53 protein-coding genes (2 of these 53 running past the window's edge) are annotated in these 57671 nt (G+C 56.0%); 35 read left to right on the top strand and 18 right to left on the bottom strand.

Going from position 1 to position 57671, the window contains the following annotated elements; all coding sequences use genetic code 11:
- The 6 genes from FIV00_RS07660 to FIV00_RS07635 form a co-directional block, all read right to left on the bottom strand.
- Nucleotides 1-927, bottom strand: partial view of an ABC transporter ATP-binding protein gene (locus FIV00_RS07660; protein ID WP_152500188.1) — the 5' portion only. The gene continues 171 nt to the left of window position 1, outside the view; the window shows 927 of its 1098 coding nt (coding positions 1-927); its start codon is at nt 925-927; its stop codon lies off the left edge, out of view.
- 5 nt (nt 928-932) lie between these two features.
- Nucleotides 933-1121: a hypothetical protein gene (locus tag FIV00_RS07655; RefSeq protein WP_152500187.1), complete on the bottom strand. Its 189-nt coding sequence runs from the start codon at nt 1119-1121 to the stop codon at nt 933-935.
- Nucleotides 1118-2059, bottom strand: coding sequence for a carbohydrate ABC transporter permease (locus FIV00_RS07650; protein WP_152500186.1), 942 nt, complete (start codon nt 2057-2059; stop codon nt 1118-1120). Before FIV00_RS07650 ends, FIV00_RS07655 begins: the two co-directional genes overlap by 4 nt.
- Nucleotides 2056-3003: a carbohydrate ABC transporter permease gene (locus FIV00_RS07645; protein ID WP_152500185.1), complete on the bottom strand. Its 948-nt coding sequence runs from the start codon at nt 3001-3003 to the stop codon at nt 2056-2058. Before FIV00_RS07645 ends, FIV00_RS07650 begins: the two co-directional genes overlap by 4 nt.
- 168 nt (nt 3004-3171) lie before the next feature.
- Complete coding sequence (locus FIV00_RS07640) at nt 3172-4491, bottom strand: ABC transporter substrate-binding protein (protein ID WP_152500184.1); 1320 nt, start codon at nt 4489-4491, stop codon at nt 3172-3174.
- Between the two features lie 228 nt (nt 4492-4719).
- Nucleotides 4720-5748, bottom strand: a complete 1029-nt coding sequence (locus FIV00_RS07635; protein ID WP_152500183.1) for a LacI family DNA-binding transcriptional regulator — start codon at nt 5746-5748, stop codon at nt 4720-4722.
- Between the two features lie 324 nt (nt 5749-6072).
- Between FIV00_RS07635 and FIV00_RS07630 the strand changes: the two genes are divergently transcribed.
- The 12 genes from FIV00_RS07630 (at nt 6073) to FIV00_RS07575 (ending at nt 20155) form a co-directional block, all read left to right on the top strand.
- The gene (locus FIV00_RS07630) at nt 6073-7149 is read left to right on the top strand and encodes a hypothetical protein (RefSeq protein ID WP_152500182.1); all 1077 of its coding nucleotides are present in this window, start codon (nt 6073-6075) and stop codon (nt 7147-7149) included.
- Nucleotides 7150-7166: 17 nt separating this feature from the next.
- Nucleotides 7167-8300, top strand: a complete 1134-nt coding sequence (locus FIV00_RS07625; protein ID WP_152500181.1) for a hypothetical protein — start codon at nt 7167-7169, stop codon at nt 8298-8300.
- Between the two features lie 9 nt (nt 8301-8309).
- Entirely contained in the window at nt 8310-10259 is a 1950-nt protein-coding gene (locus tag FIV00_RS07620) for an ATP-binding protein (RefSeq protein WP_152500180.1), read from the top strand.
- Nucleotides 10256-11644 (top strand): DUF6638 family protein, encoded by a 1389-nt coding sequence (locus FIV00_RS07615; RefSeq protein WP_152500179.1) that lies wholly within the window; start codon nt 10256-10258, stop codon nt 11642-11644. The genes FIV00_RS07620 and FIV00_RS07615 overlap by 4 nt, the downstream gene beginning before the upstream one ends.
- Nucleotides 11641-12312 (top strand): DUF1523 family protein, encoded by a 672-nt coding sequence (locus FIV00_RS07610; RefSeq protein ID WP_209006853.1) that lies wholly within the window; start codon nt 11641-11643, stop codon nt 12310-12312. Before FIV00_RS07615 ends, FIV00_RS07610 begins: the two co-directional genes overlap by 4 nt.
- Nucleotides 12313-12600: 288 nt before the next feature.
- Nucleotides 12601-13632 carry a LacI family DNA-binding transcriptional regulator gene (locus tag FIV00_RS07605; RefSeq protein ID WP_152500178.1) on the top strand — a complete coding sequence of 344 codons (1032 nt, stop codon included), beginning with the start codon at nt 12601-12603 and terminating at the stop codon, nt 13630-13632.
- A gap of 85 nt (nt 13633-13717) precedes the next feature.
- Nucleotides 13718-15022: a sugar ABC transporter substrate-binding protein gene (locus FIV00_RS07600; RefSeq protein ID WP_152500177.1), complete on the top strand. Its 1305-nt coding sequence runs from the start codon at nt 13718-13720 to the stop codon at nt 15020-15022.
- 122 nt (nt 15023-15144) lie between these two features.
- Entirely contained in the window at nt 15145-16011 is an 867-nt protein-coding gene (locus FIV00_RS07595) for a carbohydrate ABC transporter permease (RefSeq protein ID WP_152500176.1), read from the top strand.
- A 12-nt stretch (nt 16012-16023) separates the two neighbouring features.
- Nucleotides 16024-16854, top strand: coding sequence for a carbohydrate ABC transporter permease (locus FIV00_RS07590; protein WP_152500175.1), 831 nt, complete (start codon nt 16024-16026; stop codon nt 16852-16854).
- A gap of 11 nt (nt 16855-16865) precedes the next feature.
- Complete coding sequence (locus FIV00_RS07585) at nt 16866-17870, top strand: ABC transporter ATP-binding protein (protein ID WP_152500174.1); 1005 nt, start codon at nt 16866-16868, stop codon at nt 17868-17870.
- Nucleotides 17867-18640: an L-iditol 2-dehydrogenase gene (locus FIV00_RS07580; protein ID WP_152500173.1), complete on the top strand. Its 774-nt coding sequence runs from the start codon at nt 17867-17869 to the stop codon at nt 18638-18640. Before FIV00_RS07585 ends, FIV00_RS07580 begins: the two co-directional genes overlap by 4 nt.
- A 3-nt stretch (nt 18641-18643) precedes the next feature.
- Complete coding sequence (locus tag FIV00_RS07575) at nt 18644-20155, top strand: mannitol dehydrogenase family protein (protein ID WP_152500172.1); 1512 nt, start codon at nt 18644-18646, stop codon at nt 20153-20155.
- A 3-nt stretch (nt 20156-20158) separates the two neighbouring features.
- On the opposite strand, the gene FIV00_RS07570 is transcribed toward FIV00_RS07575, so the two are convergent.
- Genes FIV00_RS07570 through FIV00_RS07555 form a run of 4 tightly spaced genes read right to left on the bottom strand, consistent with a single transcriptional unit; the run spans nt 20159 to nt 24153 of the window.
- The gene (locus tag FIV00_RS07570; protein WP_371419580.1) at nt 20159-20974 is read right to left on the bottom strand and encodes a heme ABC transporter ATP-binding protein; all 816 of its coding nucleotides are present in this window, start codon (nt 20972-20974) and stop codon (nt 20159-20161) included.
- A 52-nt stretch (nt 20975-21026) separates the two neighbouring features.
- A complete protein-coding gene (locus FIV00_RS07565; RefSeq protein ID WP_152500170.1) occupies nt 21027-22163 on the bottom strand; it encodes an iron ABC transporter permease in 1137 nt (378 codons plus the stop codon).
- Between the two features lie 8 nt (nt 22164-22171).
- Nucleotides 22172-23068, bottom strand: coding sequence for a hemin ABC transporter substrate-binding protein (locus FIV00_RS07560; RefSeq protein WP_209006852.1), 897 nt, complete (start codon nt 23066-23068; stop codon nt 22172-22174).
- Complete coding sequence (locus tag FIV00_RS07555; RefSeq protein ID WP_152504159.1) at nt 23065-24153, bottom strand: hemin-degrading factor; 1089 nt, start codon at nt 24151-24153, stop codon at nt 23065-23067. Before FIV00_RS07555 ends, FIV00_RS07560 begins: the two co-directional genes overlap by 4 nt.
- A gap of 267 nt (nt 24154-24420) precedes the next feature.
- Here FIV00_RS07555 and FIV00_RS07550 point away from each other — a divergent pair, with 267 nt between their 5' ends.
- The 6 genes from FIV00_RS07550 (at nt 24421) to FIV00_RS07525 (ending at nt 29602) form a co-directional block, all read left to right on the top strand.
- A complete protein-coding gene (locus FIV00_RS07550; RefSeq protein WP_152500169.1) occupies nt 24421-26535 on the top strand; it encodes a TonB-dependent hemoglobin/transferrin/lactoferrin family receptor in 2115 nt (704 codons plus the stop codon).
- 73 nt (nt 26536-26608) lie between these two features.
- Nucleotides 26609-27037, top strand: a complete 429-nt coding sequence (locus tag FIV00_RS07545) for a hypothetical protein (protein ID WP_152500168.1) — start codon at nt 26609-26611, stop codon at nt 27035-27037.
- A gap of 10 nt (nt 27038-27047) precedes the next feature.
- Nucleotides 27048-27731, top strand: coding sequence for a MotA/TolQ/ExbB proton channel family protein (locus FIV00_RS07540; protein WP_152500167.1), 684 nt, complete (start codon nt 27048-27050; stop codon nt 27729-27731).
- Nucleotides 27732-27774: 43 nt separating this feature from the next.
- On the top strand, nt 27775-28107 hold the full coding sequence (locus tag FIV00_RS07535; RefSeq protein ID WP_173005909.1) for a biopolymer transporter ExbD: 333 nt from the start codon (nt 27775-27777) through the stop codon (nt 28105-28107).
- The gene (locus tag FIV00_RS07530; protein WP_152500165.1) at nt 28104-28505 is read left to right on the top strand and encodes a biopolymer transporter ExbD; all 402 of its coding nucleotides are present in this window, start codon (nt 28104-28106) and stop codon (nt 28503-28505) included. The genes FIV00_RS07535 and FIV00_RS07530 overlap by 4 nt, the downstream gene beginning before the upstream one ends.
- Complete coding sequence (locus FIV00_RS07525) at nt 28502-29602, top strand: energy transducer TonB (RefSeq protein ID WP_152500164.1); 1101 nt, start codon at nt 28502-28504, stop codon at nt 29600-29602. Before FIV00_RS07530 ends, FIV00_RS07525 begins: the two co-directional genes overlap by 4 nt.
- 11 nt (nt 29603-29613) lie before the next feature.
- Here FIV00_RS07525 and FIV00_RS07520 read toward each other — a convergent pair whose 3' ends face one another.
- Both FIV00_RS07520 and FIV00_RS07515 read right to left on the bottom strand, forming a co-directional pair.
- Nucleotides 29614-30315 carry a GntR family transcriptional regulator gene (locus tag FIV00_RS07520; protein WP_152500163.1) on the bottom strand — a complete coding sequence of 234 codons (702 nt, stop codon included), beginning with the start codon at nt 30313-30315 and terminating at the stop codon, nt 29614-29616.
- Nucleotides 30316-30328: 13 nt separating this feature from the next.
- Nucleotides 30329-31708: a formimidoylglutamate deiminase gene (locus FIV00_RS07515; protein ID WP_152500162.1), complete on the bottom strand. Its 1380-nt coding sequence runs from the start codon at nt 31706-31708 to the stop codon at nt 30329-30331.
- A 79-nt stretch (nt 31709-31787) separates the two neighbouring features.
- Between FIV00_RS07515 and hutI the strand changes: the two genes are divergently transcribed.
- The 7 genes from hutI to FIV00_RS07480 all read left to right on the top strand — a co-directional run bounded on the left by hutI (nt 31788) and on the right by FIV00_RS07480 (nt 40427).
- The gene (gene hutI / locus FIV00_RS07510) at nt 31788-32993 is read left to right on the top strand and encodes an imidazolonepropionase (protein WP_152500161.1); all 1206 of its coding nucleotides are present in this window, start codon (nt 31788-31790) and stop codon (nt 32991-32993) included.
- Nucleotides 32990-34546: a histidine ammonia-lyase gene (hutH, locus tag FIV00_RS07505; RefSeq protein ID WP_152500160.1), complete on the top strand. Its 1557-nt coding sequence runs from the start codon at nt 32990-32992 to the stop codon at nt 34544-34546. Before hutI ends, hutH begins: the two co-directional genes overlap by 4 nt.
- The gene (hutG, locus tag FIV00_RS07500) at nt 34533-35363 is read left to right on the top strand and encodes an N-formylglutamate deformylase (protein ID WP_152500159.1); all 831 of its coding nucleotides are present in this window, start codon (nt 34533-34535) and stop codon (nt 35361-35363) included. The genes hutH and hutG overlap by 14 nt, the downstream gene beginning before the upstream one ends.
- Entirely contained in the window at nt 35360-37033 is a 1674-nt protein-coding gene (hutU, locus tag FIV00_RS07495) for a urocanate hydratase (RefSeq protein WP_152500158.1), read from the top strand. The genes hutG and hutU overlap by 4 nt, the downstream gene beginning before the upstream one ends.
- 51 nt (nt 37034-37084) lie before the next feature.
- Complete coding sequence (locus tag FIV00_RS07490; RefSeq protein WP_152500157.1) at nt 37085-38182, top strand: TRAP transporter substrate-binding protein; 1098 nt, start codon at nt 37085-37087, stop codon at nt 38180-38182.
- A 194-nt stretch (nt 38183-38376) separates the two neighbouring features.
- Entirely contained in the window at nt 38377-38880 is a 504-nt protein-coding gene (locus tag FIV00_RS07485; RefSeq protein WP_152500156.1) for a TRAP transporter small permease subunit, read from the top strand.
- Nucleotides 38877-40427: a TRAP transporter large permease subunit gene (locus FIV00_RS07480; RefSeq protein WP_152500155.1), complete on the top strand. Its 1551-nt coding sequence runs from the start codon at nt 38877-38879 to the stop codon at nt 40425-40427. The genes FIV00_RS07485 and FIV00_RS07480 overlap by 4 nt, the downstream gene beginning before the upstream one ends.
- Here FIV00_RS07480 and FIV00_RS07475 read toward each other — a convergent pair.
- The 6 genes from FIV00_RS07475 to FIV00_RS07450 form a co-directional block, all read right to left on the bottom strand.
- Nucleotides 40421-41674 (bottom strand): glycoside hydrolase family 3 protein, encoded by a 1254-nt coding sequence (locus tag FIV00_RS07475; RefSeq protein WP_152500154.1) that lies wholly within the window; start codon nt 41672-41674, stop codon nt 40421-40423. The genes FIV00_RS07480 and FIV00_RS07475 overlap by 7 nt on opposite strands.
- Nucleotides 41675-41795: 121 nt before the next feature.
- A complete protein-coding gene (locus tag FIV00_RS07470) occupies nt 41796-43073 on the bottom strand; it encodes an aspartate aminotransferase family protein (RefSeq protein WP_152500153.1) in 1278 nt (425 codons plus the stop codon).
- 28 nt (nt 43074-43101) lie between these two features.
- Nucleotides 43102-44226, bottom strand: coding sequence for a mandelate racemase/muconate lactonizing enzyme family protein (locus tag FIV00_RS07465; RefSeq protein ID WP_209006851.1), 1125 nt, complete (start codon nt 44224-44226; stop codon nt 43102-43104).
- Nucleotides 44223-45338 (bottom strand): mandelate racemase/muconate lactonizing enzyme family protein, encoded by a 1116-nt coding sequence (locus FIV00_RS07460; protein ID WP_152504157.1) that lies wholly within the window; start codon nt 45336-45338, stop codon nt 44223-44225. Before FIV00_RS07460 ends, FIV00_RS07465 begins: the two co-directional genes overlap by 4 nt.
- A 5-nt stretch (nt 45339-45343) precedes the next feature.
- Entirely contained in the window at nt 45344-46438 is a 1095-nt protein-coding gene (locus FIV00_RS07455) for an alcohol dehydrogenase family protein (protein ID WP_247649353.1), read from the bottom strand.
- On the bottom strand, nt 46435-48915 hold the full coding sequence (locus FIV00_RS07450) for an FAD-dependent oxidoreductase (protein WP_152500152.1): 2481 nt from the start codon (nt 48913-48915) through the stop codon (nt 46435-46437). Before FIV00_RS07450 ends, FIV00_RS07455 begins: the two co-directional genes overlap by 4 nt.
- A 77-nt stretch (nt 48916-48992) precedes the next feature.
- On the opposite strand from FIV00_RS07450, the gene FIV00_RS07445 reads away from it, so the two are divergent.
- From FIV00_RS07445 to FIV00_RS07400, 10 genes are all read left to right on the top strand, one after another.
- A complete protein-coding gene (locus tag FIV00_RS07445; protein WP_152500151.1) occupies nt 48993-49901 on the top strand; it encodes a MurR/RpiR family transcriptional regulator in 909 nt (302 codons plus the stop codon).
- Entirely contained in the window at nt 49898-50980 is a 1083-nt protein-coding gene (locus tag FIV00_RS07440) for an aromatic ring-hydroxylating dioxygenase subunit alpha (RefSeq protein WP_152500150.1), read from the top strand. The genes FIV00_RS07445 and FIV00_RS07440 overlap by 4 nt, the downstream gene beginning before the upstream one ends.
- Entirely contained in the window at nt 50980-51828 is an 849-nt protein-coding gene (locus tag FIV00_RS07435; protein ID WP_209006849.1) for a hypothetical protein, read from the top strand. Before FIV00_RS07440 ends, FIV00_RS07435 begins: the two co-directional genes overlap by 1 nt.
- Complete coding sequence (locus FIV00_RS07430) at nt 51821-52564, top strand: sulfotransferase family protein (protein ID WP_152500149.1); 744 nt, start codon at nt 51821-51823, stop codon at nt 52562-52564. The genes FIV00_RS07435 and FIV00_RS07430 overlap by 8 nt, the downstream gene beginning before the upstream one ends.
- Nucleotides 52561-54012, top strand: coding sequence for an aldehyde dehydrogenase family protein (locus tag FIV00_RS07425; protein WP_152500148.1), 1452 nt, complete (start codon nt 52561-52563; stop codon nt 54010-54012). The genes FIV00_RS07430 and FIV00_RS07425 overlap by 4 nt, the downstream gene beginning before the upstream one ends.
- A gap of 3 nt (nt 54013-54015) precedes the next feature.
- Nucleotides 54016-54426, top strand: a complete 411-nt coding sequence (locus FIV00_RS07420; protein ID WP_152500147.1) for a carboxymuconolactone decarboxylase family protein — start codon at nt 54016-54018, stop codon at nt 54424-54426.
- 126 nt (nt 54427-54552) lie between these two features.
- Entirely contained in the window at nt 54553-55260 is a 708-nt protein-coding gene (locus tag FIV00_RS07415; RefSeq protein ID WP_152500146.1) for an ABC transporter permease, read from the top strand.
- Complete coding sequence (locus FIV00_RS07410; RefSeq protein WP_152500145.1) at nt 55253-56065, top strand: ATP-binding cassette domain-containing protein; 813 nt, start codon at nt 55253-55255, stop codon at nt 56063-56065. The genes FIV00_RS07415 and FIV00_RS07410 overlap by 8 nt, the downstream gene beginning before the upstream one ends.
- A 44-nt stretch (nt 56066-56109) precedes the next feature.
- Complete coding sequence (locus FIV00_RS07405) at nt 56110-56898, top strand: substrate-binding domain-containing protein (protein ID WP_152504154.1); 789 nt, start codon at nt 56110-56112, stop codon at nt 56896-56898.
- Between the two features lie 180 nt (nt 56899-57078).
- Nucleotides 57079-57671 carry the beginning of an alpha/beta-hydrolase family protein gene (locus tag FIV00_RS07400; protein WP_247649352.1) on the top strand. 1078 nt of this gene lie beyond the right edge of the window, so 593 of the gene's 1671 nt are visible here — the first part of the coding sequence; the start codon lies at nt 57079-57081; its stop codon lies off the right edge, out of view.

Genomic DNA, 57671 nt, shown 5'->3' with positions numbered 1-57671 from the left:
CGTTACGATTTGCGTGGTGCCGAGATATTCGGCCGCAAGAACCTCGCTGCGGAACCCGGCATTGTCCGAAAGGGATATGTGCTCCGGCCTGCTGCCGAAGACCATGTCGCCTTCAAATGGCTCCTGAAGCATTGGAACAGCAAGATCCTCGTGGTGCATTTGCACCGATGAAGAACCGGCGTGTACCTCACCATGGAAGCGCAGAAAGTTCATTGAGGGCGAGCCTATGAAATCTGCAACGAACATGGTGGCAGGCTTGTCGTAGATGTCCTGCGGCGTACCGAATTGTTCGATCACACCATGGTTCATGACGACAATCTTGTCGCCCATCTGCATGGCTTCCAGCTGATCGTGTGTCACATAGACAGTGGTTGCGTTCATCCTGTCATGGAGTGCGCGCAGCTCTTCAGCCATCCGCTCGCGAAACTCCGCATCAAGGGCCCCGAGCGGCTCATCCATCATGAACGCCTTGGGATCGCGGACGATTGCCCGGCCCAATGCGACACGCTGGCGATCGCCACCTGACAGTCCGCCGACCGGACGATCGAGGATGTCCTCAATGCCGAGGATCCTCGAAACTTCACCGACCTTTTCTTTGACCTGGCTCTTGGGCATGCCCTGACTGATCAACGGGTAGCTGATGTTCTTGCGCACGTTCATGTGCGGATAAAGCGCAAACATCTGGAAAACAAAGGCGATGTCGCGTTTGCTCGCCGGTTTCTGACCAACCTCCTCGCCATCAATATAGATTTCGCCCGAGGTCGGCAGTTCCAGTCCGGCGATCATACGAAGCGTCGTTGTCTTGCCACAGCCGGATGGGCCAAGCAGCATGAAGAACTCGCCGTCCTCGATCTTGAAGGAAGAGGACTGCACGGCCGTGAAGTCACCGAATTCCTTTCTGAGGTTCCTGATCACGATTTCAGCCATGACGGTTACTCCGGAAAATGGCTGACAACGATGAACATCACCGTTCCGGTCAGCGTGACTATGAAGGAATAGGTGTAGGCCCAGAGGAAAAGCGGTTGCATCAGCATGATCACACCGACGGCGATCAGAATGGATGCGAGCATTTCCCAGGACCCGCGGCGAAAGCGGGCCAATCCGCTGACAAACTCACTCATTTGCGTACCGCTCCGAAGGTTATGCCGCGCAGAAGGTGCTTGCGGAGAAGAACCGTGAAAACCATGACCGGAACCAGGAACAACGTTGCCCCTGCTGCAACCGCCGGCCAGTCCTGGCCACCGACACCGATAATGGTCGGGATGAATGGGGGCGCCGTCTGGGCCGTGCCCGATGTCAGCAGCACCGCAAAGGCATATTCATTCCAGGAAAAGATCAGACAGAAGATGGCTGTCGAAGCGATCCCGGTTGCCGCCTGAGGCAATACCACCTTGTAAAATGCCTGGAACCGCGTGTAGCCGTCGATCAGTGCAGCCTCCTCGTATTCTCTCGGGATCTCATCGATGAAGCCCTTGAGCAGCCAGACAGCCAGCGAAATGTTCACGGCCGTATAGAGAAGGATCATACCCAGATGGGTGTCGGAGAGCCCCAGAGTGCGGAACATCAGGAAGATCGGAATGGCGACCGCAATCGGAGGCATCATTCGGGTCGACAGGATGAAGAACAGGAGATCATCCTTCAGTGGCACCTTGAAACGCGAGAAGGCATAGGCGGCAAGCGTTCCCAGGAAAACCGAGAGGAAGGTGGATCCGAAGCCGATAATGACGGAATTGAGGAAGCGTTCGCCGTAGCGGGACGGACCGGCAATTACCATGTCGCGGTCCCGCACAATTTCCTCATACCAGGTCGCAGGCGGTGGAAGCGCTTCCAGCTGTTCGGGTGTGACGCGCGTTCGCGTTGTGAAGAGGTTCACATACCCTTCCAGGGATGGCTCGAAGACCACTTTCGGTGGGTAGGCGATGGCATCGTTCGGCGACTTGAAGCCGGTGGTCAGGATCCAGACCAGCGGTAGGAGCGTGATCACCGCGTAGGCAATGACCAGAGAGCCAGCCACCCACTTCTGTCGTGCAGACGGTTCTGTGATGGAATAGCTGCTCATCTTTCTTTCACCTTGTTAAGCGCCTTCACGTAGATCGAAGCCAGACCGAACACAGTCACGAACAAAATGATCGCGTAGGCGGACGCATATCCGGTTCGCCATTTCTCGAAGGCTTCACGCTTCAGGTTGATGGAGGTGAGTTCGGTGACAGAACCAGGTCCACCGCCGGTCAGCTGGACGACCAGATCGAACATCTTGAAATTCTCGATACCGCGGAAGAGCACGGCCAGCATCAGGAATGGCAGCACCATGGGAACGGTGATGGTCCAGAACTGGCGCCATCGGCTGGCACGGTCGATTTCCGCTGCCTCATAAATGTAGTCAGGTATCGATCGAAGCCCTGCCAGACAAATGAGCATGACAAAGGGTGTCCACATCCAGGTGTCGACAATTACAATTGCCCAGGGCGCGAGAGCGACATCGCCGATCATCTGGAAAGAGGAGGGATCGACACCCGTGAGAAAGGAGATCCCGTAGTTGAAGAGGCCGATCTGCGGCTGGTAGAGAAACGTCCAGAAGTTGCCCACCACAGCAGGAGACAGCATCATCGGCAGGACGATCAGTGTCGTCCAGAGATCGTTGCCCTTGAACTTGCGATTGATCAGCCAGGCAAGTGTGAAACCGATCAGGACCTGCAGAAAAATCGTCCAGAACAGGAAGTGAGCCGTTGCCTGCATTGTCAGCCAGATGTCGCCATCGGTCAGAATGCGCTCGTAGTTTCGAAGCCCGATATAGTCGACTTCCCTGTTCGGCCTGTTGGCGCGAAAATTCGTGAAACTCAGGTTGATCGTCCAGATCAACGGGAAAATATTCACCGCAAGCAGCAGGAAGATCGTCGGGGCAACAAACAGCCACGCTATCGCGCGATCGGAAAGCCCTTTGATTTTACCGGCGACGCCTGGAGGCGTCGCCTTAGCTATGCGGTCGATGGGAGTGTCGGACATAAGCCGCCCTTCTTAAGGTCCATGGAATGAAAGAGGCTGACCCGTGCAGGATGCGTTGGTCGCACCGAAATTTCGCTTGGGGCCGGGCGCAATCGGTCAGCCCACTCGGGCCAGACTTTCAGTGGCAGGCAGCCACCTTGGATGCGGCTGCCTGCAGTTCACGCTCGCTTAGAGCTTACCCTCGTCTTCGAAGGTTTCGGTCCAGTCCCCGATCAGTTTGTCGAGAGCTTCCTTGGCCGTTCCCTGGTCGGCAACGACGTAGTCATGAAGACGCTTCTGCATGGCCAGCAACAACTCGGCATAGGCCGGCTCCTGCCAGAAATCCATGACACCATCCATGGCGAGAAGGAAGTCGGACGCAAATGGGGCACTGTCGGCAAAACCCGGGTCGTTGAGAACGCTCACGTGACAGGAATAGCCGCCGAGATCCCACCATTTCTTTTGAACGGAAGGCTGAGCAAACCACTTGATGTATTCAAGTGCCGCATCCTGGTTCTCTGAATAGGCCACAACGGAGATGCCCTGTCCGCCAAGCGTTGAGGCTTCCTTGTTCTGTCCCGGGTTCACAAAGAAACCGATCTTGTCGCCACCGATGTCCGGATCTGCATAAAGACCGGGGAAGAATGCAAACCAGTTCATGGCGATTGCCACCTGACCTGATTTGAAGGCATCAAGCGACTGTTCCATGTAGCTGTCGGTGTAGCCCGGAGGTGTTCCGGTTTTGTAGAGTTCTTTGTAGAACTCAAGACCGGCAACAGCTTCAGGCGAATTGACCGCGCCTTCCATGTCATACTTGCCGGGCGTCATTTCATACTTGAAGCCGAACGGGTACATGGCGCTTGTTGCGCCCATGGTGATGCCTTCCGATCCGCGCTCGGTGAAGATCGCAGCGCCGTAGCGCGTCTGACCGTCAATCTCCCGACCTTGGAAGAACTGGGCAATCTCAAGAAGTTCCGCCTGTGTCTTCGGGGGCGCCAGATCGCGACCATGCTCTGACTTGAAAGCTTCCTGAATTTCAGGAAGAGCAAACCAATCCTTGCGATAGAACCAGCCGTTGGCGTCGCCCATTGCCGGAAGCGCATAATAATTCGGCGTGCCTTTCGGCCAGGTGGAATAGGCATAAACGGTCGCCGGAGCGAAATCGTCCATGCTGATGCCTTCCTTGTCGAAGAACTCGTTCAGCTTGACATAATGACCGTTTTCAGCACCGCCGCCGATCCACTGGCTGTCGCCGATCAACAGGTCGCAAAGCTTGCCGCCTGAATTCAGTTCATTGAGCATCCGGTCGGCAAAGTTCGGCCAGGGCACGAACTCAAACTTCATTGTGTGGCCGGACTCCGCTTCGAATTCCTTCGACAGCTCTACAAGAGCGTTCGCCGGATCCCAGGCTGCCCAGCAAAGCGTCAAGTCAGCGGCCTGCGCGTTGGAGACAGAAAGCCCGCTCATGGCGGCAAATGCGGTCGCCGCGAATAACTTCGCAGTTTTCATGGATGTAATCCTCCCGAATTGGTGGTGCGCCGGCACCTGCCGGGGCAACGCACTCCTCCAAGTGCGCGCTGACGGTAATTGACATACGTATGTCTGGTCAACATAAAAACTGACATACGTCTTTCTTTTTGACGTAAAAGCAATGAAGAACCGTACTCGATTACGGAGTAAATTATTGAAAAATATCAACTAAAAAGAAGTCTTCGTCGTCAGATCAAACTTCAAAAATCAATAGAGATTCTCACGCATGATGATCTCAATACGGATTTTTTCCTGTGCCTCATAGATATCGGCACGGTCGCACTTGGCCCGCAAGACACGGATTGCGCTGCGGACGAGATGACCGACATTCTGGGCAATGATCGCGTCAAGTTCCCCATCAAGAAGCGCCTGACGCGTCACCGCGGTCAGGTCATGCGCAATGACGATCAGGTCCTCCACCCCGGATTGAGCCCTCAGCGCATCCAGCATGACCGTGTTGCCAGACCCCATCGAATAAACCGCCTTAAGGTCGGGATTGGCACCCACAGCATGGCCCAAAGTCTCGCGGATACGTTCTGCGTCGTCATGAAACTCGATTGTCGGCAGCGTCTTGAGCAAAGGAAATTCACGAGAAAGCACTTCATCAAGCCCGAAGCGACGCTCGATGCTGTCACGAGCGACCATTGAATTGGTGACGACGAGGATACTTCCTGTTTCGTTTCGCAGAAACTTGCCAAGGAGTGCTCCGGCTGTCTTACCGGCAGAAAAGTTGTCGATTCCTGCAAAATAGTCGCATCCGGAATTCGGCAAATCGGAGACCAGCGCAACCACATAAATGCCGGCACTTTTGATGTGCGCAATGGCGTCGCGAACCTGCGGCGTTTCCGGAACCATGATCGCAACGCCGTCGAGTGATGACAGATCGAGTGCATTCAGGTTGTCGACGACGGCATGCGGATCAGCGGCATTGACCGACAGGATGCGGAACTCGGTTCGGTCAGCGACCTGAGCCCAGGTCGCTTCGTGAATGGCGGCAACAATGGTTTCAACCAGGTGATTAGGGCCCTCGGGCAGTACGAAAGCAAATTTGTATCGCCTTTGCTTGGCAAGATTGGCAGCGTTGGTGTCGCGCACATATCCAAGCTTTCTGACGGCAGCCTTGACCCGCTCGGCATTTTTTGGTCGCACATCAGCACGGCCATTGAGAACCCTGTCGACCGTCGACAGACTGACGCCGGCTTCGCGCGCGATATCATGCACTGTCGGCTTGACCATCACCCCTCCTTCAGGAACTCAATGTCGCGCAACGAACTGACATACGTCAATCAATTTTGCCATATCATCAAATTTCGAAACCGAATTCCCAAAGCAGGCTCAGTCACTTGTCGCCTGGTCTTTGCCGTTGGAGGAGCTATTGTCCCATATCGGTTTCTACGAAAGCTTTTTTGGAATAAAGCGATTCAGGCGGATCGGCAACGCAAACCCGGGAACGGGATTTACAACCGGGTTAACGGACCGGAGATAGCGCGTTGTAATTGTATTTCCATGGAGAGTTGTTAAATAGAATACGTAAAAATTATCAATTTCGGGAATGGTCAAATGGCGGATTTCAACGCTCAGATTGAAAAGTCTAAAACGGAAGTGGCAGCAGCGCGCCAGAAGATTGACGAACTGACCTCAAAAATTGAATCGGCGCGCACGAAACTCGATGCCGGCCAGGACATTTCCATCGACATTGAAAACGCGACGCTGGATGACGTGCATGCCCACACCGAACTGATGGGTGCCAACATTGCCGAACTCATCATGGGGCTTGACGATGTGACAGCGACCTTTTCCAAGGACTTCGACGCCATGCGGTCCAAAACCGGCTGGGAAAGCTTCATCGGAATCTTCTCAAAGGCACGGTCGGACAGTATCCGCCAGGAGCGGATGCGCAGCGCCAGCATCGACGACAAGCTGCAGGACTTGATCACCAAATCCAATGTTATTGGACAGCTTCTGCAGGACCAGCTCAACACCCTGAACGAACACAGCAAACGCGTTGAAACCAATTTGGGCGAAACACTCTCACAGCGCGAGCAAACGGTCGGGACGCTTGAGGACATCAAGGCAAAAATCCTGGCCATGGATCCGGATATTATTGCCCTTGAAAACAAGATCTCCGTTGAAACCGACGCTGCTGAGCGCACCAAACTGGAGAGCCAGCTAGCGGAAAAGAACGCTGAGTACAATCGGCTCGCCCAGGAAGAACAGGTCAAACTGGCAGAAAGCCAGACGCTTGAGCGCTACATCGAAAAGGGCAAGACCTGGGTCGACAGCCTGCAGAACCAGGCCGCAACGCAGATGGTCCTGATCAACAAGCTGCAGACGGACACCAAACAACGCGTTGTTCTTTATGATGCTCTCGTGAAATCCTTGAAGACTGCGCAGCAACAGGACATTGCCCACAAGATCAACGAGATTGGCGTTGCGACCGACAAGGAAGCGCAATCGGCCATGGCCGCCATCGGATCCGCCACGAACCAGCGCATGGCGGACATGATGGAAGCGCACGAGGACCACATGGTGTTTGCGCGCAAAGTTCTGGAAGAAAAGGCAAAATCGGACGAACGGTTTGCTCGCCGGTTCCAGCAGATCGTCGACAAGCACGACAAAAATGCCTATGGCGCCTAGGGGTTGAGGACTGAGCCTTGGATCTGACCCTGGATCACAGGACACTGGAAGAAGCGCATGAAACGCGGCGCTACTTCGCCAAATTTGAGCGCATCATCTCGCACTTGAAAGGCGTCGCCGATAGTGTTGTCTCTGAGAACACGGCACTGGCAAGTGAAATCCCTATCCTGCAGGCCTACCTGGACCGATTGTCAGGAACCTTTACGGCGCTTTCCTACAAGTATCTGCTTGCGGGACGAGTCTCCGACAAGCTGCCCAACCTTCTGAGCATCGATCGCCAGGACAGCGGCTTCCCTGTCTACCAGGAGCTTCTGCAGATGGCCAATGATGCCATGCAGGCGCAAAACCATCTCAGATCGCTGCCGACAATGCGCGATCTGAAACTGGCGATGGTCAACCATATCCTCCAGGAGAATACAGTTCCGGTAAACCTGCAGTTCGCAGCCTCCGAACGCCAGTATTATGATGAGCTGGCCAATGCGGAACTGTTCTGGGCGCGCAACGACCCGAGAATTGCATGGTCCGGAAATCTCAGCGAAAAACGGCGTCGGTATCGGCTGCATTGGGCGGTTTATGACAGCCAGCAGAATATTCCGTTGATCTATATCCTGGACCTTGAAGACACCGGCAGGCGGCCACTTGCCAAAGACGAGCGCCGATGGCCCCGCGTCCAGAGTCAGCTTGTGGCTCAATCGGCAGCGTCCCTGAAACTCCTGACGATTGCGCGTGGGTTTGATCGCGACTTCGACGATATCCACCCCAAACGCCTGAGGCGGTTTTTCGTTGGCCCGATGTACAGCCACACATTCACGCAGCAATCTGGCCCCTTGCGTGAAGTTCTGGCGCAGGCCGGGCAAAAACCGGGCGAGGACTGGGCACTGGCCTGGACGACAGAAACACTGTTGGCTGCCAATATCGAATATGAACCGAGCGGGTTTTTCTCAACTGTCGAGCGTCAGATTTTTCAGCTGGACCCACTTGCGACGTCCGCCCAGGAAGACACAGACACTGCAGGCCACACACATCAGCAGCGATCTCTGATCTTGCCACAGCGGCCTTACCAGGTACTGGAAGAACTCGACCCACCCGGGTTTGCCCATATCCGCAAATATGCCGTCAGCCCGAATGGCAAAATTCTCAGCTACAAATAGGTTTTTCGCGTGACCCTGACCAACGACCTGATGGAACTGAAAGAAGACAAGATCCGCGAGAAATACAAATTCGCGGAAGCCTTGCTTGAGGGGTTCGACCACACGCCGCGCATTGCCGCAAGGCGCGAACCCGACATGGTGCGCGAACGCTCACCCGGGCTGGGCGGCCGGCGCCGGTTTCGGTCGACCACTCCGGGCCTGGTCACCCGGTCAACGGCGCGCCCCGAAGGTGTCCAGCTGACAGCTCGAATCCTGGAGAGCGACGACGATGTTCTGACAACACCGACGCAGGCAAACATCCTGCGCGCGCTCCGCCGAGCGCTTTCCGTAGCGCAGGTTACCGCAGACCAGTTCTCCGAACAGACGGGCCTTGCAGATCTCAAACGCTCCAATCTGGCTGGTTCACTCGATGCTTCGCATAAGGTGCGCTTTCAGGAACTTCTTTCCGCCTCTGCTCTGATTTCACTCCACGTCTTTGCAAACATGACGGACTTTCTTCTGTCCGGCCTTGCTGCCGAGAGTGGCGAAACGGACATCCAATGCGGCGAAGTAGAGGAAATCCTGATCGACAACGACCAACTTGCATTGCACGGCGCACTTTGGGAACTCGACCAGGAAATCACTTCCGCCGGCATTGAAACCGATAGTCAACTGGTGGCCCTGATTACCTCGTTCTGCGAACAGTTGATGGAAAAGGTTACCTTGCGCGCGGAAGGCAACACTTCCCTGAAGCCCTTCTCGGATGACCGGTACCGGGTTGAGGCTGACGATTTTGAGATCACCGGCTTTACTCCCTCGGCCCGGGCCCGCACGACGACGTTGACCATGGCGTTCAAGAAACCCGAAGAGGTCGTGGGCAATCACATTGCAAAATACCAGGCAATGAAGCTGTCAAAGATGGTGATGGCTTATGACTTTGAGCGCAAACTGAATCCGTTTGCCGAGCTCGGAGGCTTCATTTTCACGTTTATGGGCGACGGCAAACCGGGCACCGGTAAAACCACGCTCATTCAAATGATGGCCGGCATGATCAATGAATATTGTGCAGTGGCCGGATACCCGTTTCGCTACGAAAACCTGTCGACGGAGAGCATCGACAGTTACCAGGGCAAGTCGGCCCAGAACGCCAAGGCTTTCATTCGTAACGTGACCGACCCGAATGTGATCGGCTTCGGCACGATCGACGACATCGACCAGCTTGCGGGCAAGCGCGGCGACCGGCAGTCATCTGCCGGTCAGCTGGAGATCACGGCGGTTCTGATGGAAAGCTTTGCCGGCGCCAATACCGTCGTGCGCGGCAACTGCACGTTCGGAATGTTTTCCAACTATCCGGAGAATGTAGACGATGCCTTGCGCCAGCGGGCCGGTGCCCGCTTTCTCGTCGACGGACCTCAGACCCGTGAAGACTATATCGACATTCTGCATCTGCTGATGGGCAAGAACCACGCGATCCCTGTCGGCAACCATGACCTTTTTGAAGCCCAGGCAATCAAGAAAGCCGTGGCGGCGTCCTATGACAGTCATTCGCAGCCACAGGAAGATGCACTGTTGAACGTTTTTCAGAAGATCAGCTCCGATATTGGAGCGCTGGATACCATAGCCAAACTGGGTGCATACCTGAAAGCCATTCAAGAAGCAGACGAACGTTTCACCGGCCGTGCAATCAAGAACATCACTGACGCCGTCAAAGTGCGCGCGATGGACTTCGAATTGCCGGACGAATGGATGGAAAACCCTGATCTTTTCCTGTTCAAGGACTATGAAACCAAGAAGTCCATGATCGCGGAGCTGGCGCAACCGATCACGATCGAAATGGTTATCCAGGAGATCAATCGCTACGCCGACAGCGAGTTCCGCTATGCGGACAAGTCCGACGAGGCCGCGATTGAAAATGCCGTGCGAGACATGCAGCGTATGGAAGAAGCCAAGAAACGCTTCATAGAGACATCCCGCTCATGATGCGTCTGGTCAGACATGGGCTGATGTTCGGCAATCTAGTGGAGGTGACGTCGCCTTCCATGGTGAGCCGGTATAATCGCGCCCTGGAACATCTGACCGGAAAGACCACTCAGCTGGAGGAATTCCATATCGACATCTCCGGATTTTCGCCGGAGATCGGTGACGAGTTGGACGATCCGAACTATCTTAATCCACACGGCTGCAATCGGCTGTTCATCGTCTTGTCGACTGCGCAAAAAACAGCACCTCTGCTCAACGCCCATTTCTCCTTCTCCCGCACCGTTTTACGGCGCTACATCGACCAGAATGAAGAGCAGCTGTTTGCGCTCACACTGCACGATGCGGTGGTCGGCGAGCTGCTGAACACGGTCTATACGATCCGCTCGCCGCTTGATCTTTTTGACATCCGTCAGATCGATATCGAGGCTGACACGGTCGGCGCACATGTCGAGGCCAGCGAGGAACTCTCTTCAAAGATCCACGCATTCATGAGCGAGCCGGATGGATGGTGGGACGATGTGCTGATTGCCGAGATGATCGAGTTGTCCAAACATACGGGCGACATCATCCGCACGCCGTTGAAACTGGAAACGCAAAGTTTTGAGGAAGGCAACTTCCACACCTCGCACTATGGCGGGCTTTATGTTTTCCGCGACGTGAAACGCACCGCGTGCATCGCCTCCAGAAATGTGGACATCGTTTCAGACTTGCCCGTCAAGTATGTGCTGACACTGCAGGACCGAAAGGCGATTGCAACATACCTGACAAGGAACGGTTTGATCGAGGCCATCCACGACGTTTTGGGTGCCGATGCAATTGACATCCTCAACCAGAAACTCGACTTCGTCGCGATCGACCTGGCCGCGTCGCTCGGCGAAGACCTTTCAGACATTTCGCGACGGGATCTGCGCAACCTCAAGCGAAAATACCATAGCGACCTGCCGGAGGCTTACCATGCACTGGAAAGCGCCGTGCGCCGAATGGCCGCCGGCAGAAAGGTTCGCTGGCCGGATCCGGACGACCCGGCTTTCTTTTATCTTTTCCGGTCAAGCGATCATTCGGACAAGATGTTGGTCAACAGGCTCCTGGCTGAGTTGACACCACTCGACTTCAGGCAACTGTTCATCTGTCACAAGGATGCATTTTACGACCACTACCGAACATGGAGCGAACCCAAGAAGACCTTCGTCGCACAATTCCTCGCCGAAGAATATATGGTCGACAAGGCTGGCACGCGCCGCGAACTGTTTGGAGCCGAACCGGGAATGCAAGAAGATTACCTGGATTATGGCTTCGGTCAGAACATGGGACCCTGGGGAGCCATACCCAAAACCCGTGACGACGACGACGATGATGAGGACGACGATGAGGACGACGACGATTGATCAAGTATCTTAAATGGATCATTGGCATCCCGCTGGTGCTGATCATCGTGGTATTCGCCCACTACACTTTGCCGGGCCGCGATGTCGTGCGGATCGTCGGCACGGACGTCAAAAGAATGGACATTGGTTCTTCGTCCTGGTTCTGGGCTGCTCCTGATGCAGGAACCAATCCGAACTGGACCAGGGACGTCCGCTTCATCAATACGGTTTGGCCGGACGGGAAACCACGCGTTTACCGAAACGAAGACACCGACTGGGGCTGGCCGCCCTATTTCAAGTTCGATTCCAGCAACATTACTGCACAAGCGCAGGACCTGGCCAAGAAAGAGGACGAGGTCTGGATTGCCGTCACCCATTACGGCTGGCGCATTGAACTCTTCACGATCTTTCCAAACGCAATCGATATCGAAGAGGTGGAAGGTCCGGATGTTCTGCTGATACCCTGGTTCAACATCATCTTCATCCTGGTGCTGTCCGCGCTCGCATTGCTCGTGCTCCGCACCATGAGCCTTTTCAAGAAAAAGCGGATTGATCCGGTCGTGGAAGGGATCGACGACTTTATGGATGATGTCGGAGAGAACGCCGAACAGGCCAAGGCGAATGCTCAACAGCGCGCCAACGAAGCCACAAGCGGCTTCCGGCGCTGGCTGAAGCGCTGGTTTGGCTGACAAGGCGACTGCCTCCAGTCGCAGAGCGCGCCCCGATTGCGACGACACCTGCCTTCAGCCAGGCTTTCCGCCGATGTGACCTACACACCTGATATCGTGGCCGGATTTCCCTTCAATCATGAGAATTTGATGGGATAGCCGGCAAATATTGGCGACGTTGTTTCTTGACCCGACCAATGCAAAGTTTCTATTGTAAATAAAAAATTTTACACGCGGAAAGTTTTTGCCGCCCACTTGGCAGTAGGAACTTGACCAGAAACGATAATGGGCGGAGCGTCAAGGCAACTGATGACGGATCGAAAAATCAGGAACATGGAGGAGTTTGCCGCCGTCAGCGGGATCTCCAGACCGACCGTATCGAAATACTTCAATGATCCTGACAGCGTGCGCCAGTCAACGCGTGAGCGGATCGAGCAAGCGCTTGAGCGTTACGATTTCCGCCCCAACATCTTTGCGATCAACCAGAACCGCCGACTGACCAAGAATATCGGGATTGTTGTTCCCTATCTGGCCGACCCTTTTTTCGCTGAAATCGCCCGAAACATTGAGCGACGCTGCATTGACGCCGGCTATTGGCCGATCCTGTTCAGCTCTCACGGTCAACAAAGCCTGGAGAACGACATACTGGGAAGCCTGCGCTCCTTGAAACCAGCCGGAGTGCTGCTTGCACCGCTCGGCCGTGCATCCGACCACAGCTATATTGAAAAATTCTGCAAGGACGTCCCGACGGTACTGTTCGACAGTAATATTGAAGGAATTGGCGAGGCATTTGTCGGCTCGGACAATTTCAGTTTCGTCTCGCAGACCGTCGAATACCTGACGCGATCGGGCGAGCCGCCATGTTTTTTCGAGATGACCACGCCTGCGAACCCGAACGCAAACAAGCGCCGAGCCGCCTACCTCGAGATGATGGACAAGCTCGGTTTCGAACCTCATGTGGTCAAGGTTGAAGGCGAAGGGTGGGCCTTTGAAGAGATTGGCCGCCAGGGTGCACTCCGAATTCTGGAGGTGCATGGATTTCCGACCGACACGATCCTTTGCAGCAACGACCGTCTCGCAATCGGCCTCCTATCTGCCTGTTACGAAAAAGGTTTTCGGGTTGGCCGCGGAGAAGGTTGCGCATTGCGGGTCGCATCGCATGACGATCACCCCTTCTCCAGGTTCACCTGCCCTTCACTGACGACAGCAGCTCATGACTATGATTCCGTCGCGAACCATGCCTTCGGAACATTAAATGACCTGATCGAAGCCGGCGGCACCTTCAACGACCGCGAGGAAACCCTGTTCGCAGCTCGGTTGGTGTTACGCGCGTCCGCCTAAAATTTTACGCGCGCAAATTTTTTCTTGACGCCGGGTAATTATTGCCTCAAGGTTTGGTCAACATCCAAGCCAGGGAGGACATAGGATGTATTTGAAGAACGCATTACGTGCGGTCACAGCACTTACTTTGATCACAACAACCAGCGCCTTTGCGGAAACGATCACGATCGCGACCGTGAACAATGGCGACATGATCCGTATGCAGGGTCTGACGGAAGACTTCACGGCAAAGACCGGTCATACGGTCGAGTGGGTCACTCTTGAAGAGAACGTCCTGCGTCAGCGCGTCACTCAGGACATCGCCGCAAAGGGCGGTCAGTTCGACGTCTTGACCATCGGCATGTACGAGACCCCGATCTGGGCGGCAAACGAATGGCTCGTCTCGCTCGACGACCTGCCGGCCGAATATGACAAAGACGATATCCTGCCCGCAATGCGCGCCGGACTGAGCCATAGCGGCAGCCTTTATGCGGCACCGTTCTATGGTGAGTCGTCGATGATCATGTATCGCACGGACCTCATGGAAAAAGCCGGTGTTACGATGCCGGATGCTCCGACCTGGAGCGATGTAGAAGCCGCTGCCAAGGCCATGACGGACAAGGACAACGAAATCTACGGCATCTGCCTGCGCGGCAAGGCCGGCTGGGGTGAGAACATGGCGTTCATCACCACCGTTGCCAATTCCTTCGGTGCACGCTGGTTCGATGAAAACTGGAAGCCGCAGCTCGACACACCTGAGTGGAAAGACGCTGTCAGCTTCTATAACAACCTTCTGACCAGCTATGGCCCTCCGGGCGCGTCCACCAACGGGTTCAACGAGAACCTGGCACTGTTCCAGCAGGGCAAGTGCGGTATGTGGATCGATGCGACTGTTGCAGCATCCTTCGTGACCAACCCGAACGACTCCACGGTTGCAGACAAGGTCGGCTTCGCACTCGCGCCGAACAAGGAAGGCGTTGATAAACGCTCGAACTGGCTCTGGGCCTGGGCACTCGCCATTCCGGCCGGCACCCAGAAAGAGGCAGCTGCCAAGCAGTTCATCGAATGGGCAACCTCGAAGGAATACATCGAGCTCGTAGCCTCCAAGGAAGGCTGGGCCAATGTACCTCCTGGAGCACGTACATCGCTCTACGAGAACCCGGAGTACCAGAAGGTCCCGTTCGCCAAGATGACGCTCGAAAGCATCAACGCGGCCAACCCTGACAGCCCGACTGTCAAGCCGGTTCCTTACGTCGGCATTCAGTATGTCGCTATCCCGGAATGGGCTGGCATCGGTACGGCTGCTGGTCAGGAATTCTCAGCAATGGTTGCCGGTCAGCAGACCGTTGATGAAGCGCTTGCAAAAGCTCAAGCGAACACGGCTGAGGAAATGGAAGCCGCCGGCTACTAAGGGTTTCCTCCCCCGACTGCGAGGGCGGAGCACTTCCGCCCTCCCTTTTTACACTACCCACCTGCTCCCCATAGCCCCGCTCGTCACGGTAGACTACTGCCGTCAACAGAGAAGGTGTGTCCATGGCTACCCAGCACTCCCGCTCCGCCGCTCGCATAATGATGGCTCCTGCAGTCATTCTGCTTCTCGGCTGGATGCTTATTCCGCTCACCATGACCTTGGTATTTTCGTTCAAGAAATACCTTCCGCTCCGCGGCGGTGATCTTGGTTGGACCGGTTTCGACAACTACGTCCGCTTCGTCTCCTCCAGTGCCTTTTGGCCAAGTGTTCAAACGACACTCATCATTGTCGGAGGCGTCCTGCTCATCACGATTTTCTTTGGGGTCCTGCTCTCCATGCTTCTGGATCAGCCCATGTGGGGCCAGGGCATCGTCCGCATACTCGTGATCGCACCGTTTTTCGTAATGCCGACCGTTTCGGCACTCGTCTGGAAAAACATGTTCATGGATCCGGTGAACGGCCTGTTCGCGCACCTTTGGAAGGCCTTTGGTGCACAGCCAATTGAATGGCTGAGCGATCTGTCGCTGTTTTCGATTATCCTGATCGTTTCCTGGCAATGGCTGCCCTTCGCGACACTGATCCTGTTGACTGCAATTCAGTCGCTCGACAGTGAACAGCTTGAAGCTGCCGAAATGGATGGGGCACCGCCCCTGTCGCGTTTCGCCTTCATTGTCCTGCCGCACCTGTCACGCGCCATAACAATCGTCGTGTTGATCCAGACGATCTTCCTGCTGGCGATCTTTGCGGAGATTTTCGTGACCACAAGCGGCGCCTTCGGCACCCGCACACTGACCTACCTGATCTTCCAGCGTGTTCTGGAAAGTCAGAATGTCGGCCTCGGATCTGCCGGTGGTGTCTACGCAATCATCCTTGCCAACATCGTTGCCATCTTCCTGATGCGCATCGTCGGCAAAAACCTGGACACCTGAGGAGGGAAAAACATGGCACGTTCTGTCACTACCCGCCGCAAGACGATCAACACCACCGTCGCATGGGCAATCGGTTTTCTGATCTTCTTCCCGATCCTCTGGACCATCCTGACCAGCTTCAAGACAGAGGCACAGGCGATCAACGACCCACCGCTGTTCCTGTTTTTTGACTGGACGCTGGAGAACTATGCGGTCGTCCAGGAAAGATCCGACTACATGCGCTTTCTCTGGAACTCGGTGATCATTGCCGGCGGCTCGACCGTTCTCGGCCTCATGATCGCCATACCGGCTGCATGGTCGATGGCCTTCGTGCCGTCCAAGCGCACCAAGGACATCCTGATGTGGATGCTGTCGACCAAAATGCTTCCAGCGGTCGGCGTGCTTTATCCGATCTATCTCCTGTTCATACAGCTGGGTCTTCTCGACACGCGAACAGGTTTGACCATCGTGATGATGCTGATCAACCTGCCGATCATCGTCTGGATGCTCTACACCTACTTCAAGGAGATCCCCGGTGAGATCCTGGAAGCAGCCCGCATGGATGGCGCATCGCTGAAAGAGGAAATTCTCTACATCCTCACACCGATGGCCATTCCCGGAATCGCCTCCACAATGCTGCTCAACTTCATCCTTGCCTGGAACGAAGCGTTCTGGACCTTGAACCTGACCGCCGCAAAAGCAGCACCTCTCACCGCCTTCATTGCCAGCTATTCCAGCCCGGAAGGTCTTTTCTACGCCAAGCTGAGCGCAGCTTCGACCATGGCGATCGCACCCATCCTGATCCTTGGATGGTTCAGCCAGAAACAACTGGTTCGCGGTCTCACCTTCGGCGCGGTTAAATAGGAGTTCCCAAGATGGGCCAGATAACTCTCAACCAAATCACCAAAAGCTTCGGCGATGTCCAGGTGATCCCTCCGTTAGACCTTCAGATCAACGATGGCGAGTTCGTCGTCTTCGTTGGCCCCTCCGGCTGCGGCAAGTCAACGCTCCTGCGCCTGATTGCAGGTCTGGAAGACACGACTTCGGGCGAAATCAACATCGATGGCAGAGACGCGACGGAAGTTCCGCCCGCCAAGCGGGGACTTGCGATGGTGTTCCAGTCCTATGCGCTCTACCCGCATATGTCGGTACGCAAGAACATTGCCTTTCCGCTTCGCATGGCCGGCCTCGACAAGGCCGCCCAGGACGCAAAGGTCGAAGCCGCTGCCAAGGTTCTCAATCTGACAGACTATCTGGAACGCCGTCCGGGCCAGTTGTCCGGCGGCCAGAGACAACGTGTGGCAATCGGCCGGGCAATTGTCCGCGAGCCTGCAGCGTTCCTCTTCGACGAACCGCTCTCAAACCTCGATGCCGCGCTGCGTGTGAACATGAGGCTTGAGATCTCGGAACTTCACCAGTCGCTTGAAACCACGATGATCTACGTGACCCATGACCAGGTCGAGGCCATGACCATGGCAGACAAGATCGTGGTGTTGCAGGCAGGCGTCATCGAACAGGTCGGATCGCCGCTGGACCTTTATCACACACCAAAGAACAAATTCGTCGCAGGCTTCATCGGATCTCCGAAGATGAATTTCCTGATGGGCGCCTATGCTTCGGAATTCGACGCGACCACCATCGGCATTCGGCCGGAACACCTCAGTGTTTCGGCGACCGAAGGCAAATGGGCCGGCAAGGTCGGCGTGTCGGAGCATCTGGGTTCAGACACCTTTCTCTATGTCGAAATTGAAGGTCACGATGAGCCACTGACAGTGCGGTCTTCCGGCGAAGTCGCATTGCGGCACGGTGACGTCGTTCATCTGACGCCAGACCCTGAGAAGATCCATCGCTTCGACAATCAAGGCCTGAGAATGGCATGACACGGCTAGAAGGAAAATCAGCGCTGATTACAGGCGCCGCACGTGGCATCGGCAAGTCGTTTGCCGAACGCTACGTGGCAGAGGGTGCAACTGTCGCCATCGGCGACATCAACCTGGCAGGAGCCGAAGCGGCAGCTCGTGACCTCGGGCCGAACGCCTATGCGGTCGAACTCGACGTCACTGACCAGTCCTCCATTGACGCAGCCATCTTGTCGATTGAAGAGAAAACCGGCGGCCTTGATATCCTCATCAACAATGCCGCTCTCTTCGACCTGGCACCAATTGTCGACATCACTAGAGAGAGCTACGACCGGCTTTTCAGCATCAATGTCGCTGGAACACTTTTCACGTTGCAGGCTGCCGCAAAATCCATGATCAGGCGTGGTCAGGGTGGCAAGATCATCAACATGGCCAGCCAGGCCGGCCGACGCGGTGAATCTCTCGTCGGCGTCTACTGCGCCACCAAGGCTGCCGTGATCAGCCTGACCCAATCCGCAGGTCTCAACCTCATCCGCCACGGCATCAATGTGAACGCAATCGCGCCGGGCGTTGTGGACGGGGAGCACTGGGACGGTGTTGATGCGCTCTTTGCAAAACACGAAGGACTGAAGCCGGGTGAAAAGAAGGCTTCCGTAGGCGCAGCTGTGCCCTTCGGCCGCATGGGCACGGCGGACGACCTCACCGGGATGGCGGTTTTCCTGGCAACACCTGATGCCAACTACATAGTTGCGCAAACCTACAACGTCGATGGCGGCAACTGGATGAGCTGACCAATGACACAAAAACTGAACAACACTGTGCTCTCATCCCTGCCGGCGAGAATTGGCCGCCCGAGATATGACCGGGCCCAACTCACGGCAGGCATTCTTCATATCGGTGTTGGCAATTTTCACCGTGCTCATCAGGCTGTCTACCTCGACAATCTCTTTCAGCTTGGTGAAGGTCTCGACTGGGCAATCGTCGGTGCGGGCCTGAAGCCCTATGATGAAGTCATGCGTGCCCGGCTTGCAGACCAAGACTGGCTAACCACGATAGTCGAGCTGGAGCCGGAGGGACTTAACGCCCGCATATGCGGAGCGATGATCGACTTTGTCGAGGTAGATCCTGCAGTGCTCATCGCGCGCCTGACCGATCCAGCCATTCGCATCGTATCTCTGACAATCACCGAAGGTGGCTATTTCGTTGACCCGAATACGGGTGGTTTCGATGCCGGGCATCCCGAAATTCTGGCCGATCTTCATGACCCTGCCAATCCGAGAACGGTATTCGGCATTCTTGTCGCGGCGCTTCTGAAACGCCGGGACATCGGGCTTGCGCCTTTCACAGTCATGAGCTGCGACAACCTTCCGGAAAACGGCCATGTGACAGAACAGGCCGTTGTCGGCTTTGCCGAAGCTCTTTCTGCAGAAACAAGCGCCTGGATTAAGGGCAATGTCGCATTTCCGAGTGGAATGGTCGATTGCATCACACCGGCGACGGGAGATCGCGAACGCAGTCTTGTGACGGAGACCTTCGATCTCGAAGATGCCGCACCCGTTGTTTGTGAGCCATTCCGGCAATGGGTTTTGGAGGACAAATTTCCCAGCGGCCGCCCACCACTGGAAAAAGTCGGCGTCGAGTTCGTTGAGGATGTCGCTCCCTATGAGCTCATGAAACTCCGGATCTTGAATGGAGGTCACGCGGCCATAGCCTATCCGGCTGCTTTGCTCGGCCACTATTTCGTCCACGATGCGATGAATGATCCGCTGATCCGTAACTATCTGCGCAAACTTGAGGAGGAGGAAGTGATACCGACCGTGCCTCCTATTCAGGGGGTCAGTTTTCAGTCTTATCTGGAAACCGTGATGACCCGATTTTCGAACCCGGCGGTTGGCGACACGATCCCAAGGCTTTGTTTCGACGGTTCCAACCGGCAACCAAAATTCATCTTGCCGACAATCCAGGAACGTCTCGACAAGGAACAATCCGTCGACGGTCTTGCCCTTGAAACCGCCCTTTGGTGCCGGTACTGCCTCGGTAAGGATGAAACCGGCCACCAAATCGAGTTGCAAGACGGCAATTCAGTCCTGCTAAAGAACTGGGCCGTGAGTGTATTCAAACAGGGCGAAGAACCGTTCGAAATGCCCGACCTGTTTGGGCCGCTTGGCAAGGACGCACGCTTTCTGGGTGCATTTGCCGAAGCGGTCAGCCAGATTGCTGCAATCGGCGTCGCCGACACACTTCTGAACTACATCGAAGGTGGGTCGGGCAACGCAAGGCCTGAGCGGCGGATACCGGCAGGCTGAAATTCAGTCGGTGGGTGCCGCTTGTTCCGGGCCCGGCCGGAAATGTGCGGGTGTGACCAAAGGCTCATCACCATTTTCGTTGGCCGTCATCATCAACGGAAAGTCATAAGCCGCCGTCAAAAGCTCCGCAGTCATGACCTCTTCCCGGCGTCCAAAGGCAAGACCATATCCGTCTTTCATCACAAGAACCTTGTCCGCGAACGCAAGGGTCAAATTGAGGTCGTGCATGACCGTGACGACCCCGCCGCCGCTATCTGCGTAGTCCCTGGCCAACTGCATGATCTGATACTGGTGTTTTATGTCGAGGCTGGACACCGGCTCATCCAGAAACAGCCAGTGAGGTGGCGCGTAAACCGGGACGGGCTCCCAAACCTGAACCAACACCCTGGCGAGCTGGACACGCTGCTGTTCCCCACCGGACAGGTCCTGATAGGATCGTTCTTCAAAACCGTTCAATCCGACCTTCGCAAGGGCTTCTCTCACCCGTAGGTAGCGGTCCACACGCTCTTTCTGACGGCCCAGAAATCCGAGGCCGACGACTTCTGTGACATTGAGCGGAAACGAAATTTGAGAATTTTGCGGCAGCACACCCCGAAGATCAGCTTGTGCTCCAGGAGCCAATTCGCAGACCTCTCGTCCTGCCAACTCGATCGAACCGCGATAGGCGGTTTCTCCCGTTATCGCTCTCATCAAGGTCGTCTTGCCAGACCCGCTTGGACCGATAATGGCAAGAACCTCACCAGCCGCTGCACTGAACGCGATCTCCTTGACGATTTCGACCCGGCCTGCGTTGACGCCCACGCCGGAAAGCTGGAGCAGTGTTTCCGGCTCAAGGTCTTCGGATCTGTTCAAGTGGAGCATGTGCAAGCCTTCATGAGAAACCCATCAGCCCCCGTTTGCGCAACAAGATCCACAAAAAGAAAGGAGCGCCGGCAAAGGCCGTGATGATACCGATCGGCAATTCAGCGGGAGCAACGATAGTGCGGGCGAGTGTGTCAGCGGCAATCAGAAGCACCGCGCCCAGGAAGGCCGACGCCGGCAGCAGGTATCGATGGTCCGGGCCAATGGTAAGCCTGAGAAGATGAGGCACAACAATGCCGACAAAACCGATACCACCACTCACGGCGACAGATGCCCCAGTAGCTCCGGCCACCATCAGGATACTCACATTTTTGAGCAACTGAACCCGGATCCCGATATGTCCCGCTGCTGCCTCACCAAGGATAAGGGCATTGAGCCCTCTGGCCAGAAAGGGAACACAGACAAGCATTGCCAGAATAATGGGGGCCGCAGACGCAAGTTTGCTCCAGTTAGATCCTGCAAGTGACCCCAGGCCCCAGAACTGCAGGTCTCGGAGCTGCTGGTCGTCAGCCACATACACAAGAAGGCCAGTCATTGCGCCTGTCAGTGCACCGAGAGCGATGCCGGCGAGCAGCAGCGTCGCAACCGACGTGATCCCGCCTCTTGTGCCTATGCGATAGAGCAGAAGTGTTGTCATCAAGCCCCCGGCAAATGCCGCAATAGGCACCGCATAGATCCCCAGAAAGGTCATGACCGGCGCCAGAACGGAACCGCCAAGAACGATGAACACTGCCGCGCCGAACCCTGCCCCCGCCGATACGCCAACAATTCCCGGGTCAGCCAAAGGGTTGCGGAAGAGCCCTTGCATGACAGCGCCGGATACCGCCAGCGCAGCGCCTACAAGCGCGCCCAGAAGAACACGCGGCAGGCGAATATCCATGACGACGATCCAGTCGCGCGGAGAAACGCCCTCCGGAACACCGCGATCACCGCTCAAAAGGACAGCCAACATTTTGGGGAGCATGTCGAAAATCGGAACGGCGATCGGTCCAATTGCGAGACTTGCCACCGTCACACCAAGCGACACCAGAGCCAGCAAAGCAGTTGCAGCCTTGGCAACCGGTTCCCGGTCACCGGTTTTGAAGTGCATAAGGCGAACTGAACGGGACTTCACCCGATTGCCGCGCCGGGCGATGGCTTCGCTCATCACCGTGCTCAATTTCGGTAGTCTGCCAGCTTTTGCGATAACTCTCTGATCGCATCAGCGGTTCGTGGGCCAAAGCCAAGCAGGTATTGGCCCCTCATTCTAATTAGCCGATTGTTTTCAGCTGCGGGCGTCTGTGCCAACGCGGGATGCCCAAAGAGTTCTTCCGGACCCGCTCCGTGGTCTCCTGCACGCGTCATCATCAGAACGACATCCGGTGCGGCACTGATAATGGCCTCATCGCTCAATTGCTTATAGCCCTTAAAATCGGAGACAGCATTTACTGCTCCCACCAGGGAAAGAATGCCATCGGCCTCCGTATCCACACCACCGGCCATGATCCGACCACCGCGAGTAGACAGAATGAACAAGACGCGCATTCCAGAAGCTTTGCCTGAAGCACTGTCTTGTGCGGCCTCGAGATCGGCAGAAATCTTCAGGGACAACGCATCCGCTTTTTCCGGCACTCCAAGCGCTTTTCCGACGGCCTGAACCTTGCCGACGATGCCTGCAGCAGTAAATTCTTCCGGTATCATCGCAATCGAGATACCGCTTGATTTGAGCACTTCAACAGCTTCAGGAGGCCCGCCACCTTCCAGCATGAGGATCAGGTCAGGATCGACAGACAGAACCCCTTCCGGCGACAACGCCCGGATGTAACCGACATTGGGCAAATCGTTTACCTGATCAGGAAACACGCTCGTTGTATCCCTGGCGATCAGTCGGTCCTGTTCTCCGAGCGCGTAGACAACCTCAGTCACCGACCCGCCGACCGACACAATGCGGTTTGCCTTGCTGCTTGTGTCACCCCCTGCGAAGATTTGCTTGCTCGGTGCAAACAGCGCCATGACGGTCAATGCGACTGCTGCAAAATAGCTGCACAGTTTTGAAAACGAGTGTTTTTTCATTCCGCTGCTCCCAGGGCAAGTGACCGGTCTAATCTTGGGAGGTTTTCAGCAAGTCCCCGCCAATCTGTGCGCTCCGAATTGCCTTCACCGCGCACCCCAAAGAATTGGATGATATGCTGACCGCTGCTGTTGAATGCTTCAACAGAAGTCACGTACCCAATATCCGCAGGTTTTCTGACTGCCCAGACTTCGTGTATATGATCTGTTCTGAGATGGAGGTGAAACGTCGGATCCATCACGTTAATCCACGGACCCTTGTCGATGACCATATTGATGCGGCCAGAGTGAATCTGGATGCATCCACGATTGCCGACGAAACACATGATCGGAATGGCTTCCGAAGCGGCAAGTCGCAAGAGCGCCGGTACCGAGCCTCGATCAAGTGGCCAGGCCCAGGCGTCCCCTGCGAGTTCGAAAGCACTGAGACGGTCAAGTTCCAGATCCCGCAGCATACCGTGGAACTGATGAGGATCCGTCAAAGCCTGCCAACGGTCCCGCAAAACGTTGCCGACATTATGTGAAGGTTGCTTTCGGGAAAACGGCTCGGCTTCCAAAACTTCCGGCAAGAGATCCGGTGTCTGATTTTCAATCAGGATCGCTGTCACCAGGCGATCCCAGGCCTCAAGATCGGTTGAGGGGCGGGCATGAATCTTTTGAACCGCATCTCCGTGAGCGTCAAAAAACTGCAAGGAGCGGCGAACATCCTTCCCGTCGCTCCGCTGCACTGCAAATCCATGAACCCAGTTCGAGGGAAACATTCGGGTGTCGATCTGCTCGCCCAACATCAGCGCCGCCCGCTTACCGTTGATGAACTTCTCAAACGGACCGATTTTTTCATGCACGGCGCTCTCGTTGCGGGTGAGCGCCATCACCTCTCCGAGCTGCGCCAGGCCGGGAAACAGAACCTCAAAGTTAGGCGTGATCCGATGCGTTCCATGACCGACAAAACTTGCAACCAGTTCGGCCTCAGAGACGCCGATGAGATCAGCCAGATCCCGGTCGCGCATCTTCGGGTTTTGCTTACGAGCCCTTCTGATCTCATCGGCAGTTGGCTTGGTTTCGGCAGTTTCCAAAGCGGCATTCATGGCATTGCCTTTGTAGACATTTGGAGTTGATGGCAGCAGGCACCACGGACCTTCGTCGAATGAGCGTTTCTGATAACTCACTGAAAAACAGCAGCAATCTGGAACCATTCCAAACAACGTCAATTTCGAGGCGCTCGCAATCTAATACTTGACTCCTATACTCATGTTTCCTATTGACCGCAATACCTGAGTCATTGACTCATGTTTAAAACGCTGTTTGAGAGGCAGCGAAATGGACGCGTTAACGCGCACTCTTGGAGATTTTTAATGGGGCATAGCAACATCAATCGCACCCGGCTAATGGGTGGAGTTGCTCTTTGGGTATTGACTTTAGACGGCTTGGCTGTCGCTCAGGATGTCACAACGGAAGTACCTGTTACGATTGTCACTGACACGGCGACAGGCAATATCGTGACAAAGCTGCAACGCATCGTGGTCGGATCAGGTGTCGACAAGGTTGCCATCGACACGCCGCAAGCTGTCACCGTGCTTGATCAGGAGGCGATTGACGACGAACAAGCGATGACAATTGGTGACCTTTTTCGCGAGGTCCCAGGGGTTACGGTTGTGGGCAGCGACCGGACAGGTGGCCAATCCTTCAATATTCGCGGCATCGGTGATCTCAGCGCTTCTGACGAATCCAAGATCATCGTAACCGTGGACGGAGCGACCAAGTTTTTTGAACAGTATCGCGTCGGCTCGTTTTTCTCAGACCCAGAACTTTACAAGCAGGTTGAAATTCTACGCGGTCCGGCATCTTCAACGCTCTATGGTTCAGGTGCATTGGGTGGCGTGATCAATTTCACGACCAAAGACGCAAGCGATTTCCTGGAAACAGGAGAAACAGTCGCCGTCAATGTGAAAGGCATGTACGATTCCAACGGTGACGGTTTCCTGACCTCCGGCACGTTTGCCGGACGCGTCACTGAAAACACAGAAGTGCTTTTGAACGGCAACTTCCGGCGATCCGACGACTATCAGACAGGAGACGGCGATTTAATCGACGGCTCGGCATTCGACGCCTATTCCGGACTTGCCAAGGTCACGCACTATTTCGGAGATGCCAAGGAACAATCCGTTCGCCTGTCATATCAACGTTGGCAGAGTTCCGCAGACGATACAGAATATTCGCAAACAGGGACGCTCGGTTTCGGAGAAGTCGATCGGGACATCACCGATCAGACCATCGTATTCCGATACAACAATCCAGCATCGGACAATGCGTTGCTCGACCTGGACATAAATCTGTCTTTCTCTGACACAACCGTTGATCAGGAAAATGCAACTTCAACAATCCCTTCCCAGTTATTTGAAGACAGCGAATACGGATATCGCACCTGGCAGGGCAAGATCGAAAACACGATCGAGCATTCAGGTAACGGATTCGAGAACTTCCTCACATTCGGCACACAACTTTCGCATCAGCAGCGAATTGCCGATGCCGAAAGTGGCGCGATCGGATTTCACCCAGAGGGAACGGACACAAAATTCGGTTTCTTCGTCCAGGACGAATTCATCTGGAATGAGAAGCTGACCATCATTCCAGGTGCTCGGGTTGATTTCGTCAACTTGTCTCCGGACGGGTCCATTTCAGGGGCCTCTGAACAAAATGAAGTCGCATTCTCTCCCAAACTTGCAGCACTTTATCGGTTCAATGACACATTCTCGATTTTCGGCTCGGTTGCCCATACGGAGCGCGTGCCGACACTTGACGAGATGTTCTCAAGCTCGGGTGCCACACGCACATATCCGGGCGGCCGCAACGCAAGCCTCAACCTTGAAAAAGAACAATCGAACGCAGTCGAAGCTGGAGTATCGCTATCATTCTTTGATGTCTTTCAAGATCAGGATGGCTTGCAGATCAAGTCGACTGCTTTTTACAACGACTTGAAAGACCTTATCTCAACCAATCCGAACACCGGTCAAAGCACCTCGGTTCCTTACTACGTCAATATTGACGAGGCCGAAATTTGGGGGCTTGAGGTCGAGGCAGCCTATAACTCCAGATATGTCTTCAGCACATTGGCGTACAGCCTCGTCAGAGGTGTTGATCAAGAGACAGGCAGCACTCTGGATTCGATCCCTGCCGATACGCTCGCCATGACAATTGGCGGACGCGTTCCTGCCTATGATGTCGAGTTCGGTTGGCGCGGCCTCTTTGCCGCAGGCATCGACAGTGGAGCGACAACGGGTCCCTTCCCGGGTTACGGCGTCCACGATGTCTTCGCGAACTGGAAACCTCGCGAAGGCCTCCTTCAAGGCTACGAACTGCGCGCCGCGGTCGAGAATGTTTTCGACAAGGACTACCAGAACAATCTGGCAGGAGACCCGGGTCGAGGCCGGACCTTCAAGCTGACAATGAACAAACAGTTCAGTTGGTGACGGCACCTAGCTTTCTCGCCGCCTGTCTTCATGGGCGGCGAGACCTAATACAAAATGCTCAGGAGTGAAGACTTTGAGGTTCAGCCAGATAGCAGCAGCATATGCAACTGCGCTTTTGATGGCGGGTACAGCTCCGGCCCAATCACAACAAGAGACACCCCACATCTCGCTTGAGCTCAACAAGTTGGAAGCCAGCGGCACTGCTTGCCGGCTGTCATTCGTCATGGAAAACCGGAGCAGTCAGGACATTGACGCGGCATCCTATGAAATAGTTGTTTTCGGAAAGAACGACGTCATCAACCAAATGTCCGTCTTTGATTTCGGCGTTCTACCGCAGGACAAAACCATCGTGCGTCAATTCGAACTGTCGAATCTGACTTGCGAAGGCACAGGCAAACTGTTGATCAACGGACCTGCCGGCTGCAGCACAGAGTTTGTCTCCGGCCATTGTACCACCCCACTTTCGCTTCAGAGCCAGACAAGCGTCTCTCTCATCCAGTAGGAGCACACCCATGCTTTATGATCTGTTCAATCATGTCTCTGCCCTGCTCGCACTGGGCGGCCCGGTTGTCACTGTGATTGCCGGTCTTTCCGTAGTTGCCTTGGCACTGATCATTGTAAAGATCGCAGAGTTCCAGATGTGCAGGATCGGAAACGCTCGAAACGCACGTGAGGCGGCTTCTTTGTGGCAGCAAGGCCGATATGCCGACGCGGCGGCCCGCGTTGCCCAACCGAAAAGCGCGGCTGAAAAAGCACTGCGAACCACTCTGACGCTCCTCGAGCAACGAGCCGAAAAAACAGAAATTGAAGAGCAGGTCAGCGTACTGGCAATGGGAGACCTGCATCATTTCTCAAAAGGTGTCAGGGCTCTGGAGGCCATTGCGCAGATAGCGCCTCTGATTGGCCTCTTCGGAACTGTTCTTGGCATGATCGACGCATTTCAAGCACTCCAGGCTGCAGGAAACAACGTAGATCCTTCCGCACTTGCAGGTGGCATCTGGGTTGCCTTGATGACAACGGCCGCAGGTCTCGGCGTCGCCATGCCAGTGTCTTTGATCGTCACCTGGCTTGAAGCGCGGCTGGAGGCCGAACGTGTCGCGACAGAAACACTGACGTCTTCACTGTTTCTGAAACAAGGAACAATCAGCGAAAAGGCCGGCGTGCAGCCCGGACAACAGTTCGCCTATGCATCTTGACCGTCCAGTCCGTAAGCAAAATCCAATTTCTCTGACACCTTTGGTGGACGTCATTTTTCTGCTTTTGCTGTTTTTCATGCTGTCCTCGACTTTCACAAGCTTCGCACAGGTGAAAATCGGAAATCCTGCTGGAAGTGGAGGTCGAGGCGCTGTTCCGCAGGCCATGCTTGTTCTTGACCAGGCCAGGCTGATGCTCAACGGCAGAGAAATTGCGCAAACAGACCTCTACGCCAAGGCACAGGCATTGCAGACGCGCGAAATCGACAGACTGTTGGTGCTGGTGCGCGGTGAAACAACAACGCAGCAACTCATGACTGTCATGGACCAGCTCAGCAACATTCATGGGCTCACAATCATAGTTGCAGGTCCAGAATGATCAGGGTCCGGCGAAACAAGCCCAAAAGGCCTTTGGAAACCACGATTTCCCTTATCAACATCGTGTTCTTGATGTTGATATTTTTCCTGGTCACCGGGCAACTTACACCGCCTCAAGATCCTGACGTCATCCTGCCTGAGACAAAGAGCTCAGATCCCCTGCCGCCACCGGACGCCCTTTATGCACGCGGCGATGGCGCACTGGTATATCGCGAAGCACCTGTGACCGCTGCGGACTATTTGGCAAACCATTTACCGGAGCGCGAGGGTGCGCCAAGACAGGTCAAACTGGCAGCAGACAAAAATCTGGGAGCAGGAAAACTGCTGCAGCACGTCAAAGCCCTTTATGGCGCTGGTGCTGACGCCGTTGTCGTCGTCACACGGACCACCAACAAATGAAATCAATCCACCGACTGTTTTTTGTCGCTGTCTTGTTGTCGCTGGCAATTCACGTGATTGCCGCTGCCCTCACGATGACAGACGCTCCAGCTCTAAAGCATTCAGGTGGCGGCGCAGTACAGCATGCAGTGTTGGGAGAAGCTGCCTTCAACACGATTGTTTCCGGTTCAGTCGAGCAGCTGGCGACCACCGTTCCAGTCTACGCAATTGCGACCCGAAAAGCGATCAAGGGCGCAATAAGCGCAGCTTCGAATGTTGAGGCAATCACCCCTTTGAAGAGCGAGACTGCAACGCCGGTAAAGCCAAGTCTAGTTGCGACTGTTGTTCCAAGGCGTCAAACAACAGTCCGTCTTCCAACCGCGCAGACAAATGCTCTGGCAGTTACATCTCGAGCGCTCGCTCCCGAAAAAATTGCAAGAACTGTCGGCAGTAAGGCCCAAACACCTGAAAAAAACATCACACAGGTGCCACTCATCGCCTCTGCAGCATCAGCGACCTTGAAACCAAGCCATGCGCAGCCGACACCGGTCCTTCCAAATGCTGCAAATACCGAAAGCGTGACAGCTAAACCAGTACCGGCGAACGAACTTGCTGCAATCGAGGCGGAAAATGCGCCAACTGCTGAACCTGCCGAAACGACACCCAGCCCGCGTATCAAACCGAAACCGCCAGTCCGCGAGGTAGACGAAGCAGTTCCTGAAAAACGGACTAAACAAGCACGGAAGCCGCAATCAGCAAGCCGAAATGGGGCGAGTGGGACGTCCAGCCGCACGGCTCAAAAGGGCGGATCGCAGCGAAAAAGCAAGGCCAAGTCGGCAGGCAACGCGGATGCAACCAACTACCCTGCGAAAGTTCACCGGAAACTGCTGAGGTCTGTCAGAGCACCCCGTGGTGGAAAACGGACCCAAAGTGATGCCGTGGTTCGATTTACTGTTCGAAAGAACGGTTCCGTTACTGGCATTCGACTTGCCAAGTCTTCGGGTTCGAAACCATTCGATTCAGCCGTTGTAAAAGCCGTTCAGCGAGCAGCACCTTTTCCTCCCATCCCCGGCTCTCGAGCCTCCTGGTCCTTCACCTTGCCCGTTGCCATGAGGTGAGGCCGGCAGCGTCAGATCTCGGTCCGCATTCGATAGCCAGGAGCGAAAATCAGGTGCACATGGGTGATCGGCATGTTGCCGGCCCACGTGATGCGTTCCATCGCAAAAAGGGCGGTTCCGCTGCCCGCATCCAGTTTGCGGGACAGGGTCTTGTCTGCACTTACTGCAAAAAAGGAAATGTCGCCGTGGCTATAAGGCGCATTATGGACCAGCCACTCATTGGCACTGACCTCGTCAAAGGCCGTATCGCGGGCCTCCGGCGCTGCGTTGAGATTGATATAACGCTCTTCGTAAGCATAGGGCCTGTTATCGGCAAAGTGCAGCGTCTTCAGGTAAAGCACATCCTCACTAAGCGTAGCCGGAAACGCACCATGTAACATGGGAGGTAGAGGGCGAAAGTCCCGTTCCAGGAGACTATGGCGATAGGTCCTGCCCGTAGCCTCGACTTCTTCCCGTATGATTGGAATTGTCAGGGTCGCCCGTTGAGGCGGGTTGAGTGCGACACGCGTTCCCGCCCGCCGTTTGCGCACAACAAGGCCGCTTTCCGCAAGGTCCCTGAGCGCTCTGTTGACAGTTGTCCGGGCGCAGCCAAATTCCTCGGCGAGATCAGCCTCATGCGGGATCTGCTCACCCGGTTGCCAGACCCGGCTATGTATCCTTCGCAACAGCTCCTTGCGAATGCCTGTCCAGGAATTTGTCTCGGTCAACGTCAAGTGGTCAGTCCAGTTAAAGTCGGTCGCGCAACGCGGTCATCGTGGCCCGGTATTTAGCGCGGATGGCATCGCCTTTTACATGGTTTCCACCCGAAACAACATGCCGTCCGGCAGACCAGACTTCCGAAACCATTCGATCATCACCGGCGAAGACAAAGGTATCGAGGACTTCGTCGCCCTTGCGGCCGTCAAGATCGATGGCATTCCCGTCGAGTGCAACCAAATCTGCAAACTTGCCTGCAGCGATTGATCCCGCGCTTCGGCCCGCAGCCTGAGCGCCGCCTGTCGCAGCCCCTTCAAAAAGTACGCGCCCTGTCGACTTTTCTGATGTTGCAACTGTTGCCCGGCTCCGATCTCTCAAACGCTGAGAATATTCGAACGTTCGCAGCTCTTCTGAAAGGGAAATCCGGATATTGGAATCCGAGCCAAACCCGAAACGGCCGCCTTGCTCCATAAACCGGACCCCATCGAAGATACCGTCGCCTAGACTGGATTCCGTAATCGGGCAAAGTCCGGCCACAGCACCGGTCAAAGCGAGCGCTTTCGTCTCCTCCTGCGTCATTTGGGTGCAGTGAATAAGGCACCAGTTCGGTTCGACTTTTTGGTTTTCCAACAGCCATTCCACCGGGCGCGCTCCCTTGGACGCGAGGACTTCCTCCACTTCAGGAATTTGCTCGGCAAGATGCATATGAAGCGGCTTGTCACCTGCCAGGTCTACTGCCGTTTTCAGACCGGCTTCATCCACCGCTCTCAAGGAGTGCGGCGCAATTCCGATCACCGCATCATCCGGCAATGCCTTGATGGACATGGCAGCGCGCTCAAAAAGCGTCTCAAAACCTTGAAGGTCGTTTCCGAAGCGGATCTGGCCCGCAGCAAGTGCGCGACGATCACAGCCGCCATATTGATAAAGCACTGGCAAATGGGTCAGACCAATACCAGTGCTGGCGGCAGCCGCGATAATCCTGTCAGACAGTTCAGCCGGATTGTCATAGGGCACCCCGCCAGGCTGGTGATGCAAATAATGGAATTCTCCGACGGCGGCATATCCTGCTTCCAGCATCTCCATCTGGACAAAGGCCGCAATCGCTTCGACATCATCAGGCGTCAACGCATCAAGGAAACGAAACATGATCTGGCGCCACGTCCAGAAACTGTCGCGCGGTTCTATGCCGCGCCGCTCACTCATTCCTGCCATGGCCCGCTGGAAGGCATGACTATGAAGGTTCACCGGTGCCGGCAAAAGAACTGCAACCCGTTGTCCGGCCGGATTTGCGCCTTGCACCACATCCTTGATTTTTCCGTCCTGACCCAGGCTCACCACAACATTTTCAGCCCAACCGGACGGAAGCAGCGCCTGCTCTGCAAAAACCTCTGTTGCCGAGTTGGTCGCCATGCCGTTTTCCTTCGTTGACACCTTAATATGTGCATGCATATTATCGAATAGCGCAATCTAATCAAGCCGAGGATGGGCCTTGTCCAGACGCCTTCTGACCAACGCCAAGCTCGCGACATTTACCGCCAACGGCGCGGCCTACGGACTTGTCGAACAAGGTGCTTTGGTGATCGACGGAGATCGGCTCGCATTTGCAGGTCGGGACCAGGATCTTCCGAAACAGGACCGCGAGCTTCCATCCGAGGATCTAGAAGGACGGCTGGTCACGCCCGGGCTGATCGACTGTCACACACATGTTGTTTTTGGCGGCAACCGCGCACGTGAATTTGAAATGCGTCTTCAAGGTGCGAGTTACGAGGAAGTCGCGCGTGCTGGCGGTGGCATTGTTTCAACTGTCTCAGCGACACGGGCGGCAGGCGAAGAAGTTCTCCTTGCTTCCGCGTTGACGCGTGTTGACGCGCTGATCCGTGAGGGCGTAACCGCTATCGAGATCAAGTCAGGTTATGGCCTCGACCGAGAAACGGAACTGCGCATGCTGCGCACCGCACGCAGCATTTCCCGAAAAAGACCGATCCACATAAGAACCAGTTTTCTTGGTGCGCACGCTGTCCCAGCTGAATACAAGGATCGGCCTGACGCTTACCTGGAAGAGGTCTGCCTGCCAACGCTGGAAGAGGCAAATGAGGAAAACCTCGTGGATGCCGTCGACGGCTTTTGCGAGGGCATTGCCTTTTCTCCCGAACAGATTGCGAAAGTTTTTGACAAAGCCAGGGAGCTCGGCCTTCCGGTGAAACTTCACGCCGAACAACTCTCAAATCTCGGCGGAACAAAACTTGCCGCATCCTATGGTGCGCTCTCGGCGGATCATCTTGAGTATCTGGATGAGGCAGGTGCAAAGGCACTCAAGAAAAGCGACTCGGTTGCCGTTTTGTTGCCAGGAGCTTTCTACACTTTGCGCGAAACGCAAATGCCTCCGCTTGAGTTGCTGCGTCAGGAGGGCGTGCCAATTGCGCTGGCAACGGATTGCAATCCGGGGTCTTCGCCTCTCGCATCCTTGCTGACCACAATGAACATGGGCTGCACACTGTTCCGCATGACGCCGGAAGAAGCTCTTGCCGGTGTTACACGAGAAGCCGCACGAGCATTGAACCTTGAAGACCAGGGCTGCCTCAAGGCCGGCATGCGTGCGGATCTTGCCATCTGGAACGTCGACCACCCGGCCGAACTGTCCTACCGCATCGGCTTCAACTCACTCCAGAAACGTATTTTCGGAGGCTCTGAATGAGCACCCTCACCCTGACCCCAGGCAACGTGACACTGTCTGACCTGGAAGCGGTATTCAGGAACGAAACAGCGGTGCGCGTCGACAGAAAGGCCAAACCGTCAATCGACGAAGCTGCCGAACGCATCGCAAAGGCTGCCGGAGGCAGCGATGCCGTCTATGGCGTCAACACCGGTTTCGGCAAACTGGCCAGTGTCAAAATAGCACCGGAAGATACGGCAACCCTGCAACGCAACCTGATCCTGTCCCATTGTTGCGGCGTAGGTGAACCGCTCGACCGTCCGACCACGCGCCTGATGATGGTATTGAAACTCTTGTCATTGGGGCGCGGTGCGTCTGGAGTGCGTTTCAAAATCCTCAAGCTGATTGAGGACTGTCTGGAGAAAGGCATCACGCCCGTTGTTCCGTCTCAGGGCTCCGTCGGCGCATCAGGCGATCTTGCACCGCTTGCGCATATGACAGCGGTTCTGATCGGCGAAGGCGAGGCTGACTATTCGGGCACCAGGATGCCGGGCGGCGAAGCGCTTGAAAGAGCCGGTCTGGCTCCGGTGGTACTCGGCCCCAAGGAAGGCCTCGGCCTCATCAACGGCACTCAGTTTTCAACGGCCTGCGCCTTGTCCGGACTTTTCGAGGCCTGGCGGCTTGCCGAGGCAACGCTCCTCACCGCTAGCCTATCCACCGATGCCATCATGGGATCGACAGCACCGCTCCTCCCGGAAATCCATCAACTGCGCGGCCACCGTGGTCAGATCGAAGTTGCACACTCCATGCGCGCGATCATGGAAGGCTCGGAGATACGCGACAGTCATCGCGAGGATGACCAGCGTGTTCAGGACCCCTACTGCATCCGTTGTCAGCCACAGGTCGCCGGTGCCTGCGTCGATCTTCTGCGCATGGCGGCGCGAACTCTGGAGATTGAAGCCAATGCCGCAACCGACAACCCGCTGGTGCTGATAGATGCAGACCGGATCGTATCCGGCGGCAACTTTCATGCAGAACCTGTCGCATTTGCCGCCGATCAGATCGCACTGGCAATTGCCGAGTTGGGAGCAATCGCCCAGCGCCGCGTCGCCTTGATGGTCGACCCCAGCCTTTCGTTCGATCTGCCTCCGTTTCTCGCAAAAGACCCCGGCCTGAATTCCGGAATGATGATCGCCGAAGTCACCACTGCGGCATTGATGAGCGAGAACAAGCATCTGGCGAACCCGTGTTCAACGGATTCAACACCGACCAGTGCCAATCAGGAAGACCATGTCTCGATGGCTGCCCACGGCGCGATGAGGCTTGGGCGCATGAATGCAAACCTCGCACAGATACTAGGCGTGGAATTGCTATGCGCGGCAGAGGGTGTTGAACACCGGGCTCCACTCAAGACCAGTGCAGCTTTGCAATCTGTCCTTGCCAGGCTACGGCAAGACGTCCCGGCCCTTCAGGCCGACCGTTATATGGCACCCGACCTTGAAACCGCCGCTGAATTTGTGCGCTCGCGCGCGCTCGCTTCCGTTGTTGCACAAGATCACCTGATCAGTCTTGGAGACACATATGCAACCGGTTGACGTCATCCGGGGCGACGGTCCCATTGTCCTGGGCGTTCCCCACGCCGGCACTTTCGTGCCGGACAACATCCGCGCTCGCTTGAACGAGACCGGACTGAAGCTCGCCGATACGGATTGGCATGTCGATCGGCTGTACGAAGGTCTTCTTTCAAGCGCGACCATGGTGAAGGCAGGTTTTCACCGCTATGTCATTGATGCCAATCGCGATCCGGCTGGCGCTTCCCTTTATCCGGGACAAAATACAACAAGCCTTTGCCCGGTGACCGATTTCGACGGACGTCCCATTTATCATAATGGCCAGGAGCCGGACGCAGCGGAGATCGAAGCCCGACGACTTGCCTGGCATGCCCCATATCACGCGGCCCTTGAAGCCGAGATTAAGCGGGTGAAGGCATTGCATGGCGTTGCCATCCTTTATGATTGCCATTCGATCCGGTCAGTTGTGCCGTTTCTCTTTGAAGGGAGATTGCCCGACTTCAACACCGGCACAAACAATGGTTCCACTTGTGCCCCGGCTGTCGAAGCAGCCGTCGTCAGCAACACCGAAACTGCCGCAGGTTACACGTCCGTGCTCAACGGACGTTTCAAGGGCGGTTGGACCACCCGTCACTACGGGCGTCCAACCGATGGCGTGCATGCCATACAGATGGAACTTGCCCAAAGGACGCACCTCAAAAGCGAAGACCTGCCATTTGCCCTTGACGAAGAGAAGGCAGATCGGTTGCGAGGTCCTTTAAAAACTATCTTGAGCGCGCTCGAAAAGCTTGCGCCGATCCTCAAGCAAAAATCATCCGAAATTTCTGGGAGCGAACAATGACCGATCGTCGCCACAACGCCCGCGACGTCTACCCGCCGACCGGCACGGATCTGAATGCAAAGTCATGGCTGACCGAAGCACCGCTGCGCATGCTGATGAACAACCTTCACCCGGACGTCGCTGAAAATCCCCATGAACTGGTGGTCTATGGTGGCATCGGCAGGGCGGCACGAACCTGGGACGATTTTGATCGCATTGTCGCGGGACTGAAGAGCCTGAATGACGACGAAACACTTCTGGTGCAATCCGGTAAACCGGTTGGCGTTTTCAAGACCCACAAGGATGCGCCTCGCGTCCTGATCGCCAATTCCAACCTGGTGCCCAATTGGGCCAATTGGGATCACTTTCACGAGCTCGACAAGAAAGGCCTGGCCATGTACGGCCAGATGACAGCTGGCTCCTGGATCTATATCGGCACACAAGGCATCGTTCAGGGCACATATGAAACCTTCATGGAGGCCGGCCGTCAGCACTATGAGGGCAATCTCAAGGGGCGCTGGATCCTGACCGGTGGTCTTGGCGGAATGGGTGGAGCACAGCCGCTTGCTGCGGTCATGGCCGGAGCATGTTGCCTCGCCGTCGAGTGCGACGAAAAAAGCGCCGACTTTCGTCTGCGCACGCGCTACGTCGATGAGAAGACACACTCCCTGGACGAAGCATTGGACTTGATTGACCGCTGGACAAAGGCGGGCGAGTCCAAGTCGGTCGCCTTGATAGCCAACGCTGCCGATGTCTTTGCCGAGCTGGTCAGACGCGGCGTCAAACCGGATATCGTCACCGACCAGACCTCCGCCCACGACCCGGTCAATGGCTATCTACCCCAGGGATGGACAGTCGCCGAATGGCGGGCCAGAGCCGAGACCGACCCGAAGGCGGTGGAAAAAGCGGCTCGCGCCTCAATGAAAGTGCATGTCGCAGCAATGGTCGACTTCTGGAATGCCGGGGTTCCGACACTCGACTATGGCAACAACATTCGACAAGTGGCGCTTGAAGAAGGCCTGGAAAATGCCTTTGCCTTTCCGGGCTTTGTCCCGGCCTATATCCGGCCGCTTTTCTGTCGCGGCATCGGTCCGTTCCGCTGGTGCGCTCTCTCCGGAGATCCGGAAGACATCTACAAGACCGACGCCAAGGTGAAAGAGCTGATCCCGGACGACCATCATCTGCACAACTGGCTCGACATGGCAAGAGAACGCATAGCGTTTCAGGGTCTGCCTGCCCGCATTTGCTGGGTCGGACTGGGCCAGCGTCATCGCCTTGGCCTTGCATTTAACGAAATGGTCCGCACTGGCGAGCTGAAAGCGCCAGTGGTCATCGGCAGGGACCATCTGGACAGTGGTTCGGTGGCATCGCCGAACCGGGAAACCGAGGCCATGAAAGACGGTTCGGACGCCGTTTCGGATTGGCCACTTCTGAACGCACTGCTCAATACGGCATCAGGGGCGACCTGGGTGTCGCTTCATCATGGCGGCGGCGTTGGAATGGGGTTCTCGCAGCACTCCGGCATGGTGATTTGCTGCGACGGCACCGAGGATGCGGACCGACGCATCGAAAGGGTGCTCTGGAATGACCCGGCAACAGGCGTGATGCGTCACGCGGACGCCGGTTACGAGATCGCGCTCAATTGCGCGAAAGAACAGGGGCTCAACCTACCGGCTATTCTGGGATCATAAAACGCACGGCTGGAGGCTCCGAACCATTACCTGTGAACGAGGGATTATACGATGAAAAGACGTGATTTTCTGAAAGCAGGCGCTACGGGCACCGCGGCCGCTGCCGCTTCGACGCTGGCAACGCCCGCTATTGCACAAGACGTTCGCCAGTGGCGCATGGTCACTGCCTGGCCCAAGAACCTTCCAGGTCCGGGCGTCGCAGCGCAGATGCTGGCGGACCGCATTACGGCCCTTTCCAGCGGCAAGATCGAGGTCAAGCTTTTTGCTGCCGGTGAACTAGTTCCTGGCAACGGAGTGTTCGACGCCGTCGGTCAGGGGACTGCTGAACTTTACCACGCGGTTCCGGCCTATTGGGGTTCCAAGTCCAAAGGCATTCTTCTGTTTGGTTCACAACCCTTTGGCCTGACGGCTCCAGAACAAGCCGGCTGGCTGATCCACGGGGGTGGACAGTCCCTCTATGACGAGATTTATGCACGCTTCAATCTGAAGCCGTTCCTGTGCGGAAACTCCGGACCGCAATGGGCCGGCTGGTTCCGGACCGAGATCAACAGCGTGGACGACCTGAAGGGCTTGAAATTCCGTTCTACAGGCTTGGCCTCCGAGATGTGCTCCAAGATGGGCATGGCTGTTCAGGCGATGAGTGGCCCCGCAATGTTCCAGGCCTTGCAATCCGGCGCTCTTGACGCCGGTGAATTTATCGGACCATGGACTGACAGTGCTCTGGGATACTACCAGATTGCCAAAAACTACTATTGGCCTGGCGTCGGTGAACCTTCCTCTGCAGAAGAATGTGCCGTCAATCTGGATGCCTACAACGAACTCCCGGACGATCTGAAGGAAGCCGTCGCACGTGCCTGCGCCAGCCTCTACAACGACGTCCTGACGGAATACAACACCAAGCACGCACAGGCCTTGACCCAGTTGGTCAACGACCACGGCGTGATGGTGCGTAAACTTCCGGACGAAGTCATCGTTGCAATGGGGAATGCAGCTGGCGAAGTGATTGCCGACCTGCGTGCAAGCGACGATGAACTGGTCGTTCGGATCACCGAGAGCTTCCTGAATTATCGCAACCTGATGCGCGACTACATGCCTTATGCAGACAACGGCCAGATGAACGCCCGCGTCATGGACTACAGCTACGACTGACGTGGCAAGGAACACGCCGGTGGACAGGAACACGTCTTCCCACCGGCGTGGCCAACTCTTTTCAAATGTCTCGTTTAAGGACAGCAGGCCCGTTGTTTGAAAAAATGAAGGGTGACAATCGGCAAGATTTCCCGTCCTAATTCAGGCTTGGAAAAGCACGATCCCAACCAATTGAAAAAGGCAGGGCGACCGCGATGGACAAACTGGCGGGCGCGCTTGAGCGCGTCAATTCTGTCATCGGCCACATATTATGCTGGGCCGCGCTCGGCATGCTGCTTTTGCAATTCGTAATCGTTCTGCTGCGGTACGTCTTCGGCTTCAGCTACATTTTTCTGGATGAGGGTGTGCTCTATTTTCATGCGTCCATTTTCATGCTGGGCGCCGGTTATACCTTTCTCGTCAATGCTCATGTACGGGTCGACATCTTCTACGCCAAGCTCGATGAGCGTCGACAGGCCTGGATTGATCTGTTCGGTCATCTCTTCCTGTTGACCCCGGCCCTGATCGTTCTGGTCTGGTTTTCCTGGCCGACCGTGCGCGGCAGTTGGGCCATTTTGGAAGGAGCGATTTCCGTTGGCGGTATACCTGCCTCCTTCTTGCTGAAATCACTCATTCCCGCTTATTGCATCTTGTTGCTGATCCAGGGTTTGGCCGCGTTTTTGCGCGACCTTCAGAAACTGAAGGGCGCAAACGCATGAGCCTGCCGCTCGATCTGATCATGTTCGGCGCGTTGATCGCCTTCATCCTGCTCGGTTATCCAGTAGCGTTCACAATCGCAGGTGTCGCGACTGGCTTTGCGTTGCTCGGATGGTTTCTCGGTGACTTCAACATTCAGTTGATGGGCGCGATGGGCCAGCGTTTCTTCGGCGTTCTGACCAATCCGGTTCTGACCGCAATTCCGCTGTTCGTGCTGATGGGTGTCATCCTGGAAAAGAGCCGCATCGCCGAGGACCTCCTGGAAACCATGGGGCGTCTTTTCGGAAAGATGAACGGTGGCCTCGGCGTATCGGTCGTTCTGGTCGGAGCATTACTTGCCGCCTCCACTGGCATTGTCGGTGCAACCGTTGTCGCCATGGGACTGATCGCGTTGCCGACCATGCTGCGCAATGGCTATGACCCGAAGCTTGCCTCCGGAATGGTCTGCACAGCCGGAACGCTTGGACAGATCATTCCGCCATCGACACTGCTGATCATTCTCGCCGATGTGATGTCGAATGCGTTCCAACAGGCACAATACGCACAAGGCAAGTTCACCATCGAGACAATCTCGGTCGGTCAGACCTTTGCCGCCGCAATGGTGCCGGGTCTGCTGTTGGTCGCCGTCTATTGTGTCTACATCATCGGACGAGCCGCCTTGTTTCCCAAGGACGCCCCGGCCATGAAGGAACATGTTGCTCCGCCGTCTTCAGCCGAAATCGCAGGAGCTGTGGTTCCACCCATCCTTCTTATCATCGCCGTGCTCGGGTCCATTCTTGGCGGCATCGCGTCTCCGAACGAAGCAGCGTCGGTCGGGGCCATCGGTGCCATCCTTCTTGCCGGTCGCAGACTTGGCATTTCAGTACGACTGATCGTATTGGCAACCGGTGCGCTTCTTGTCCTTGCTGTCGCCGCTTCGCTGCTTCCTGTCCGCCTGCAACGGTCCGACACGTCCATCGGCGGGTATGTGCTTGCCGCGCTCTATGCAGGATTGGCTCTCTTTGCCCTCGGCGTAGTCCTTCGCATTCTGAAGGCGGCATTTTCGGACGGGCTTTTGAAAGCCTCGCTCCTGTCGACATTGACTGTCACGTCGATGATTTTTGCCACCATCTTGATGGCAAGTTTCTTCTCGCTCGTCTTTGTCGGTCTGGGTGGCGAAGATCGCGTTCATGCATTGCTGAACGAAATGCCGGGTGGCCCAACCGGCGCGCTGATTTTCGCGATGCTTTTTGTCTTCATTCTCGGTTTCTTTCTCGATTTCGTCGAGATTTCCGTGATCCTGCTGCCGGTTCTGATCCCGCCCCTCATCCTGATGGGGATCGACCCGATCTGGCTGACCGTGCTGATCGCGATCAATCTGCAAACCTCGTTCTTGACGCCACCTTTCGGCTTTTCGCTCTTTTATCTGCGTGGTGCGGCTCCGAAGGAAATCACGACGGGTCAAATCTATCGCGGTGTGGTTCCGTTCATCGGATTGCAGATTGTTGCCGTCGCGATCCTCTGGTTTTTCCCGATCATCGCGACTTGGCTCCCGCGCTGGCTTTATTGAACGTTTTGCAACGTACAGCGATCCGGGTCCGGCGCAATTTCCGAAAGCCACGCTTCAAGATCGCTGGAGGAGGCAAGCGCAAATGTGGACGCACTGCCAAGTCGGGCCTTAAGGGCAACAATTCTGTCATGAGCGGCGATGATCTTTTGGGCCAATTCCGGGTCTTTTGCGGATGCCTCAAGCAGAATGTCAGCCACTTTTAAGGGGATGTCCGGGTCCGGTCGTTTGTCGTTGGCAAACAGAAGAATATCCGTTCCCCCGGCAACTGCCTTTACAACAGCATCTTTCAGGGAATGATTTCGACGAATGGCATCCATCTGCAAATCGTCCGACATGATGACGCCGCCAAATCCGAGATCTTCACGCAAGACGCTGGACAAGACGACTTGCGAAAGCGACACCGGGCCTCTTTCGCCCTTGCCCTGCAGTTTTCGATTGATGACATGGGCAGTCATGATGATATCTGCCCGGTCCTCATCAATCAGCTTGCGAAAGGGCTCAAGTTCCTTTTCCGACCAGCTTCGTGAAACATCAACCGCGCCTTTGTGACTGTCCCGGCGGCTCGACCCGTGGCCTGGAAAATGCTTCAAAGCAGTCAGGACGCCATGCCTGCGGTGCGCCTCGACAAATGCTCCGCCATAGGCTGCAACGCGGTCCGGATCACGAGAATAGGAACGGCCAAGTCGACCAATGATCGGATTGCGCGGATTGATGTCCACATCCACGACCGGGCCGAGGTTAAGTGTGAATCCCCACTCTTCAAGTCCTGCGGCGAGCACACCATAAGCATCGACGGCATCGGACAAACTTGACTGCTTTGCGATCTGTTTTGCCGATGGTGTTTGCGGAAATCCGTGGTGGCGTTTGAGGCGCTGGACAACACCCCCTTCCTGATCAATTGCGATCAACGCCGGCATCCGGGAAGGACTTGCGCTCCGAAGTGCGCCATTCATCCGGCGCACGGTTTCTTGGTCCCGAAGATTGCGTCCAAGATAAAGAACGCCGCCAATTGCACCGGATTGAAGTTGCCCGCGGACCTTTTGAAACCCAGCCGCTTCAGGCCGGTCTCCCAGAAATCCGACCACAATCATCTGGCCGATCTTGTCTCTGAGGTCGACGCGCTTTTCTTCTGGAGCGCCTGCGCCCTCCGGCATTGACGCAGCCAAACTCGCGGCCACAGCACCAAAAACACCCAAGGCGGGTAAAAAGACACGACCAATGAGAAGTCTGATGCAGCATTTTGGCATCCGCCGGGCTCCGTACGATCGACGGTTTTTCTCAAGTCCGGACTTATGCGGCCCTACACGCGGTCACGTCGGATTGAGACGAACGGTCGAAGTGCAAGGCCGGATATTATGCTGAATCAGATCAGGCCACCAGTGCGCGTGCAGCTGTCTCCATCGCCACTTCCGTTTGAACCAAATCGGCTTCCGTCAATGCCAGATGCGTATAGAGTTTGCTGTCAGGCTTCAGTATTCCGCTCGAACGCATGCTTTGATTGAAGACTTTTGCCTTGTCTGCATCACCTTTCAGAACGTCACGGTAATTCTTTACTGGCGTGTCGGTAAAGACGACGTCGAACAGCACGGGATCGCCAACGATTTGATGAGCGATACCCTGTCCGTTCAGCGCATTGGTAAGCGCAACCATCAACCGCTCACCATGTTTCCTGATGGTCTCATAGGCCCCTGGGCGCTTGAGAATTTCCAATGTCTTCAGCCCCGCGACACTGGCAACAGGGTTGCCGCTGAGCGTGCCGATCTGGAAAGTGAACCCCTTGTCTCCGACAATTGACCTGTCGAAGTGGTCCATGATTTCCTTCTTCCCGGCAACCGCAGCCAGGGGGAAACCGCCGCCAATCACTTTGCCCAGCGTGCACAGGTCAGGAACAACACCGTAGGCCTCCTGCGCGCCACCGTAGGCGAGCCGAAACCCGGTGACGACTTCATCGAACACCAAGACGATACCGTGTTTTTCAGTCTCTTCACGAAGCGTTTCGAGAAAACCCGGCTCTGGCGGGATAAGCCGTTGCAAAGGTTCAACGATCACGCAGGCAATGTCATTGGCGTGCTCCGCAATCAACTGCCGGGCAAACTCCGCGTCGTTGAATGGTGCGATCAACATGTCATCGCGAACGCTGTCCGGCGTTCCGGCGGTATCGGATACGGCCTGCGGGAAGTTGACCAGAGTTTTAGGCGACAGGCTCATCAAAGCCTCCGCCGACATGCCGTGGTAGCCGCCTTCGAACTTGAGGATCTTGTCCCGTCCGGTATGAGCCCGGGCTAGCCTCATGGCGTACATGTCGGCCTCGCCTCCGGTCGAGACATACCGGATCTGGTCGGCGCACGGCACGGCTTCTACCAGCACTTCGGCCAGTTCGATGCCGCGAGCGTTGTTGGTAAAGAAGGTCAGGCCCTTTGCGAGTTGTTCTTCGACAGCCTCCAGCACTTCAGGATGACCATGGCCGATCAACATCGGGCCTGAGCCAATCAGGTAGTCAATAAACTCTGCACCGTCCTCGTCCCACACTCTCGAACCCTTGCCTTCGCGAATAACGATGCCAGGTTCGAAGTTTCCGAAACCAGCCGCCGGCAACACTTTGGCAGCACGATCCGTCCAGTCTTTTTGAGAAATCGAGGTCTTCATCGCGTGGCCTCCTTCGGCCAGATTTCAATTATGCGGCAAGGGAAAGAACCGGGTCGCCGAGGTCGTCCGCATTTGGCCAAACACCGAGCCCCGGTCCTTGCGGCGGTGCAAGTCGACCGTTGTTGCGGCTTGGCGCTTCCGGGTCAAGACGTGGAGTGACATAACCCGACAGATCACACACATTCATGATCGAGCTTGGCGGCGTTGCTGCTGCAACATGCAAAGCGGCAGCTGTTGCGATGTCAGACCCCCAAGTGTCTTCGACGCACATCTTCGCCCCAAAGTGCAGACAGAGATCCCTTGCCCGGCGTAGTTCGGTAATGCCACCAAACTTGCTGAGCTTCAAAGCGACAGCATCCATGCAGCCAAGCTCGTAGGCCTTGAGTAGTGTTGCCATGTCATGTGCATTTTCGTCGAGCTTCATCGGAAGTCCTGTCGCGGCTCTGACGGCAGTGCATTCTTCCAAAGTCGCGCAAGGCTGTTCCAGCATGAGATCCAAATCCGCGACCGCCCGGCCGACACGTGTCGCGTCAAGCCTAGTGGCACCGCAGTTCCAGTCCCCATAGACCAGTGCACCGCCACCAACGGCTTCCCGAACCTTTCTCAGGCGGCAGACGTCTGCCTGCCAGTCATCATCCGCTCCAAGTTTGACCTGGATCTGGCGCATACCGGACGCAATCGCCTCCTGTGCCATTCGTGCCATCTCATCAGGGTCTATGCAGGTTATGGAATGATAGAGCGGCAGGTCAGAGCATTGCCGGCCACCAAGCAGCGTATAAACCGGCACTCCGCAGGCTTTGCCCGTCAGGTCCCAAAGTGCGATATCGATAGCAGATTGCGCATAACGATGCCCTTGAAGATGAGACCGGCAGGCCGTCATCAGGGCCTCGACCCCGACCGGGTTCGAACCGATAAGGACAGGGGCCAATTCCTCAAGCGCCGGGGCAACGCCGCGTGCATATGCAGGCAGATAGTGCGGGATCGGACAAACCTCGCCCCAGCCGGAAAGCCCGGTGTCCGTGTCGATGCGAAGGACCATGCTGTCGACCGTGGCACAGGTTTTTCCGGACGCCATGTAATACGTCTCATGACTTGTCAGGGGCACTCGCCACAGGGTCAAAGCAGAGATGCGAATGTCTGGAAAATTGGTCACCGCCCACCCCCATAGACCGCAACAGGTTTGCCAAGTCGGTCAGGATCAGGAACAACTCCAACACCTGGCGTATCGTTGAGGGTGACGAACCCATCCACGTTGCGCCCGCCCTGGCCTGGCACCGGGTCGTGTGCAAGATGCGCGTGACAAAGCCAGCTTGCCAATCGGTTGGCGTCAGGTGTCGAGGCAGCAAGATGCAAACTTGCCGTATCTGCAAACGCGCTACCGCCAGTGTCTTCTATGTGCATTTGCCAACCGACCGAGACACCGAAGTCGCGAATTTGCCGGGCACGTGTCAGCCCGCCGACACGATTGGGTTTGACCTTCACGCCCTGGCAAGCCCCCAGTCTCCAGGCATCAAGATGATCCTGAAACGTATGCAGGCACTCGTCGAGCATGATCGGCTGTGGAACCCTGGCTGCAACGGATGCAGACTGTTCCAGCGTTTCGCATGGTTGCTCGATCCAGTCGCGCGCTTTGACTGCGTTCAGAACCTGCAGCGCAACGCCCGGTGTCCAGGCTCGATTGACATCGAAAGTCACCTCTTCGCCTTGTTTCAAAGACGCCGAGATTGCCTCGATACGTTCGATATCAGCGGCAAAGTCCTGCCCGCCGATTTTGGCAGAATGGGTGCGATATCCTTTTTCGCTCGCGGCCATGATATCGGCAATCATTTCGTCCGGTGAGCCGGTCGATATGGAAGAGTTTACGGCGACCGCAGCCGGTGTTTCCGTGCCCAGCAACGTCCACAACGGCAGTTCGAACGATTTGCCGAGCAGGTCCCAACAGGCAATGTCGAGGGGCGCTTTTGCGTAAGGATGACCCGGCAGTTGGACGTCCATCGTCCGGTTGATGTCACTCAACGCGCGTGGATCCCGCCCGATCAGTGCAGGAGCGAGGATGCCAAGTGCAGCTCTCAGTCCATCGCCATAAGCGGGCAGATAGGTATGGCCCCAGGGGCAGCCTTCGCCCCAACCGACAAGACCCTCATCCGTTTCGATACGGATAAACGTGCTGTCGATTTCCTCAAATTTCAGTCGCCCTCCGGACAACCAGTAAGGTTTCGCCAGCGGCAACGCGACCTGCCAGACAGTAATGCAAGTGATCTTCATGCTTTTCACGGCACCACCACAATGTTGCCTGCGTGTTTCTTGTCGATAAAGGCCGTCTGCGCAGCATGGAAATCCTTCAAGGGATAGGTGGCGGCCAGAACAGGCCGGATTTCCTCCCGTTCGATATAGCCCACCAGGTCACCGAAGATATGCGGCGCGACTACGGTTGAACCGGTAAAGGTCAGATCTCGCAAATAGAAAGTCCTTAGATCGAAGTCGACGATCGGGCCGGCGATTGCCCCGGAACACGTATACCGTCCGCCTCTTTCAAGCGCGTCGATCAGCGATGGCCAGTGGTCTCCGCCGACAATGTCGGCGACGACAGAAACAGTCTGACTGCCGATCGCCGAATTGAGCGCGGCCTTAAGGTCCTCCGGCGCACGCTCCAGAACGACGTCTGCGCCAAGTTCCTTGACAATTTCATGCTTCGAAATGGACGCAAGTCCAATGACCGTGGCACCGCGCCGTTTGGCCAGTTGGATCAGCGCTGTGCCAACGCCCCCGGATGCACCGGCGATCAGAACCGTGTCGTCTGCGCCCACTGCCGCTCGACTCAGCATGCCTTCAGCGGTCGTGTAGGAACAGGAGAAGGTCGCCAATTCCGCATCGCTTAGCGACGAATTGATGGCAACAACGTTTTTCGCATCGACCTTTGTGTATTGGGCATAACCACCGTCAATTTCAGAGCCGAAATATCCGGTCTTGTCGCGGTTCTTTGGATCCGACCAGTCGCGCAGCCAGCAATCGACAAGCACACGTTGGCCTAGAAGGTTTTGAGGCGCTCCGTTACCCAAATCAACCACAACCCCGACAGCATCGGCTCCTTGTATGCGCGGAAAGGTGATCGGTCGACCACCCCAGGTCGGATCGCTTTCATCAAACTCTTCATATGCGCCGCCCGTAGTCGCAGCTGATACGGTCTTGGAATACCAGCCGGACCGAGTGTTGACGTCAGTGTTGTTCAAACCGCAGGCACCGACCTTGATCAACACTTCACCATCCGACGGCGCCGGAACTGGCCAATCTTCGTGCCAGACCAATTGATCAAGACCGCCGTGACCCTCCAGAACCATGGCGTTCATCTTTGCCGGAAGGTTCATTCGGCTGCGACCTCCACCCTGGCATCGGTGCGTGGCAGCAGACTGTCTGGATCGTAGGCAGGAACATCAAGAACCCGCGCTTTGCGAGGCGAATTCATGATGACAACCTCAAGTTCCTGGCCTGGAGTTGCGGCGTCCGGTCTGACATAGGCAAATGCCAGAATCTTGCCAACCGTGTGGCCATAGGCGACGGAGCTCGTTGCCCCAACCGCTTCTCCGTTCAACAACACAGCCTCACCGCCATGGCCGTCTTCTAAACCGTCAGGTTCAACTTCCAGATAGACGCATATCCAGGACAATTCGGCCGCCTCTGCGCTGTCGACCGTTGCCGACTTACCGAGGAAATCCGCCTTGTCCAATTTGACGAAGCGCATCACATCCGCTTCCGGCAAGGTGACTTCGTTGGTGAGTTCTCCCGCGCCTTTAAACCCTTTTTCCAGACGCAACGCATTCATGGCAAAAGAGCCGTAGTCGGTCAGCCCAAGCGGTTCCCCTGTCTTCCACAGAGCGTCATAGACTGCGAGCATGTCCTCGCGTGGAATGTGGAATTCCCAGCCAAGTTCGCCTGCATAAGACATACGCAAGGCCCAGAGTTTCCTGCCCGCGACATCAATTTCCTGCGCTGTCAGCCAGCGAAAGGCAGCATTGTCGAGCCGCGCTGACGTGTTCGGCTGCAGGATGTCCCGAGCCAAAGGTCCATTGAGCGTCATCGCGCCCCACTCAGTGGACAGGTTTCGAACCGTTACGGCTTCGCCGTTAAGTTCTTCTGCCAGATGGTCTAGCAGCCGCTGTTCGAAAAAGGCAGCGCAAACAAGATAGAAGCGATTTTCTTCAAGCCTGACGACGGTCAGCTCCAATTCGATCCGACCCCGTCGATTGAGTATGTGGGTGAGCGCTATGCCGCCGACCTTCTTAGGCAGCCTGTTTGCAACGAGCCTGTCCAGATAGGCCTCAGAATCCCGTCCGGTGAGCTCAACCTTGGTGAAAGCCGATATGTCCATTATGCCGGCGGCTGATCGAACGGCACGCATCTCCTCACCTACGACATCATGCCATTCCGCCCGCTTGAAGGAATAATAGTCCCTTTGTTCCAGACCGTTTCGTGCAAACCAGCGCGGACGCTCATGACCATAAACCTCTTCATAGACAGCCCCCTTTTCCTTCAACCGCTCATAGAGCGGGCTGGGCTTGACCGGCCGTCCTTCGAGACGATTGAAATGGGGGAACGGAATTTCGTGCCGAAGACAGTAGTCTTCCTTGGCCTTGACCACTTGCCAGTCCTTGTCCGCATAGTCTCCAAATCGCCTTGGGTCGAATTCGCGCATGGAGATGTCGGCAGCACCGTGAACCATCCATCGTGCGAGTTCCCGCGTCAGCCCCGGGCCCCAGCCGATGCCGATTTGTGTCCCGCAACAGCACCAGTAATTTCGCACACCGGGAGCCGGCCCAATCAACGGATTGCCATCAGGCGGATGGGAAATTGCACCATGAACTTCGCGTTTGATGCCAAGTTCAGAAAAGATCGGCATCCGGTCCATGGCATTTTCCAGCCATGGCATGATGCGGTCATAGTCCGCTTCAAAGAGTTCGTTTTCAGCCTCCCACGGGCAGAACTCTTCCCACACGGTGTTGGGATTCTCCTTTTCATAAATACCGATCAGGCCGCATTTCTGCTCCATGCGAATGTAGCCGGAGACAAGTTTGTCGTCGCGGATCACAGGCAGCTCCTGATCCAGCTCCAGGAATTCAGGAACTGTGTCTGTGACGATGTAGTGGTGGGTCATGGAAGTCATCGGCAGTTGAAGCCCACTCCACTCACCCATCTGCCGTGCATAGGTGCCACCCGCATTGACCACATGCTCGCAGGTGATGTCTCCAAGCTCGGTCGAGACTTTCCACTCACCATTGGCCTGCTGTTTGATGTCGGTTGCCCGGCACCGCCGAACGATCTTCACGCCGAGCTTTCGGGCACCGATAGCCAGTGCCTGGGTCACGCCTGACGGATCTGCGTGCCCGTCTTCCGGCGTATGCAATCCGCCCAGAACGCCATCCAGATTGTAGAAGGGATGCAACTCACGAATACGGTCAGGGCTGACAAGCTCCATGGGAAACTTCAGAGCTCTGCCGACGCTCATGGTGTGGCGCAGCCAGTCCATCTCGTCTTGTGTGTAGGCAAGCCGGAACGACCCGCAACCATGCCAGGTGACCGATTGTCCGGTCTCTTCCTCCAGCAAGCCGGAATAGAGATCGATGTTGTATCCGACACATTTTCCGAGGCCGAAACTCGATGTGGAATGCGTGATCTGACCGGCGGCATGCCAGGTCGATCCGGAAGTCAGTTCGGCCTTTTCAAGGAGCACGACATCCGACCAGCCTTCATGCGCCAGGTGGTATGCAAGACCGCAGCCCATGATCCCGCCACCCACGATGACCACACGTGCGTGTTTGGGCAATTTCGACGTTTCCGTTTCCGACAAGACTTAAGCTCCATGGCCGGTGATTTTTCGATGGACAGCGTAATTGTACAAATGTACTCTCGTCAATCATGAATGATATGAATGTACCAAAAGCAGATTTGAAAGCCCCCCAGGACGTGCTGGAAGACCTGGCGACCGAGCTTGAGGAACTCACGCCGGAGTTGCGCAAGGCCGCCAGCTATGTGCTTGAAAACCCGAATGATGTCGGTGTGAGCTCGATCCGCGAAATCGCGGACGCGGCCGGTGTGAAACCAAACACTTTCGTACGCATGGCCCGCTCCGTCGGGTTCGAAGGCTATGAAGACTTCCGGCACCCGTTTCGCGAAGCCATCCGCAGCCGCGGCACGGATTTTCCCGATCGGGCACGCTGGTTGCAGTCGCTCGCCAAAGGGGGGCAGCTTGGCAGCCTGTTTGCGGAAATGGCAGCTTGCGCAATTTCGAATATCGAAAACACGTTCGCCACCACCACCGCGGACGACATGAAGGCTGCGGCCGATGCGATCGTTAATGCGCGTCACACCTACGTGCTCGGTGTCGGCGTCAACAACTCGAACGCTCGCAACTTCACCTATCTGGCAGATATGGCCGTCGATACGATCTGGACCATTCCTCGCATGGGGTCTGTCGCCACGGATGACCTGGCACGGGCAGACGAGCGCGACGTGATCGTTGCAATGACCTGCAAGCCCTATCGGACAGACGTGATCAAGGCAGTAGAAGTTGCGCGTGAACAGGGCCTGACGGTCATCGCCATCTCGGACAGCCCCGCCTCACCCATCGTTGTCGGCAGCAAGCACTCCTTCATCGTCGATGCGGAAACACCTCAATTCTTTCCATCCTCCGTATCAACCATTGCCCTGCTGGAAACACTGCTTGCCTTCGTAATCGCCGACGCGCCGGAAGAGGTGATCTCAAGCATCGAACGCTTCCACACACGCCGTCACACCATGGGGCTCTATCAGGAAGAGTGGAAGGACCGCTCATGAACGTTCACAGCCAGCTCATTCATTCTCTCGAAGCCCGGTACTACACCGACCCGGATCACTACGAGCTTGAAAAAAGTGGCTTGCTGGCGCGAACGTGGCAATTTGCCGGACACTCCTCGCTTCTCGAAAAACCAGGAGACTACTTCACGGTCGAAATCGCCGGCGAAAGTCTCATCTGCCTGCGCGACAAGGACAGCACCCTCAGAGCCTATTACAATGTTTGCCAGCACAGGGCTCACCAACTTGTGCAGGGCGAAGGCAATACCAAGTTGCTGGTCTGCCCCTATCACAGCTGGACATACGAGCTGACGGGCGGATTGCGGTCTGGCCCGAATGTGCGTTCAGTTCCCGGGTTCGATCGCAACAAGATCTGCCTCACATCCGTTCAGATTGAAGACTTCTGCGGATTCCTGTTCGTCAATCTCGACCCGAACGCAAAACCGATGGATGACTGGTTCCCGAGTGTTCGTGAAGAGCTGCGTTCCTTCGTCCCGCATATCGACCGGCTGAAGCCGCTTGAGTGGGTGGAAATTGAAGAAAACTGCAATTGGAAAGTCTCGGTCGAAAACTACTCCGAGTGCTACCACTGCCCCATCAACCACCCAACCTTTGCAACCGGCGTCATAAGACCGGAAACCTACGATATTCAGCCCCAGGGATATTGCCTCCGGCACACGACAGAATGCCAGAACCTGGATCGGATGACCTACGACGTCGACCTTGCCTCGAATGAACATGCAGGCGATTACTCGTCATGGTTTCTCTGGCCCTTGTTTTCCTTCCAGGTCTATCCGGGAAACATTCTGAACACGTACCATTGGCGTCCGGTAGACGTTGACCACGTTGTGGTCTGGCGCGGCTGGTACACGGTGGATGGCGTTGATAGCGAAGTCATACGGCGGCTTGCAGTTCAGGACCGTTCGACCACCGTCGAGGAAGACATCTATCTCGTGGAATCCGTCCACAAGGGACTCAAGAGCCGCGGTTACACGCCCGGTCCCCTGGTCCTGGACCCTGCTTGTGGCGTGCATTCAGAGCATTCGATCAAGGCCCTTCAGAGCTGGATGAGAGAGGCCTGATGGCCGCACCGGCACAGAACAAAAGCAGCATGCCGTTGCATTGGACAACGGATCAGAAGCTGTTCCCGCATCAGGTCGGGTTTACATGTCCGCCACATGATTGGGATGCCGCCCCAAGTGATTTTCTGCGCATCGCACCGCGCAGCGTTGGCGTTCACGGCTGGATGTTGCATGTGCCAGACTACGCACATCAATTGGATCAACGGGCGCAGAACTTCCAGATGCTGGAAGAATTCGCTGCAGTCATGGCCAACAACGGTGCAAATGCCTGCGGTCAGGTTGGCTCAAACTGGGTCCATGCTTCGGGTCTTGGTGTGCAGGGTATTGCAGATTTTTGCAAGAAGCTGAGCGACCGTCATGGCCTGGCTTTTCACATGGCCGGTTTTGCAATGGTGGAAGCGTTGCGCGCCATAAATGTTGAAAAGGTCGCGCTGAACGCCGTCTATCATTGGCCAGATTGGTGGCAGGGCACCGTCGCCTTTTTAAAAGAAGCCGGGTTCGATGTGGTCTGGGCAGGCAATTTTGTCGATCAGGGCTGGTTTTCATCACAGGAAGATGTGAACGCAAAGAGGTGGATATTTGACGGCGACCTCGCCGCCAAGAGTTTTGCCTATGTCGCAGAGCAGGCACCGGGTGTGGATGCCTATCTGGCCAACGGAATGGTCAATTTCCGCAGCGGGGCGGACCATCTCCCGGAACGTATGCTGCATCTCACCCCAAAACTCGAAGCTATGCTCGGGAAACCGGTCATCGCCCACGACACTGCGCTTTACTGGCGGATTTTCAAATCATTGGAGCTTGCACCGGTCGGCCGGCATGGAATGTTGTTGGAGACGCTTCATGCATAAGATCATCGCGCTATGGGCCATCCCGCGGTCCACCTCAACGGCCTTTGAATGGATGATGCGCCAACGGGGCGATCTGGATTGCCTGCATGAACCGTTCGGTGAAGCCTGGTATCAGGGCGAGATACCGTTCTGGCCCCGCTGGCAACCTCACGAAAAGACGACGCCCGGGCTGACGCTTGAAAGCGTATGGGATGATATCCAGGCACGTGCTGAGAAGGCCCCGGTCTTCTTGAAGGACTTCCCGCACTACATCTGCCATATGTGGGATGAGCAGTTTTTGTCCAACTTCACACATGCCTTTCTGATCCGCGATCCAGCGCTGACCATCACATCTATGTATCACAAATGGCCAGACTTCGATGCCGCCGAAGTCGGCTTTCCCGAGCAGCGTGCACTCTTTGATCTGCTCACCGCGCTGAATGGCACCACGCCCCCTGTGATCGACAGCAACGACCTTTTGGAAAACCCGCATGGCACTGTCGATGCATTCTGCGCAGCCGTCGGCATCCCATTCCTGGAAAGCGCCCTGAGCTGGCGACCTGGCGCGGATACTGGTCAATACAGCTGGTGGGACGGCGGCTCTTTTCACGCCAATCTGAAAAACTCGACAGGCCTCGAACCACAACCCCGCAAGTATGTCGAGATCTCGGAAGCACCGTTCAGGGTTCAACACGTCTATCGGCGCATGAAACCCCACTATGATCGCCTTCATGCCCACAGGATCAAGGTTCAGTGACAGACATTCCAGGCCTTTGGCAGAACTTCATTGGCGGCAATTTCGTAGGTGGTGGCGCAGGCCGTCTTGACGTTCTTGACCCGGCAACCGGCGAAAAGCTTGCTGAACAGGCATTGGCCGATGCAACCGATGTCGACCGCGCCGTAAGTGCAGCAAAAGCGTTAAGTGAGCGTCGAGCCTGGTCCGGATTGCGCCCGGTCGAACGGGGGCGGATTGTGCGCCGAATGGGCGACTATCTTCTGGACCGGATTGATGAAATCGCGCCGATCCTGACAAGAGAAGCAGGAAAACCCTTGTGGGAAGCCAAACTGGAGATCGAAGGGGCTGCAAGGTATTTCGAGTATTACGGCAATCAGGCCGAAACCATGGAAGGCCGCTCGATCCCTCTGGGGGACGGATACTTCGATTTCACCACTCATATTCCTTTTGGTGTTTCTGCACAGATCATCCCGTGGAACTATCCGATGGAAATGACCGCCAGGTCTGTGTCCGCCGCTCTTGCCGTCGGTTGCTCCGTGGTGGTGAAAACGCCCGAACTCGATCCGCTCACCAACAGGTTTTTCGCCGACGCAGCTATCGCCTGCGATTTGCCTAGCGGTGCTCTCAACATCATTTGCGGGCTGGGCAAAGACGCAGGCGCAGCCCTTGCGGCCCACCCCGAAGTCAATCAGATCGTTTTCACTGGCTCTGTCCCGACCGGCACAGCAATCGCCACCGCTGCCGCGCAGAACGTCTTGCCGTGTGTTCTCGAACTGGGAGGTAAATCGGCTGCGATCGTCCACGACGACGCTGACCTGGACGCCTTTCTGTCCGATGTCCGTTGGGGCATCTATTTCAACGCGGGTCAGGTTTGTTCGGCAATGTCCAGGGTCATTGCTCAGGAAACGATACATGACAAACTTGTCGATGGAATCGTCGCAATGGCAGAGACGCTGCAGGTCGGGAACGGCATGGACTTTCCGGACTTCGGTTCGAACATGGGCGCGATGATTTCCGAAAACCAGTGTCAACGCGCCTGCAGCATGGTGTCGGAGGCTGAACGGGAAGGAGCGCGCACTGCCACAGGCGGCAGGCGCCTGAACCGGCCTGGCTACTTTCTGGAGCCAACCGTCCTGACGGATGTGACGCCACAAATGGCCATTGCCCGAGACGAGGTTTTCGGGCCCGTGCTCTCCGTTCTGAAGTTCAGCACTGAAGACGAAGCTATTAACATTGCCAACGCCACGCCTTATGGGCTGGTGGGAGGGGTCTTTACTGCCGACATCGATCGCGCAATGCGAGCAGCCGATCGCCTGCGTGCCGGTCAGGTCTTCGTGAATGAATGGTACGCAGGAGGCGTCGAGACACCTTTCGGCGGCTTCGGTCAATCCGGATATGGCCGCGAAAAGGGCCGCGAGGCGTTGCTCAACTATGTTCAGACAAAAAACGTCGCCATCAAGCTGAGGTAAATCATGAATCGGGAACTGTTTGAAAAGGGTCTTGCCCAACGCAAGGCGACGCTCGGCGATGCCTATGTTGAAAAAAACCTGGCTGCGGCTGATGAGCTTACGAAGCCCTTCCAGGAAGCCATGACAGCCTGGTGCTGGGGCTTTGGCTGGGGCGATGACGTGATTGATGCCAAGACACGATCCATGATGAACCTGGCAATGATCGGCGCGCTCGGCAAAATGACCGAGTGGGAAATCCATTGCAAGGGCGCGATCAACAACGGCGTTTCAATGGAAGAAATTCGCGCAATCATCCACGTCATTGGCATCTATTGCGGAGTGCCCCAAGCGCTTGAGTGTTTCCGCGTGGCCAGGAAGGTTCTGGAGACGCACGCTCCTGAACAAAGCCTTCACAAATCCAATCAGGAGCCGTGATCAACATCCGAGCGACTGATTTTTGAAAGCGTCGTGGAAATTATTTTCGGCTCAAACGGACTTTGAGTTGGTTTTTTATGCATTCTACGTTATTTTTTCCCGAAGACCGGGAGGAATAACACAAGAATGGACAGTTTCTGGGGTGCGCTTGCTGGGGCATTCGGCCTTGTTTTCGCACTTGATCCGGACCTGATGGAGATAATCGGCCTGTCAATACGGGTCACTCTGGCGGCTGTTTTCTTTTCCTGCCTGATCGGACTGCCGCTTGGAGCTGCCGTCGGCACATTCAATTTCCCAGGACGCACCCTGATTGCCGTTGTCCTCAATGCACTGATGGGATTGCCCCCGGTGGTCGTCGGACTGATGGTTTACCTGATGCTTTCGGCCTCCGGACCGCTGGCCCCCCTCAGACTGCTTTATACGCCCACTGCAATGATCATTGCTCAAATGATCCTGGTAACACCGATTGTTGCCGCGCTCACCCGGCAGGTCGTTGAAGATCTGAACCGCGAATATGCAGAGCAATTCGCTTCCATGGGTGTTGGCGCTTTCGATCGCCTGACCGCAATGCTTTGGGATGCTCGATACAGCCTGATGACAGTCGCACTGGCGGGTTTTGGCCGGGCGGTAGCCGAAGTCGGTGCCGTGATCATTGTCGGCGGAAATATCAACCACGTCACCCGTGTGATGACAACAACGATTGCGCTGGAAACATCGCGAGGCAATTTGCAACTCGCTCTGGCGCTCGGTGTCATTCTGCTTGTGATTGCTTTTGCCGTGAACGCATGTGTCATGGCATTGCGCGCATCCGCAGTGAGGGCCGCCTATGCGTGATCTGGAGTTTCATTCCGCAGTCGGCAGCATTGCACCCCCGCGCCCGCAAGAGCCGTTGTTGGAAACGAAAGGCTTGAGTTTTTCTGCCGGAGGAGATCGGCTACTCAGAGATATCAGCCTTGAAATTCGACCAGGCTCGCGCACCTTGATCATGGGGCCGAACGGAGCCGGAAAGAGCCTGCTCTTGAGGCTCATGCATGGGTTGCTGCGTCCGGAGACCGGCGAGTTCCTATGGAACGGCGCCAAGGTCACCGCAGAAGCACGGCGCTCTCAGGCGATGGTATTCCAGCGCCCTGTGCTCTTGCGCAGATCGGTCTTCGCCAACCTGAAGTTCGCCCTCTCCGTGCGGGGGCTGAACGGCCGCATAAGATCGGAAAAGATCGAGCAAGCCTTGGCAATCGCCGGTCTCAGCCATCTTGCAAAACGGCCTGCCCGGGTCTTGTCCGGCGGTGAACAGCAACGCCTGGCGGTCGTGCGTGCACTTGCCTGCGAACCCGACCTGTTGTTCCTGGATGAACCCACTGCAAACCTCGACCCTGCGTCGACTGCTGCCATCGAGCAGCTTGTTTTGGAGGCCAACACACGCGGCGTGACCATTGTCATGGTCACCCATGATGCCGGTCAGGCGAAGCGTGTCGGTGAGGATCTCATTTTCCTTCAGGACGGAAAGATTGCCGAGACCGGCGACGTTCAACAGGTCCTGAGCGCACCGAAAAGCGAACCGGTTCGCGCCTGGCGCGACGGGCGGATCTATCTCGGTGCCAACATTGAAACCATGTCGGAAAAATCCGGGAGAAAAGCGTGATTAAAAGGATCTTTCAGAGCACCTTGGCATCTTTGGTTGCTGGCATGCTTACGGTTCTACCGGCTGCTGCCGACGAGAATTTCATCATTGTGCAGTCAACGACGTCGACACAGAATTCAGGTCTTTTCGATCAGCTCCTGCCAGAATTTCAGGAAAAGACCGGCATTGAAGTCCGCGTTGTCGCGGTCGGTACGGGTCAGGCCATCAAGAATGCGGCCAATGGTGATGGCGATGTCCTGCTGGTGCATTCAAAACCATCAGAAGAAAAATTCGTGGCGGACGGCTTCGGTGTTGCACGAGCTGATGTGATGTACAACGACTTCGTCATCGTCGGCCCAAGCAATGACCCTGCAGGCATTGCCGGATCCCGGGATGTGGTGTCAGCGCTTTCGAAGATTTCCGAAAGCAAAGCACTCTTTGCCTCACGCGGCGATGACAGTGGAACCCACAAGGCCGAACTTAGACTTTGGAAAGCTGCCGGGATCGATCCTTCCGAGGATTCCGGAAGCTGGTATCGTGAGACCGGGTCCGGTATGGGCGCAACACTGAACACCGGCACCGGTATGAACGCCTATGTGTTGACTGACCGCGCGACCTGGATCGCCTTCGGCAACAAAGGCGACCACAAGATCACCGTGGAAGGAGATGCCAGGCTGTTCAATCAGTATGGCGTCATCCTCGTAAACCCGAAGAAGCACCCGCATGTGAAAGCGGAATCGGGGCAAATCTTCATCGACTGGCTTCTTTCCCGGGAAGGTCAGCGGTCAATCGCCGACTTCGAAATTGACGGTCAGCAATTGTTCTTTCCAAATGCCAATGACGGTTCGAGCTGACAAGCTCGAACCACGACATACCCCTTACATTTTTCGCAACCTGAGCTAGACTTCAGTCAAGGATGCGACAGCTTCAAACAGCCTGAAAGCTGCACCGGCCAACATCCCGATGCGCAAGGATGAGACGAACTTGTGTGAAAGTCCGCCCGGTCTGACAACGAACGCGCAAGGATAAGTGCGGTGCGTTGGTTTCGCTCACTGATAACCGGATTGTCGATTCCGTGCCTGATGCTCGGCCTGTTGTTTTTTGCCGCGTCATTGACGCCGTCCCTGATCCCCCGCGATGCTCTTGTGCAAGGCATTCTCGGCGGCATCGTTGTCGCACTCGGGTACCTTCTTGGGAAAACAATTGGACTGATCTGGTGGGCGGCGGACATGCCGCGACTGCCCCGGCAATTCGCCCGACTGCGCAACATTGTTTTGATCATTGTCGCCGTTGGCCTCACCGTCTGGATCTTGACCTTCAGCCTGGAATGGCAAAACGGCCTTCGGAGCAAGATGGGGCTGGAGCGGGCCGAAGCACAGCACATTGCGACAATTCTGATCTCCGCAACTCTGACCTTTGCAGGGGCCTATGTCATTGGCGCAATCGTTGCGACACTGTTTCGATGGATCAGAGGCCGCTTCTACCGGTTTATGCCTCCACGACGCGCAAATGTACTTGGCGCAGTCACCGTTGTTGTAATCCTGTTCGTTGTCACCCGTGACGGCATTCTTGATGGTGTCGTTCGCGGACTTGATGAGAGTTATGAAGCTGCACAGATCCTCTTTGA

It is taken from the genome of Labrenzia sp. THAF82 (genome assembly GCF_009363435.1).
In the GTDB taxonomy this organism is placed as follows: Bacteria; Pseudomonadota; Alphaproteobacteria; order Rhizobiales; family Stappiaceae; genus Roseibium; species Roseibium porphyridii.
The sequence above is the reverse complement of the archived record's forward strand: the minus strand, read 5'-3'. Positions and strand labels throughout refer to the sequence as shown.

What these genes read in the sequence shown, in the direction of transcription:
- hutG (WP_152500159.1), top strand. Translation starts at nt 34,533, where the DNA reads ATGCAACCGGTTGACGTCATCCGGGGCGACGGTCCCATTGTCCTGGGC.
- FIV00_RS07635 (WP_152500183.1), bottom strand. Translation starts at nt 5,748, where the DNA reads ATGGTCAAGCCGACAGTGCATGATATCGCGCGCGAAGCCGGCGTCAGT.
- FIV00_RS07420 (WP_152500147.1), top strand. Translation starts at nt 54,016, where the DNA reads ATGAATCGGGAACTGTTTGAAAAGGGTCTTGCCCAACGCAAGGCGACG.
- FIV00_RS07580 (WP_152500173.1), top strand. Translation starts at nt 17,867, where the DNA reads ATGACACGGCTAGAAGGAAAATCAGCGCTGATTACAGGCGCCGCACGT.
- FIV00_RS07480 (WP_152500155.1), top strand. Translation starts at nt 38,877, where the DNA reads ATGAGCCTGCCGCTCGATCTGATCATGTTCGGCGCGTTGATCGCCTTC.
- FIV00_RS07555 (WP_152504159.1), bottom strand. Translation starts at nt 24,153, where the DNA reads ATGAATGCCGCTTTGGAAACTGCCGAAACCAAGCCAACTGCCGATGAG.
- FIV00_RS07585 (WP_152500174.1), top strand. Translation starts at nt 16,866, where the DNA reads ATGGGCCAGATAACTCTCAACCAAATCACCAAAAGCTTCGGCGATGTC.
- FIV00_RS07575 (WP_152500172.1), top strand. Translation starts at nt 18,644, where the DNA reads ATGACACAAAAACTGAACAACACTGTGCTCTCATCCCTGCCGGCGAGA.
- FIV00_RS07630 (WP_152500182.1), top strand. Translation starts at nt 6,073, where the DNA reads ATGGCGGATTTCAACGCTCAGATTGAAAAGTCTAAAACGGAAGTGGCA.
- FIV00_RS07525 (WP_152500164.1), top strand. Translation starts at nt 28,502, where the DNA reads ATGAAATCAATCCACCGACTGTTTTTTGTCGCTGTCTTGTTGTCGCTG.
- FIV00_RS07405 (WP_152504154.1), top strand. Translation starts at nt 56,110, where the DNA reads ATGCTTACGGTTCTACCGGCTGCTGCCGACGAGAATTTCATCATTGTG.
- FIV00_RS07650 (WP_152500186.1), bottom strand. Translation starts at nt 2,059, where the DNA reads ATGAGCAGCTATTCCATCACAGAACCGTCTGCACGACAGAAGTGGGTG.
- hutH (WP_152500160.1), top strand. Translation starts at nt 32,990, where the DNA reads ATGAGCACCCTCACCCTGACCCCAGGCAACGTGACACTGTCTGACCTG.
- FIV00_RS07540 (WP_152500167.1), top strand. Translation starts at nt 27,048, where the DNA reads ATGCTTTATGATCTGTTCAATCATGTCTCTGCCCTGCTCGCACTGGGC.
- FIV00_RS07605 (WP_152500178.1), top strand. Translation starts at nt 12,601, where the DNA reads ATGACGGATCGAAAAATCAGGAACATGGAGGAGTTTGCCGCCGTCAGC.
- FIV00_RS07600 (WP_152500177.1), top strand. Translation starts at nt 13,718, where the DNA reads ATGTATTTGAAGAACGCATTACGTGCGGTCACAGCACTTACTTTGATC.
- FIV00_RS07515 (WP_152500162.1), bottom strand. Translation starts at nt 31,708, where the DNA reads ATGGCGACCAACTCGGCAACAGAGGTTTTTGCAGAGCAGGCGCTGCTT.
- FIV00_RS07410 (WP_152500145.1), top strand. Translation starts at nt 55,253, where the DNA reads ATGCGTGATCTGGAGTTTCATTCCGCAGTCGGCAGCATTGCACCCCCG.
- FIV00_RS07640 (WP_152500184.1), bottom strand. Translation starts at nt 4,491, where the DNA reads ATGAAAACTGCGAAGTTATTCGCGGCGACCGCATTTGCCGCCATGAGC.
- FIV00_RS07560 (WP_209006852.1), bottom strand. Translation starts at nt 23,068, where the DNA reads ATGAAAAAACACTCGTTTTCAAAACTGTGCAGCTATTTTGCAGCAGTC.
- FIV00_RS07475 (WP_152500154.1), bottom strand. Translation starts at nt 41,674, where the DNA reads ATGCCAAAATGCTGCATCAGACTTCTCATTGGTCGTGTCTTTTTACCC.
- FIV00_RS07615 (WP_152500179.1), top strand. Translation starts at nt 10,256, where the DNA reads ATGATGCGTCTGGTCAGACATGGGCTGATGTTCGGCAATCTAGTGGAG.
- FIV00_RS07435 (WP_209006849.1), top strand. Translation starts at nt 50,980, where the DNA reads ATGGCCGCACCGGCACAGAACAAAAGCAGCATGCCGTTGCATTGGACA.
- FIV00_RS07460 (WP_152504157.1), bottom strand. Translation starts at nt 45,338, where the DNA reads ATGAAGATCACTTGCATTACTGTCTGGCAGGTCGCGTTGCCGCTGGCG.
- FIV00_RS07470 (WP_152500153.1), bottom strand. Translation starts at nt 43,073, where the DNA reads ATGAAGACCTCGATTTCTCAAAAAGACTGGACGGATCGTGCTGCCAAA.
- hutU (WP_152500158.1), top strand. Translation starts at nt 35,360, where the DNA reads ATGACCGATCGTCGCCACAACGCCCGCGACGTCTACCCGCCGACCGGC.
- FIV00_RS07445 (WP_152500151.1), top strand. Translation starts at nt 48,993, where the DNA reads ATGAATGTACCAAAAGCAGATTTGAAAGCCCCCCAGGACGTGCTGGAA.
- FIV00_RS07415 (WP_152500146.1), top strand. Translation starts at nt 54,553, where the DNA reads ATGGACAGTTTCTGGGGTGCGCTTGCTGGGGCATTCGGCCTTGTTTTC.
- FIV00_RS07485 (WP_152500156.1), top strand. Translation starts at nt 38,377, where the DNA reads ATGGACAAACTGGCGGGCGCGCTTGAGCGCGTCAATTCTGTCATCGGC.
- FIV00_RS07645 (WP_152500185.1), bottom strand. Translation starts at nt 3,003, where the DNA reads ATGTCCGACACTCCCATCGACCGCATAGCTAAGGCGACGCCTCCAGGC.
- FIV00_RS07530 (WP_152500165.1), top strand. Translation starts at nt 28,104, where the DNA reads ATGATCAGGGTCCGGCGAAACAAGCCCAAAAGGCCTTTGGAAACCACG.
- FIV00_RS07455 (WP_247649353.1), bottom strand. Translation starts at nt 46,438, where the DNA reads ATGAACCTTCCGGCAAAGATGAACGCCATGGTTCTGGAGGGTCACGGC.
- FIV00_RS07430 (WP_152500149.1), top strand. Translation starts at nt 51,821, where the DNA reads ATGCATAAGATCATCGCGCTATGGGCCATCCCGCGGTCCACCTCAACG.
- FIV00_RS07440 (WP_152500150.1), top strand. Translation starts at nt 49,898, where the DNA reads ATGAACGTTCACAGCCAGCTCATTCATTCTCTCGAAGCCCGGTACTAC.
- FIV00_RS07490 (WP_152500157.1), top strand. Translation starts at nt 37,085, where the DNA reads ATGAAAAGACGTGATTTTCTGAAAGCAGGCGCTACGGGCACCGCGGCC.
- FIV00_RS07590 (WP_152500175.1), top strand. Translation starts at nt 16,024, where the DNA reads ATGGCACGTTCTGTCACTACCCGCCGCAAGACGATCAACACCACCGTC.
- FIV00_RS07565 (WP_152500170.1), bottom strand. Translation starts at nt 22,163, where the DNA reads ATGAGCGAAGCCATCGCCCGGCGCGGCAATCGGGTGAAGTCCCGTTCA.
- FIV00_RS07655 (WP_152500187.1), bottom strand. Translation starts at nt 1,121, where the DNA reads ATGAGTGAGTTTGTCAGCGGATTGGCCCGCTTTCGCCGCGGGTCCTGG.
- FIV00_RS07595 (WP_152500176.1), top strand. Translation starts at nt 15,145, where the DNA reads ATGGCTACCCAGCACTCCCGCTCCGCCGCTCGCATAATGATGGCTCCT.
- FIV00_RS07550 (WP_152500169.1), top strand. Translation starts at nt 24,421, where the DNA reads ATGGGGCATAGCAACATCAATCGCACCCGGCTAATGGGTGGAGTTGCT.